At 61.3% G+C, this 54,670-nt stretch carries 57 protein-coding genes (2 of these 57 running past the window's edge); 28 read left to right on the forward strand and 29 right to left on the reverse strand.

Going from position 1 to position 54,670, the window contains the following annotated elements; genetic code table 11:
- Both AC5SSZ_RS01225 and AC5SSZ_RS01230 read right to left on the reverse strand, forming a co-directional pair.
- A protein-coding gene (locus AC5SSZ_RS01225; protein ID WP_274829713.1) for a serine hydrolase crosses the window boundary here: on the reverse strand, nucleotides 1–429 show its start. 1,122 nt of this gene lie to the left of the window's left edge; the window shows 429 of its 1,551 coding nt (coding positions 1–429); its start codon is at nucleotides 427–429; its stop codon lies off the left edge, out of view.
- 306 nt (nucleotides 430–735) lie between these two features.
- The gene (locus AC5SSZ_RS01230; RefSeq protein WP_495438309.1) at nucleotides 736–1,449 is read right to left on the reverse strand and encodes an HAD family hydrolase; all 714 of its coding nucleotides are present in this window, start codon (nucleotides 1,447–1,449) and stop codon (nucleotides 736–738) included.
- 86 nt (nucleotides 1,450–1,535) lie between these two features.
- Between AC5SSZ_RS01230 and clpS the strand changes: the two genes are divergently transcribed.
- From clpS to AC5SSZ_RS01255, 5 genes are all read left to right on the forward strand, one after another.
- On the forward strand, nucleotides 1,536–1,877 hold the full coding sequence (gene clpS / locus AC5SSZ_RS01235; RefSeq protein ID WP_065271271.1) for an ATP-dependent Clp protease adapter ClpS: 342 nt from the start codon (nucleotides 1,536–1,538) through the stop codon (nucleotides 1,875–1,877).
- 12 nt (nucleotides 1,878–1,889) lie between these two features.
- Nucleotides 1,890–2,885, forward strand: a complete 996-nt coding sequence (locus AC5SSZ_RS01240) for a class I SAM-dependent methyltransferase (RefSeq protein WP_495436336.1) — start codon at nucleotides 1,890–1,892, stop codon at nucleotides 2,883–2,885.
- A gap of 101 nt (nucleotides 2,886–2,986) precedes the next feature.
- Nucleotides 2,987–3,790, forward strand: a complete 804-nt coding sequence (locus AC5SSZ_RS01245; RefSeq protein ID WP_065271269.1) for an SDR family NAD(P)-dependent oxidoreductase — start codon at nucleotides 2,987–2,989, stop codon at nucleotides 3,788–3,790.
- 66 nt (nucleotides 3,791–3,856) lie between these two features.
- Entirely contained in the window at nucleotides 3,857–4,750 is an 894-nt protein-coding gene (hemF, locus tag AC5SSZ_RS01250) for an oxygen-dependent coproporphyrinogen oxidase (RefSeq protein ID WP_495436339.1), read from the forward strand.
- Nucleotides 4,751–4,865: 115 nt separating this feature from the next.
- Entirely contained in the window at nucleotides 4,866–5,678 is an 813-nt protein-coding gene (locus AC5SSZ_RS01255) for a glycoside hydrolase family 25 protein (protein ID WP_495436342.1), read from the forward strand.
- A 9-nt stretch (nucleotides 5,679–5,687) separates the two neighbouring features.
- On the opposite strand, the gene AC5SSZ_RS01260 is transcribed toward AC5SSZ_RS01255, so the two are convergent.
- Nucleotides 5,688–6,632 (reverse strand): fatty acid desaturase family protein, encoded by a 945-nt coding sequence (locus AC5SSZ_RS01260; protein WP_065271267.1) that lies wholly within the window; start codon nucleotides 6,630–6,632, stop codon nucleotides 5,688–5,690.
- A gap of 85 nt (nucleotides 6,633–6,717) precedes the next feature.
- A complete protein-coding gene (gene hemC, locus AC5SSZ_RS01265) occupies nucleotides 6,718–7,677 on the reverse strand; it encodes a hydroxymethylbilane synthase (protein WP_495436344.1) in 960 nt (319 codons plus the stop codon).
- Between the two features lie 111 nt (nucleotides 7,678–7,788).
- On the opposite strand from hemC, the gene hemE reads away from it, so the two are divergent.
- Both hemE and AC5SSZ_RS01275 read left to right on the forward strand, forming a co-directional pair.
- Nucleotides 7,789–8,823 carry a uroporphyrinogen decarboxylase gene (gene hemE / locus AC5SSZ_RS01270; protein ID WP_495436347.1) on the forward strand — a complete coding sequence of 345 codons (1,035 nt, stop codon included), beginning with the start codon at nucleotides 7,789–7,791 and terminating at the stop codon, nucleotides 8,821–8,823.
- 41 nt (nucleotides 8,824–8,864) lie between these two features.
- Complete coding sequence (locus AC5SSZ_RS01275; RefSeq protein WP_165832675.1) at nucleotides 8,865–9,029, forward strand: hypothetical protein; 165 nt, start codon at nucleotides 8,865–8,867, stop codon at nucleotides 9,027–9,029.
- 16 nt (nucleotides 9,030–9,045) lie between these two features.
- Here the strand turns inward: AC5SSZ_RS01275 and AC5SSZ_RS01280 are convergent, their stop codons facing one another.
- From AC5SSZ_RS01280 to AC5SSZ_RS01305, 6 genes are all read right to left on the reverse strand, one after another.
- A complete protein-coding gene (locus AC5SSZ_RS01280) occupies nucleotides 9,046–10,203 on the reverse strand; it encodes an acyl-CoA dehydrogenase family protein (protein WP_495436349.1) in 1,158 nt (385 codons plus the stop codon).
- Nucleotides 10,204–10,207: 4 nt separating this feature from the next.
- Nucleotides 10,208–11,299 carry a CaiB/BaiF CoA transferase family protein gene (locus AC5SSZ_RS01285; RefSeq protein ID WP_495436351.1) on the reverse strand — a complete coding sequence of 364 codons (1,092 nt, stop codon included), beginning with the start codon at nucleotides 11,297–11,299 and terminating at the stop codon, nucleotides 10,208–10,210.
- A gap of 74 nt (nucleotides 11,300–11,373) precedes the next feature.
- Nucleotides 11,374–12,201, reverse strand: coding sequence for an SDR family NAD(P)-dependent oxidoreductase (locus AC5SSZ_RS01290; RefSeq protein WP_495436353.1), 828 nt, complete (start codon nucleotides 12,199–12,201; stop codon nucleotides 11,374–11,376).
- A gap of 20 nt (nucleotides 12,202–12,221) precedes the next feature.
- The gene (locus AC5SSZ_RS01295) at nucleotides 12,222–12,632 is read right to left on the reverse strand and encodes a MaoC family dehydratase (RefSeq protein ID WP_495436355.1); all 411 of its coding nucleotides are present in this window, start codon (nucleotides 12,630–12,632) and stop codon (nucleotides 12,222–12,224) included.
- The gene (locus tag AC5SSZ_RS01300) at nucleotides 12,629–13,075 is read right to left on the reverse strand and encodes a MaoC family dehydratase N-terminal domain-containing protein (protein WP_495436358.1); all 447 of its coding nucleotides are present in this window, start codon (nucleotides 13,073–13,075) and stop codon (nucleotides 12,629–12,631) included. The genes AC5SSZ_RS01295 and AC5SSZ_RS01300 overlap by 4 nt, the downstream gene beginning before the upstream one ends.
- A 7-nt stretch (nucleotides 13,076–13,082) precedes the next feature.
- Nucleotides 13,083–14,267, reverse strand: a complete 1,185-nt coding sequence (locus AC5SSZ_RS01305) for a lipid-transfer protein (RefSeq protein ID WP_495436360.1) — start codon at nucleotides 14,265–14,267, stop codon at nucleotides 13,083–13,085.
- Nucleotides 14,268–14,419: 152 nt separating this feature from the next.
- Between AC5SSZ_RS01305 and AC5SSZ_RS01310 the strand changes: the two genes are divergently transcribed.
- A complete protein-coding gene (locus AC5SSZ_RS01310) occupies nucleotides 14,420–15,052 on the forward strand; it encodes a TetR/AcrR family transcriptional regulator (RefSeq protein ID WP_065271258.1) in 633 nt (210 codons plus the stop codon).
- A 6-nt stretch (nucleotides 15,053–15,058) separates the two neighbouring features.
- Here AC5SSZ_RS01310 and AC5SSZ_RS01315 read toward each other — a convergent pair whose 3' ends face one another.
- On the reverse strand, nucleotides 15,059–15,919 hold the full coding sequence (locus AC5SSZ_RS01315; protein ID WP_495436362.1) for a helix-turn-helix domain-containing protein: 861 nt from the start codon (nucleotides 15,917–15,919) through the stop codon (nucleotides 15,059–15,061).
- 93 nt (nucleotides 15,920–16,012) lie between these two features.
- Between AC5SSZ_RS01315 and pobA the strand changes: the two genes are divergently transcribed.
- Both pobA and AC5SSZ_RS01325 read left to right on the forward strand, forming a co-directional pair.
- Nucleotides 16,013–17,194: a 4-hydroxybenzoate 3-monooxygenase gene (gene pobA, locus AC5SSZ_RS01320; protein ID WP_495436364.1), complete on the forward strand. Its 1,182-nt coding sequence runs from the start codon at nucleotides 16,013–16,015 to the stop codon at nucleotides 17,192–17,194.
- Between the two features lie 56 nt (nucleotides 17,195–17,250).
- Nucleotides 17,251–18,126, forward strand: coding sequence for a crotonase/enoyl-CoA hydratase family protein (locus AC5SSZ_RS01325; protein ID WP_495436367.1), 876 nt, complete (start codon nucleotides 17,251–17,253; stop codon nucleotides 18,124–18,126).
- Between the two features lie 64 nt (nucleotides 18,127–18,190).
- Here AC5SSZ_RS01325 and AC5SSZ_RS01330 read toward each other — a convergent pair whose 3' ends face one another.
- Entirely contained in the window at nucleotides 18,191–18,865 is a 675-nt protein-coding gene (locus tag AC5SSZ_RS01330; protein ID WP_495436369.1) for an NAD(P)-dependent oxidoreductase, read from the reverse strand.
- Between the two features lie 108 nt (nucleotides 18,866–18,973).
- Nucleotides 18,974–19,435 carry a winged helix-turn-helix transcriptional regulator gene (locus AC5SSZ_RS01335; protein WP_495436371.1) on the reverse strand — a complete coding sequence of 154 codons (462 nt, stop codon included), beginning with the start codon at nucleotides 19,433–19,435 and terminating at the stop codon, nucleotides 18,974–18,976.
- Between the two features lie 144 nt (nucleotides 19,436–19,579).
- Between AC5SSZ_RS01335 and AC5SSZ_RS01340 the strand changes: the two genes are divergently transcribed.
- The 13 genes from AC5SSZ_RS01340 (at nucleotide 19,580) to AC5SSZ_RS01400 (ending at nucleotide 32,356) form a co-directional block, all read left to right on the forward strand.
- Nucleotides 19,580–20,506 carry an alpha/beta hydrolase gene (locus AC5SSZ_RS01340; protein ID WP_495436373.1) on the forward strand — a complete coding sequence of 309 codons (927 nt, stop codon included), beginning with the start codon at nucleotides 19,580–19,582 and terminating at the stop codon, nucleotides 20,504–20,506.
- Nucleotides 20,507–20,622: 116 nt separating this feature from the next.
- Nucleotides 20,623–21,153, forward strand: a complete 531-nt coding sequence (locus AC5SSZ_RS01345) for an SRPBCC family protein (protein WP_065271252.1) — start codon at nucleotides 20,623–20,625, stop codon at nucleotides 21,151–21,153.
- A gap of 139 nt (nucleotides 21,154–21,292) precedes the next feature.
- Nucleotides 21,293–22,222: an ABC transporter ATP-binding protein gene (locus AC5SSZ_RS01350; protein WP_065271251.1), complete on the forward strand. Its 930-nt coding sequence runs from the start codon at nucleotides 21,293–21,295 to the stop codon at nucleotides 22,220–22,222.
- The gene (locus AC5SSZ_RS01355; RefSeq protein WP_274829696.1) at nucleotides 22,219–22,980 is read left to right on the forward strand and encodes an ABC transporter permease; all 762 of its coding nucleotides are present in this window, start codon (nucleotides 22,219–22,221) and stop codon (nucleotides 22,978–22,980) included. Before AC5SSZ_RS01350 ends, AC5SSZ_RS01355 begins: the two co-directional genes overlap by 4 nt.
- Nucleotides 22,981–23,142: 162 nt before the next feature.
- A complete protein-coding gene (locus tag AC5SSZ_RS01360) occupies nucleotides 23,143–23,940 on the forward strand; it encodes a S49 family peptidase (RefSeq protein WP_065271249.1) in 798 nt (265 codons plus the stop codon).
- Nucleotides 23,941–24,111: 171 nt separating this feature from the next.
- A complete protein-coding gene (locus tag AC5SSZ_RS01365) occupies nucleotides 24,112–25,071 on the forward strand; it encodes a calcium/sodium antiporter (protein WP_274829695.1) in 960 nt (319 codons plus the stop codon).
- Entirely contained in the window at nucleotides 25,043–25,882 is an 840-nt protein-coding gene (locus AC5SSZ_RS01370; protein ID WP_495436377.1) for an SDR family oxidoreductase, read from the forward strand. The genes AC5SSZ_RS01365 and AC5SSZ_RS01370 overlap by 29 nt, the downstream gene beginning before the upstream one ends.
- A gap of 291 nt (nucleotides 25,883–26,173) precedes the next feature.
- Entirely contained in the window at nucleotides 26,174–28,066 is a 1,893-nt protein-coding gene (gene uvrC / locus AC5SSZ_RS01375; RefSeq protein ID WP_495436379.1) for an excinuclease ABC subunit UvrC, read from the forward strand.
- Nucleotides 28,067–28,135: 69 nt separating this feature from the next.
- Complete coding sequence (locus tag AC5SSZ_RS01380) at nucleotides 28,136–28,747, forward strand: DUF922 domain-containing protein (protein WP_274829692.1); 612 nt, start codon at nucleotides 28,136–28,138, stop codon at nucleotides 28,745–28,747.
- Between the two features lie 127 nt (nucleotides 28,748–28,874).
- Complete coding sequence (gene pgsA / locus AC5SSZ_RS01385; protein WP_065271245.1) at nucleotides 28,875–29,546, forward strand: CDP-diacylglycerol--glycerol-3-phosphate 3-phosphatidyltransferase; 672 nt, start codon at nucleotides 28,875–28,877, stop codon at nucleotides 29,544–29,546.
- The gene (moaD, locus tag AC5SSZ_RS01390) at nucleotides 29,546–29,791 is read left to right on the forward strand and encodes a molybdopterin converting factor subunit 1 (protein ID WP_495436382.1); all 246 of its coding nucleotides are present in this window, start codon (nucleotides 29,546–29,548) and stop codon (nucleotides 29,789–29,791) included. The genes pgsA and moaD overlap by 1 nt, the downstream gene beginning before the upstream one ends.
- Nucleotides 29,792–29,794: 3 nt before the next feature.
- Nucleotides 29,795–30,241, forward strand: coding sequence for a molybdenum cofactor biosynthesis protein MoaE (locus tag AC5SSZ_RS01395; RefSeq protein WP_065271243.1), 447 nt, complete (start codon nucleotides 29,795–29,797; stop codon nucleotides 30,239–30,241).
- A gap of 192 nt (nucleotides 30,242–30,433) precedes the next feature.
- Entirely contained in the window at nucleotides 30,434–32,356 is a 1,923-nt protein-coding gene (locus AC5SSZ_RS01400) for an FAD-binding monooxygenase (RefSeq protein ID WP_495436385.1), read from the forward strand.
- Nucleotides 32,357–32,397: 41 nt separating this feature from the next.
- On the opposite strand, the gene AC5SSZ_RS01405 is transcribed toward AC5SSZ_RS01400, so the two are convergent.
- The 6 genes from AC5SSZ_RS01405 to AC5SSZ_RS01430 form a co-directional block, all read right to left on the reverse strand.
- Nucleotides 32,398–33,372: an ABC transporter ATP-binding protein gene (locus AC5SSZ_RS01405; protein ID WP_495436388.1), complete on the reverse strand. Its 975-nt coding sequence runs from the start codon at nucleotides 33,370–33,372 to the stop codon at nucleotides 32,398–32,400.
- On the reverse strand, nucleotides 33,369–34,349 hold the full coding sequence (locus tag AC5SSZ_RS01410; RefSeq protein WP_495436390.1) for an ABC transporter ATP-binding protein: 981 nt from the start codon (nucleotides 34,347–34,349) through the stop codon (nucleotides 33,369–33,371). Before AC5SSZ_RS01410 ends, AC5SSZ_RS01405 begins: the two co-directional genes overlap by 4 nt.
- On the reverse strand, nucleotides 34,346–35,236 hold the full coding sequence (locus AC5SSZ_RS01415) for an ABC transporter permease (RefSeq protein WP_274839882.1): 891 nt from the start codon (nucleotides 35,234–35,236) through the stop codon (nucleotides 34,346–34,348). Before AC5SSZ_RS01415 ends, AC5SSZ_RS01410 begins: the two co-directional genes overlap by 4 nt.
- On the reverse strand, nucleotides 35,236–36,213 hold the full coding sequence (locus AC5SSZ_RS01420; protein WP_065271238.1) for an ABC transporter permease: 978 nt from the start codon (nucleotides 36,211–36,213) through the stop codon (nucleotides 35,236–35,238). Before AC5SSZ_RS01420 ends, AC5SSZ_RS01415 begins: the two co-directional genes overlap by 1 nt.
- Nucleotides 36,214–36,297: 84 nt before the next feature.
- Nucleotides 36,298–37,854 carry an ABC transporter substrate-binding protein gene (locus tag AC5SSZ_RS01425; protein WP_495436393.1) on the reverse strand — a complete coding sequence of 519 codons (1,557 nt, stop codon included), beginning with the start codon at nucleotides 37,852–37,854 and terminating at the stop codon, nucleotides 36,298–36,300.
- Nucleotides 37,855–37,951: 97 nt separating this feature from the next.
- A complete protein-coding gene (locus AC5SSZ_RS01430) occupies nucleotides 37,952–38,911 on the reverse strand; it encodes a LysR family transcriptional regulator (protein WP_495436395.1) in 960 nt (319 codons plus the stop codon).
- A gap of 96 nt (nucleotides 38,912–39,007) precedes the next feature.
- On the opposite strand from AC5SSZ_RS01430, the gene AC5SSZ_RS01435 reads away from it, so the two are divergent.
- The 4 genes from AC5SSZ_RS01435 to AC5SSZ_RS01450 all read left to right on the forward strand — a co-directional run bounded on the left by AC5SSZ_RS01435 (nucleotide 39,008) and on the right by AC5SSZ_RS01450 (nucleotide 44,911).
- Nucleotides 39,008–40,636: an amidohydrolase gene (locus AC5SSZ_RS01435; RefSeq protein ID WP_495436397.1), complete on the forward strand. Its 1,629-nt coding sequence runs from the start codon at nucleotides 39,008–39,010 to the stop codon at nucleotides 40,634–40,636.
- A 6-nt stretch (nucleotides 40,637–40,642) separates the two neighbouring features.
- Nucleotides 40,643–41,560, forward strand: coding sequence for a CobW family GTP-binding protein (locus AC5SSZ_RS01440; protein ID WP_495436399.1), 918 nt, complete (start codon nucleotides 40,643–40,645; stop codon nucleotides 41,558–41,560).
- A gap of 102 nt (nucleotides 41,561–41,662) precedes the next feature.
- Complete coding sequence (locus AC5SSZ_RS01445; RefSeq protein WP_495436401.1) at nucleotides 41,663–42,328, forward strand: phosphoribosyltransferase; 666 nt, start codon at nucleotides 41,663–41,665, stop codon at nucleotides 42,326–42,328.
- Nucleotides 42,329–42,475: 147 nt separating this feature from the next.
- A complete protein-coding gene (locus AC5SSZ_RS01450; protein WP_495436403.1) occupies nucleotides 42,476–44,911 on the forward strand; it encodes a Lon protease family protein in 2,436 nt (811 codons plus the stop codon).
- Nucleotides 44,912–44,938: 27 nt separating this feature from the next.
- On the opposite strand, the gene AC5SSZ_RS01455 is transcribed toward AC5SSZ_RS01450, so the two are convergent.
- The gene (locus AC5SSZ_RS01455; protein ID WP_065271232.1) at nucleotides 44,939–45,376 is read right to left on the reverse strand and encodes a nuclear transport factor 2 family protein; all 438 of its coding nucleotides are present in this window, start codon (nucleotides 45,374–45,376) and stop codon (nucleotides 44,939–44,941) included.
- Nucleotides 45,377–45,657: 281 nt separating this feature from the next.
- Between AC5SSZ_RS01455 and AC5SSZ_RS01460 the strand changes: the two genes are divergently transcribed.
- The gene (locus tag AC5SSZ_RS01460; protein ID WP_495436406.1) at nucleotides 45,658–47,325 is read left to right on the forward strand and encodes an FAD-binding dehydrogenase; all 1,668 of its coding nucleotides are present in this window, start codon (nucleotides 45,658–45,660) and stop codon (nucleotides 47,323–47,325) included.
- A 9-nt stretch (nucleotides 47,326–47,334) separates the two neighbouring features.
- On the opposite strand, the gene AC5SSZ_RS01465 is transcribed toward AC5SSZ_RS01460, so the two are convergent.
- The 9 genes from AC5SSZ_RS01465 to AC5SSZ_RS01505 form a co-directional block, all read right to left on the reverse strand.
- Nucleotides 47,335–47,985 (reverse strand): TetR/AcrR family transcriptional regulator, encoded by a 651-nt coding sequence (locus AC5SSZ_RS01465; protein WP_495436408.1) that lies wholly within the window; start codon nucleotides 47,983–47,985, stop codon nucleotides 47,335–47,337.
- Between the two features lies 1 nt (nucleotide 47,986).
- On the reverse strand, nucleotides 47,987–49,009 hold the full coding sequence (locus AC5SSZ_RS01470; RefSeq protein WP_495438310.1) for a 2-dehydropantoate 2-reductase: 1,023 nt from the start codon (nucleotides 49,007–49,009) through the stop codon (nucleotides 47,987–47,989).
- A gap of 270 nt (nucleotides 49,010–49,279) precedes the next feature.
- Nucleotides 49,280–49,942: a GntR family transcriptional regulator gene (locus tag AC5SSZ_RS01475; RefSeq protein WP_274832724.1), complete on the reverse strand. Its 663-nt coding sequence runs from the start codon at nucleotides 49,940–49,942 to the stop codon at nucleotides 49,280–49,282.
- Nucleotides 49,943–50,097: 155 nt separating this feature from the next.
- Nucleotides 50,098–51,261, reverse strand: a complete 1,164-nt coding sequence (locus AC5SSZ_RS01480) for a M56 family metallopeptidase (protein ID WP_495436411.1) — start codon at nucleotides 51,259–51,261, stop codon at nucleotides 50,098–50,100.
- A complete protein-coding gene (locus tag AC5SSZ_RS01485; protein ID WP_274829675.1) occupies nucleotides 51,251–51,646 on the reverse strand; it encodes a BlaI/MecI/CopY family transcriptional regulator in 396 nt (131 codons plus the stop codon). The genes AC5SSZ_RS01480 and AC5SSZ_RS01485 overlap by 11 nt, the downstream gene beginning before the upstream one ends.
- 289 nt (nucleotides 51,647–51,935) lie before the next feature.
- On the reverse strand, nucleotides 51,936–52,214 hold the full coding sequence (locus AC5SSZ_RS01490) for a DUF2160 domain-containing protein (RefSeq protein ID WP_065271226.1): 279 nt from the start codon (nucleotides 52,212–52,214) through the stop codon (nucleotides 51,936–51,938).
- 1 nt (nucleotide 52,215) lies between these two features.
- Nucleotides 52,216–53,013 carry a carbohydrate ABC transporter permease gene (locus AC5SSZ_RS01495; RefSeq protein ID WP_065271225.1) on the reverse strand — a complete coding sequence of 266 codons (798 nt, stop codon included), beginning with the start codon at nucleotides 53,011–53,013 and terminating at the stop codon, nucleotides 52,216–52,218.
- Between the two features lie 12 nt (nucleotides 53,014–53,025).
- Nucleotides 53,026–53,889, reverse strand: a complete 864-nt coding sequence (locus AC5SSZ_RS01500; RefSeq protein WP_065271224.1) for a carbohydrate ABC transporter permease — start codon at nucleotides 53,887–53,889, stop codon at nucleotides 53,026–53,028.
- A gap of 6 nt (nucleotides 53,890–53,895) precedes the next feature.
- Nucleotides 53,896–54,670, reverse strand: partial view of an ABC transporter ATP-binding protein gene (locus tag AC5SSZ_RS01505; RefSeq protein WP_495436416.1) — the 3' portion only. Its footprint extends 299 nt past the window's final position; the window shows 775 of its 1,074 coding nt (coding positions 300–1,074); its start codon lies off the right edge, out of view — the gene reads right to left on this strand; the stop codon is at nucleotides 53,896–53,898.

The following is a 54,670-nucleotide window of genomic DNA, read 5'->3' on the forward strand; positions in this document are numbered from 1 at the left end:
TCCGATGGCGGTCGCGGCGTCATTGGCTGATTTCACTGCGGCGGCACGGATCAGATATCGAAATGCGATGCGCTGCCCCGAGCGAAGTCCGAGCTTGGAGGGCGGCTCGGAGGCAGCGTTGCTGCTGATGCGAACCTTGGTATCCAGCGAGATTTCACCGTTCCGGACTGCTTCAAACGCGATGTAGAGCGTCATCATCTTGGTAAGCGAGGCCGGGTGCAGGCGTGTGTCGGCGTTGCGCGAGTGCAGCACCTCGCCGGTCCGGGCATCCACGACCATTGCCGCATAGGGGGCAGCGGTTGCCTGGGTAGGCGGAAGGCCCACCAACGCGACTGTTAGAACAACACCCAAGGCCCAAGCCATCTGCCGGGCGAATGCCCGCAGGGCGTGGGTCAGCGGAATACACCTGACCTGCACGATATCTGCCATTTTCTGCCTCTCGCCGCCGGTTTTCCGGCTGACTGTTCTACTTCTTTAACAAAACGGTAGCATGTGATGGCGCTGGAATAAACCATTTCCGTGACCGGTTCTGCGGCTGCGGCAGGTACATATACCGACATGTTGTAGCGGCTTTGAGTGCGTTGCCTAGATGTGCGTTTGGTTAAAAAAGTGTTGACCAAAAAGGTGGAAAATTGGGCGTCTGGCCCGCTTTGCAGCGCTGAAAAATCAGTCTAGGCGATGCGTTTCGGCAACAGGTTTTTGGCGCGTCGAGCTGTGTGGCTTGCGGGTTGAGTTCTATCCGATTTCCCGGATCAGATCCTGAAGGCAGCCAAGGTCCGAAATCTCGTGATACCGAGGGTGCCGCTCAGGTGCCTCGGCGTGCTCAACCTCCCAGATCAGCCCGTGCGGCACATAGGTGCCCCAGCCTCCGGCCTTGATCATCGGTACCACGTCCGAGCGCATGGAGTTTCCCACCATCATTGCCTGTGCCGCACCCGTCCCGTGCCGCTCGAAGATATCGTGGTAGATCGGGGCGGTTTTTTCCGAAACGATCTCGACCCCATCGAACAGATCGCCCAGCCCCGATTGTGCCAGCTTGCGCTCCTGATCCAGAAGGTCACCTTTTGTAATCAATATGATACGGTAGTCACCAGCCAGTTTCTCGATAGCCTCACGGGCATGGGGCAGCAGGTCGATCGGATAGGACAGCATCATCTGTCCGGCGACGATCAGCTCTTTGATGACGCTGGCCGGGACCTGTGATTCGGTGACATCTATGGCGGTTTCGATCATCGACAGGGTGAAGCCCTTCACGCCGTAGCCATAGCGTCCGAGGTTGCGCTTTTCCGCCTCCAGCAGCCGCGCGGCTAGCGCATCGGGACCCATGTCCTGCGGCGTATGATCCTGCAACAACTCGGCAAAACGCTCTTGCGTGACACGAAAAAAACGCTCGTTGTGCCAGAGGGTGTCATCGGCATCAAAACCGATTGTCGTCAAATTGCGTGTCAGTGAGGCCATACACTCTCTTTTCCTGCGCGGTCAAAACGCTATATATGCGATGAAACCAATCCAAGCACGACCGGAATAGAGACGCTATGCTGCTTCAGCCAGTGATGATGACGGACAACTCGGACGACGATAGCGATCTTGGTGTCCTGACCAAGACCCGGCCGAAAACCCAGCGACCGCCGCGTTACAAGGTTCTGCTGCTCAACGATGACTACACCCCGATGGAATTCGTGGTCATGGTGCTGGAACGGTTCTTTGGCATGACACACGCGCAGGCGTTTGAAATCATGCTGACCGTGCACAAAAAAGGTCTGGCCGTGGTTGGCGTCTTCAGCCACGAGATCGCCGAGACAAAGGTCGCGCAGGTGATGGATTTTGCCCGTCGCCATCAGCATCCGCTGCAATGCACCATGGAAAAAGAAGACTAAAGAGGTTCCGCTATGTCCGTTCGCCTGTCGCTCGCTCTTGAGACGGGCGGCTTTGCGGTGCCTGCAGAGGGCCGTATCGCCGTTTTCCACCCGCGCGCGGAGCACGATCTGTCGTGCCTGCCAAAGGATCAGCTGGTGCTGATCCAGCCGATGCGCGGTGAATACGATGCCTTTGCCGCGCAAGGGTACGATTGTCGCCCCGAATTGCCGGATGACATGCGGTTTGCCGCTGCCGTGGTGTTCCTGTCCCGCGCCAAGGCGCAGTCGCGGATGGCGGTGGCGCAGGCTTCGGCCCTGACGGACGGGCCGGTGCTGGTAGATGGGGCCAAGACGGACGGGATCGATTCCATCCTGAAGGAACTGCGCAAACGCATGTCCCCGTCCGAACCGGTGTCCAAGGCGCATGGCAAGGTCTTCTGGTTCGATGGCGGCGGTGATGCGCTCACTGACTGGTTGCCACCCGCAGGCGGCGTTGACGTGGAAGGCTTCGTGACCGTGCCGGGGGTGTTTTCCGCTGACGGAATCGATCCGGCCTCGAAACTACTGGTCGACGCCCTGCCTGCAAAACTTGGCCGTGCCGTTGCCGATCTCGGCGCAGGCTGGGGGTATCTATCCCGGCAAATGCTGAGCTACCCTGAAATCGAAGAGCTACACCTGGTCGAGGCCAATCATGACGCGCTGTCCTGCGCGCGGCGCAACGTTGCCGATGACCGGGCGCAGTTCCACTGGGCCGATGTGCGCAATTGGAAGGCGCCGGGGCAGATGAACGCAGTGGTGATGAACCCGCCGTTTCACAGCGGCCGCAGCGCTGAGCCGGAGCTGGGGAAGGCCTTCATTTCCCGCGCTGCCGAGATGCTGACCGCTTCGGGCCATCTGTGGATGGTTGCGAACCGGCATCTGCCCTATGAGATCACCCTGTCAGAGCGGTTTGCCGCGGTCGAGGAAGCCGCAGGCGACAATCGGTTCAAGGTTCTGCACGCTAGCCGCCCCAAGCGGCAGCGGCGTTAGGGCGGTAAGGTCACCCAGTATTGCAGGTTTTCAAACGGAATGGTCCGGTCTAGGCTCCGGCTCAGTTTTCACTACGCGACGCAACATTCTGGAGTGCCCGAATGTCCTTTTCGATTTCCGGCAAAACTGCCATCGTGACCGGCGCCTCAAGCGGGATTGGTCTGGCCATTGGCAAGCAGTTCGCGGATGCCGGTGCCAATGTGATGTTTGCCGATACCAACGAGGCGGCCCTGATCGCCGAACTGGGAGAGCAGGCCGACGAAAGCAACATCCGCTACTTCGCCGGGGATCTGCGCGAAAGGCTGACCATCGCCAATCTGTTGTCGGCGACCATCGATGCCTTCGAAGACGTGGATATCCTCGTTAACGGCGCCCGTCAGGTGGTGCCGAGTGATCCGCTGGACCCGAAGGACGAGTCGCTGGAACTGCTGCTGACCGAGAACCTGTTGCCGACACTGCGTCTATCGCAGCAGGCGGCGCGGCGGATGATCAAGCAGGGCGAGGGGCGCGAGCCGGGCGCTGCGCGCGGGGCCATCATCAACCTGTCGTCGATCGCGGCGCGGCGGACCCACCCCGATCTGATGGCCTATTCGGTGGCTTCGGCGGCGCTGGATCAGCTGACCCGGTCGCTCTCTGTCTCTTATGCGCCGCACGGGGTCCGGGTGAATTCCATTGCCTTTGGCTCGGTGATGAGCGCGTCGCTTAGGGGCACGCTCAAGGACAACCGCGCCTATCGTCAGGATATCGAAGATCACACACCGCTGGGCCGCATCGCCGCACCGACCGAGCTGACCGAAACGGCGCAGTTCCTTGCCTCGGACGCGGCCAGTTTCATGACGGGCCAGATCGTGACGGTCGATGGTGGTCGCACGCTGCTGGATTCCGTTGCCGCTCCTGTTCACTGATGAATGCCGGGGCCTGCCTGCGCTCACGCAGCGCGGCGTCCCACAAGTACCGAAAGACGCTCTGAGATGACTGCAGAAATGAAAGACGAAAAAGCCCGCGCCGCCGCCTGGTTCCGCACCCTGCGCGATGAGATCGTCGCGGCCTTCGAGGCGCTTGAGGCGAGCCATGACACCGGCCCCTTCTCTGATCAGGCGCCGGGCCGGTTCGAGGTGAGCGAGACAAAGCGCACCGCGGATGATGGATCGGACGCGGGCGGCGGGCTGATGAGCGTGATGCGGGGCGGCCGTGTCTTTGAAAAGGTCGGCGTCAATATCTCCGAAGTCTACGGCACGCTGGGCGAGCGGGCGCAGAACGCCATGGCGGCGCGCAAGGGCATTCCGGGCATGAAGGACGATCCGCGGTTCTGGGCCTCGGGCATCTCGCTGGTTGCCCATATGCAGAACCCGCACGTGCCTGCGGTTCACATGAACACCCGCATGTTCTGGACACCGCATGCCTGGTGGTTTGGCGGGGGCTCGGACCTCAACCCTTGCATCGAGTATGCCGAGGATACCGCCCATTTTCATGCGCAGCAGAAACAGCATCTCGACCCGCATGGCACCGATCTCTATCCGCGTCTGAAGGAATGGGCGGATGAGTATTTCTACATCCCGCACCGCCACCGGGCGCGGGGGGTTGGTGGCATCTTCATGGATGATCGTTGCACCGGTGACTGGGAGGCGGATTTCGCTCTGACCCAGGACATTGGCCGCGCCTTCCTGCCAGCCTATCTGCCGCTGGTGGAAAAACGCCGGGTTCAGTCCTTTGATGACAAGGACAAGGAGGCGCAGCTGGTGCATCGTGGCCTCTATGCCGAGTATAATCTGGTCTATGACCGGGGGACCAAATTTGGTCTGGAAACCGGGCATGATGCCAATGCGGTTCTGATGAGCCTGCCACCGCTGGCCAAATGGGTCTGAGCGGCGCAGCAAACTGGCTCCGGGCATATCGGTTTCTGCGAAAAAATCCGAGGATGTAGTCCGCGCGGGCCAGAGGCGGGGCAAAAGACTGTGTTTGTTTGTGTGCGGAGAGATGATGCGGTTCTTTTTGATGTCGGCCCTTTGCCTTATGGCACTGGCTGCTTGCGGCACCCGGCCCGAGCCGGAGCGCCCGGCGCCGACCCAGCTTCCGTCCGATGCACAGCTGGCCCGGCTGGTGACCTATCCCCGGTTCGAGGACAGCGATCCTCATTCCTGGGAGGGACGCACGCCCTACTCCTATGCCATTCACGGGATTGATGTGTCGCGCTGGCAGGGCGACATTGACTGGGACACGGCCAAGGCGGCAGGCGTCTCCTTTGCCTATCTCAAGGCGACCGAGGGCGGGGATCTGCTGGATCCGAAGTTCGGCGACAACTGGCACGGCGCTGCACGGGCAGGGGTGCCGCGCGGGGCCTATCACTATTTCTACTTCTGTCGCCCTGCGCGGGAGCAGGCGCGGTGGTTCATCCACAACGTGCCGCGTGATGCAAAGGCGCTGCCCCATGTTCTGGATATGGAGTGGAACCACCACTCAAAGACCTGCAGGCATCGCCCCGATGGTGCGCATATCCGCTCTGAGGCGCGTAAGTTTCTGGATATTCTGGAGACCCACTATGGCCGCCGCCCGGTCATCTACACCACGGTGGATTTCTTTGCCGAAACCGGCATCGGTCGGCTGCACGGCACTGAGTTCTGGCTGCGTTCCGTCGCCGGGCATCCGCGCCAGACCTATCCCAGCGCCTTCTGGCGGCTCTGGCAATACACCGGCACCGGGCGGGTGCCGGGGATCGATGGCGACGTGGACCTCAATGTGTTCCACGACAGTCCCGAAAGCTGGTTGCGCTGGTCCGGCCAGCTGGAACAGTAGGGCGCAGGATCAGGCTCGCCGCCAGCCTGCCTCGGCCAAGGCCTGACCATACCCTTTCGCGATGCGCATCTGCTCCCCCAGCCCCTTTTTCAGCAACAGGGCGTGCATGCGTCTGAGCTGCCAGCAGGGAACGTGCATTACCATGTGATGCTCCAGATGGTAGTTCACCCAATAGGGCGCCACCAGAAGCCGGGCGAGCGGGCCTGCGCGGGTGGTGCGCACGTTCTGCAGCGGGTTTTCGGATTGCTCGGTCGCGCCGTGCTCGGCGATGTTGCGCACCCGCAGCACGAACTGGAACCAAGTGAGATAGGGCAGCAGCCAGAAGGCAAGCCCCCACCACCAGTCGCCAATTAGACTGATGAGCAGGGCAATGCCGAAAAATACCGGCAGTGCCCCCCAAAGGCGCGGCGCCTTGAAGCTTTGGGCGAAATCGGAGTTCGCTGCCTTGATCGCGTCGTCATCTCCGGCCAACTGCAGGGACATGGCGATCTGGCCCAAAAGCTGTTTGATGCCGGTCTGCCCGGTTAGATCGCGGGTGAACTTGCGCCGCAGCGAGGCGCGGGAGGTGGGGAATTTCGACGACAGGACCAGATCGGGGTCCTTGTCCGTCTGGGTGAACCGGTGATGGGTCAGATGGTAATGCCGATAGGCGCCCAGATCCGCCAGAATGGGGCGACCGCAGAGCCAGTCCCCGGCAAGCTCATTCCAGCGGCGGGTCTTGAACAGCGCGTTATGGGCGGCCTCGTGCATCAGGATCGCCAGCCCCAGCTGGCGCGAGCCGATCACCATCACGGCGAGTACAAAGGTCAGAACATTGGGCCAGAGCGCGAAGAGCGCGATCGCCAGGGCAATCGTGCCCCAGCAGTGCAGTAGCAACCACAGTCCCATAGGATCCGATCGTTCCGCCAAAGGGCGAATTTCGTCAGAGCTGAGATATGTTTTTCCCGGTGTCATGCGTGTAGTCCTCCCAAGCCTCAGGCTTCCAGCAGAAGCGCAAACAGGTCAAGAAAACCGTGGCGTCAGGTCCGGGGCGGGGCGGTCAGCCGCGCCAGTCGAAGAAACCTTCCCCGGCCTGCTCCAGCAGTTTTGCCGCCATTTCACGGCCCAGCTCCGGTCCGTCCTCGATCGCGCAGGTCTGCGCATCCTGAAGGGCTTCGGAGCCATCGGGACGCAGCACTTCGCCGCGCAGGCGCAGGGTGGTGCCATCAAGCTCCGCAAGGCCCGCGATGGGCGTTTCGCAAGACCCGTCCAGCGCGGCCAGAAAGGCGCGTTCGGCGGCCAGACGCTGTGCGGTGACCCCATCGTGGATGGCCGCCAGCATATCACCGGCGCGGCTGTCGTCTGCGCGCCGTTCGATGCCAATGGCGCCCTGCGCCACGGCGGGCAGCATGTCGTCCGTGTCGATGCCGGTTGCGGGCACGTTCTCCATCGCCAGACGATTCAGCCCGGCCATCGCCAGGAAGGTGCATTCGGCCACGCCGTCGTCGAGTTTCTTCAGGCGGGTCTGCACGTTGCCGCGGAACTCCACCACTTTCAGATCGGGGCGGCGGTTCAGCAATTGCGCGCGGCGGCGCAGCGAGGAGGTGCCCACGACAGAGCCCGGCGCCAGTTCGGTGATCGAGGACAGGCTGGGCGAGATGAAAGCATCGCGCACGTCTTCGCGCGGCAGATAGCAATCCAGCAGCAGACCCACAGGCTGCGCCACTGGCATGTCCTTCATCGAATGCACCGCTATGTCGATGGCACCGGTCAGCATCGCCTCTTCGATTTCCTTGGTGAACAGGCCCTTGTTGCCGATTTCCTTCAGCGGGCGGTCCGCCGCGATCAGCGCCTGATTGTCACCGGTGGTTTTGATGACGACGATCTCGAAGGCCTCCTGCGGCAGATCGAACGCGGCGGCCAGACGGTCGCGCGTCTCATGGGCCTGAGCCAGGGCCAGCGGCGATCCACGGGTGCCGATCTTCAGGGGCGAAGCGGGGGAGGGCAGGTTCTGTGTCATGTCAGAACCTTTATTCGCGACATTATGCCGTGACAAGCATCGGCCTCACCACCCTTGACAATTTGCCGCTCAGCCTAGACCTCAGTACCCAAGAGAGAAGCGAGGGATCCCATGGCCGAACAGAAGAAACTGCTGCGCGCATTGGCAGGCGAAAAACAGCATGTGCCGCCGATCTGGATGATGCGCCAGGCGGGCCGCTATCTGCCGGAATACCGTGCGACGCGGGCTCAGGCCGGGGATTTCCTGTCGCTGTGCTACAATTCCGAACTGGCGGCCGAGGTCACCCTGCAACCGATCCGCCGCTATGGGTTTGATGCGGCGATCCTGTTTGCCGATATCCTGTTGGTGCCGCAGGCGCTGGGCGCGGATCTGTGGTTCGTCACCGGCGAAGGGCCGCGCCTGTCGACCATCACCACAGATGCGGATTTTGCCAAGCTTGGCCCGGTCAGCGACATCCACGAGACGCTGAACCCGATCTACGACACCTTGCGCATTTTGAAACAGGAATTGCCCAGCGAGACGGCTCTCATTGGGTTTGCCGGGGCGCCCTGGACCGTGGCGACCTATATGATCGCCGGACGCGGCACCCCGGATCAGGGGCCTGCCCATGCGTTGAAGGCAGAAAACCGTCCGCTGTTCGAGGCGCTTCTGACCCGCATCACCGAGGCGACCATCGATTACCTGTCGAAACAGATCGAGGCGGGCGCCGAAGTGGTGAAGATCTTCGACAGCTGGGCCGGATCGCTGAAAGGCGAGGATTTCCAGAAGTACGCGCTGGAGCCCTGCCGCCAGATCACCGCGGCGCTGAAAGAGCGTCATCCCGGTATTCCCGTCATTGGATTCCCGCGTGAGGCGGGCGACAAGTACATAGGTTTTGCCAAGGCAACAGGTGTCGATTGCGTAGCGGTGGATAATTCGGTGACCCCGGAATGGGTCGCCGAACATGTGCAGGTCGATGGTTGCGTGCAGGGCAACCTTGCCTCGCGTCACATGGTGACCGGTGGTCAGGATCTGATCGATGATACCCGCCGCATCGTCAACGCCCTGCGCGGCGGCCCGCATATCTTCAACCTTGGCCACGGGATCACCCCGGATGCCGACCCGGACAATGTCCAGCTGATGATCGATACGGTCCGCGAAGCCTGATCGTGCGTCGCGTTCAGCCAATCAATATGTGAGCGAGAGTAATGGATTACAGCAAGCAAGGCGGCCAGAAACCGGGCCGCAACGAACCCCGCCACAGCGAGCATAACGCCAAGGGCACCGACAAGAACCCCTACAGCAAGCGCGAAACCAAGGCAGAGTTGCTGGCCCGCATGAAGAAGGCCGCAGCCGCCCAGAAGGACGGCTGAGCCGCGCCGTTCGGCCTTATTCGGTCAGGGTGCGGGCAATCAGCTCTTTCATGATCTCGTTCGACCCGCCGTAGATCTTTTGCACGCGGGCATCGGCGTACATATTGGCGATTGGGTACTCCAGCATGTAACCGTAGCCGCCGTGCAGCTGCAGGCATTCGTCCACCACATCGCATTGCATCTGGGTGACCCACCATTTCGCCATTGACGCGGTAGTGGCGTCCAGCTCTCCGCGCAGGTGCTTGGCGACGCAGTCATCCAGGAACACGCGGGCGATATGGGCAATGGTCTTGGCCTCGGCCAGCTTGAATCGGGTGTTCTGCATCTCGATCAGCGCCTGACCAAAGGCACGCCGCTCTGACGTGTAGGCGATGGTATCCTCCAGCGCCTTCTCGATCACGGCGGCGGCGCCAAGGGCGATCACCAGCCGTTCCTGTGGCAGCGCCTTCATCAACTGATAGAACCCCTGTCCCTCGACCCCGCCAAGCAGATTCTCGGGCGGCACGCGCACCTCGTCAAAGAACAGCTCTGATGTGTCCTGACTCTTGAGGCCCAGTTTCTCGAGGTTGCGACCCCGTGCAAAGCCTTCGGCGCCCTCGGTTTCCACCACCAGAAGCGAGATCCCCTTGGCGCCCTGCGTGGTATCGGTCTTGCAAACAACGATGATCAGATCCGCCTGCTGACCATTGGTGATGAAGGTTTTGGAGCCGTTCAGCACGTAATCGTTGCCGTCGCGCAGGGCGTTTGTCTTGATGTTCTGCAGGTCCGACCCGGTGCCGGGTTCGGTCATGGCGATGGCGCAGACCATTTCGCCGCTGGCCATCTTGGGCAGCCAGCGTTGTTTTTGATCTTCGGTGCCGTAATCAAGGATGTAGCCCGCGCAGATCTGGCTGTGCACCGAGTTGCCAAAGCCGGAAAATCCGGCGGCGCGGAACTGTTCGGTGGTTATCACCGCCTCATGGCGGAAATCGCCGCCCATGCCGCCGTATTCCTCGGGAACGCTCGCACAGAGAAGGCCAAATTCACCGGCCTTGTTCCAGAACTCCCGGTCGATATGGCCTTGTTTCTGCCAGCGTTCTTCATGCGGGGTCATTTCGGCGGTGAAGAAGCTGCGGCAGCTGTCCTGCAGCATGGCCAGTTCATCCGTCATCCAGGGAGAGACATGCGCTGTCATGGGATCAGTCCTTCTTTCGGCCCAGTTCGGCCAGAATTTCTTTTGCGTGTTGTCCGCGAACGGGGCTTTCGGGCGGGGTCCAGTCGCCCGCATCAGAGAACCGCGGGGCAGGGGCGGCCTGAAGCGCGCCATGCGCCTCCACCCAGGTTCTGCGCGCGTTCATCGGGTGGGTCAGCGCCTCGCCGGGGCTGAGAACAGGCGCGACGCAGGCATCGGTGCCCTCAAAAATACCTGCCCAGTGATCGCGGGGCTGGCTAGCAAAGATCCCGGCCAGACGCCCGGTCAGCGCGGGCCAGAGTGATTTGTCAAACTGACGCTGGAAATCGGCATCCTCCGCAAGATCCAGCAATGACAGGAACTGGGCGTAAAACTTCGGCTCAAGACATTGCACCGACATGAAGCCACCATCGGCGCAGGCGTAGGTGCGGCTCCAGTGCGGGCCATCAAGCAGGTTCTGTCCGCGCGTGTCGCCAAAGTTCCCCGCCTGACGGATGCTCATCAGGAGGTTCATCATATGGGCCGAGCCGTCATAGATCGCCGCATCGACCACGCAGCCTTCGCCGCTGGTGCGGGCGCGCAGGATTCCGGCGAGCATACCCGCCACCAGATACATGGCGCCGCCGCCGATGTCGCCCACCAGCGTGGCTGGTGTCAGCGGCGCATCGCCGGGATTTGACCCGTACCAAAGCGCGCCGGACAGGGAGATGTAGTTGAGGTCATGCCCCGCGGCATGGGACAGGGTACTGTCCTGTCCCCAGCCGGTCATACGGCCAAAGACGAGGGCCGGGTTCACCGCATGGCAGGCCTCGGGGCCGATGCCGAGTTTTTCCATCACGCCGGGGCGGAAGCCTTCGATCAGACCGTCGGCACTTTCCACCAGCGCCATGAAGGTCTCGATATCGGCAGGGTCTTTCAGGTCCAGCTCGATCGATCGCTTGCCACGATCCAGAACCGAGCGTTCCGGCATGCCGGGGGTGACGCCGCCGCCCTTGCGGTGGATACAGATCACATCGGCGCCCATATCGGCCAGTGTCATCGCGGCAAAGGGGCCGGGGCCGAGGCCTTCGACCTCGATGATGCGGGTGCCTTCCAGCATTTATGTCGTCTCCCGTAGTAACACCCGCCCCGGTGTGGGGCGGGCCTGTGCGCTGTTTCTGAGTGTCGCGTGGGTCAGGTGCCGGACAGGCCACCGCCCACGATTAGGGTCTGGCCCGAGACGTAGTTGCTTTCGGGGATGCAGAAGAGGTAGACGCCGCCCGCCGCCTCTTCGGGCGTGCCCGCACGGCCCACGGGGATCATCATCTCCATGCCCTGCACCAGTTTCTTGGGGATGCCGATGCCGATCTTGTTGCCTTCGACCTCGATCGATTTTTTTTCGTCCGTGGCCTCGGTCAGGCGGGTGGAGATCATGCCAAAGGCCACCGCGTTGACGTTGACCTTGAAGCGGCCCCATTCCTTGGCCATCGTCTTGGTCAGGCCGATGACGCCGGATTTCGCGGCGGAATAGTTCGCCTGTCCGGGATTGCCACCGGTGCCCGAAATCGACGAGATATTTACCACCTTGCGGAAAACCTCGCGTCCTTCGGCGGCCTCATCCGCAGCCGCTTGGGTGATAAAGGGCGACGCTGCGCGCAGGATCTGGAAGGGCGCCTTCAGGTGTACATCGATCATGGCGTCGAACTGTTCATCACTCATCTTGCCGATGAAGCTGTCCCAGGTGTAGCCGGCGTTGTTGACGATGATGTCGATGTCGCCGAACTTGTCGATCCCGGCCTGGATAAAATCATCGGCAAAGCCTGCCGCCGTGACGGAACCGGGAATGGCCAGCGCCTTGCGGCCCATGGCTTCGATCTCGGCGACGACGGCGTTTGCGGGGTCCGCGTCCAGATCGTTCAGCACCACATTGGCGCCGTCCTCGGCCAGTTTCAGCGCGATGGAACGGCCGATACCGCGTCCGGCGCCAGTGACATAGGCGGTCTTGCCTGCAAGTTTGCTCATATCTTCAGTGTCCTTTGTCGTTATGGCAGCTCAATCAGGGCGGTCCCGGCCAGTTTGACCTCACCGTTCTGATCGGCGGCCTCAATCTCAAGCGCCACCAGATTGCCGTCGCGTTTCTCCACCACCTTGCCGGTGCAGGTGATCACCGCGTGAACCTGGGTGATCGCCACGAAGCGGGTGGTGAATTCGCGCAAGGCCGATTGCGGCACCCATCCCGTCAGCAGGCGGCCCAGATAGGCCATGTTCAGCATGCCATGGGCAAAAACATCCGGCATGCCTGCGCGTTTGGCGAAATCGATGTCGATATGGATCGGGTTGTGATCGCCCGAGGCGCCGGCAAACAACGCCAGCGTGGTGCGGGTGATCTCTTCGGTGGTGAGGGGCGGCAGCGCGTCGCCCACCTCGATCTCTGCATAGGTTGGCATGGTCATTGCGGATGCCTCACGATTACGGTGCGGGTCATGCTGCCTGCGTCTTCGCCGAGCTGGTTGGTGGCCGAGGTTTTCAGATGCATGAACTCCATGGCGCCGCCTTTCTTGGCGTAGATGTCAGTGACCTTGCTCACCAGGGTAATGGTATCCCCGGCGCAGATCGGCGCGCCATAGGTAAAGGCCTGCTCACCATGAAGGACCTTTGCGATGTCGATCTTCAAGAGCGTGATGAAATAGAACGGATCTTCGCGGTCCAGATCGAGCGAGAACAGATAGGTGGGCGGCGCCAGCAGTCCGCGATAGCCCGCCGCCTTCGCGGCCTCCTCATCCAGATAGACGCGGTCGCTCTGGCCGGTAGCGCGGGCAAAATCCCGCAACCGGCCTTTCTCCACCGTGACCGCATAAGGATTGGTCACGTGGCCGATGTAAGAGGTGTCGATCATCGCCGCCTCACTGCGCCTGATACATGGTGACGACGCAGGCGCCGCCAAGGCCGAGGTTGTGCTGCAGCGCCGTGCGGGCGCCTACGACCTGCGTGCTGCCTGCGGTGCCGCGCAGCTGGCGGGTCAGCTCGTAACATTGCGCAAGGCCGGTCGCGCCAAGGGGATGTCCCTTGGACAAAAGCCCGCCCGAGGGGTTGGTCACGTATTTGCCGCCATAGGTGTTGTCGCCATCGGCGATGAACTTGGATGCGCCGCCTTCGGGGCAGAGGCCAAGGCCTTCGTAAGTGATCATCTCGTTATGGGCGAAACAGTCGTGCAGTTCGACCACGTCGACGTCTTCGATGCCGATGCCGGTTTGCTCCTGCACCTGTTTCGAGGCGGCTGCCGTCATGTCGTAGCCGACGACCTTCATCATGTCGTGGGCGTCAAAGGTGCTGGCGTAATCGGTGGTCATCGCCTGGCCCGCGATGCGCACGTTGGTGTTCAGCCCGTGTTTCTTGGCATAGGCCTCGCTGACCACGACCGCCGCCGCCGCGCCGCAGGTGGGCGGGCAGGCCATGAGGCGGGTCATCACGCCTTCCCAGATGGTGGGGCTTTCCAGCACATCCTCGGGCGACAGCTCATTTCGGAACAGGGCCAGCGGGTTGTTCACCGCATGGCGGCTGGCCTTGGCGCGGATGCGCGCGAGGTCCAGCATGGAAGAGCCGTATTTCTCCATGTGCGACTTGCCCGCACCGCCGAAATAGCGCAGCGCCAACGGGATCTCGGGCTGGCCGACCAGATCGTCGGTTTCCGCATCGAAGGCGTCAAAGGGGCTGGGCCGGTCATCCCAGTGCGAGGTCAGTGCGCCGGGTTTCATATGTTCAAAGCCAAGCGCCAGCGCCACATCGACAACACCCGATTCCACCGCCTGGCGCGCCATGAACAGGGCGGTCGATCCGGTCGAGCAGTTGTTGTTGACGTTCATCACCGGAATTCCGGTCATGCCAACCTTGTAGAGCGCCGCCTGGCCACAGGTGCTGTCCCCATAGACATAGCCCGCATAGGCCTGCTGCACGGCGTCATAGGGCAGGCCCGCGTCCTGCAGCGCATCGCGCACGGCGGCAGCGCCCATTTCGGTATAGGGTTCATTCTGGCCGGGTTTGGCGAATTTGGTCATACCCACCCCGGCAACCATCACATGTGCAGACATTGGCTCTCTCCCTTGCGCGAGTCGGAATTACACTTCCGGGTTACTTTCGGTTCGGGCTGGGCAAACTGTCAAGAAGAGTGTAACTGATGAGTGTAATTACCGGGCGTCAATAGGTCAGACCTCGCATGGGGTGGGCCGGGGGAAGAACGGCGATGGGCAATAAAACCTGGACGAAAACGGCAGACAGCCGCAGTGCGCAGCGCGAGATCAAACGCCGCGCAGTGCTGATGGCCGGTGCGCGTCTGTTCAACGATCAGGGTTATGAGCAGACCTCGCTTGAGGATATCGCCGCCGCGCTCAACATCACCAAGCGCACGATCTACTATTATGTGCAAAGCAAGGAGGACATCCTGTTCGGTTGCCACCAGCTGAGCCTGGAATTCCTGGGCGAGGTGATGGAGATCAGCCGCGATGACAGTCTGCCAGTGGCAGAGCGGATTTCGCGACTGATCCGCGGCTATTGCGAGTGGGTGTCCACCGATCTTGGTGCCAGCCTAGCCATGGTGCGGGCGCACAGCCTGTCGCCCGAGCGGCGCGAGGCCCTGCACGAGGGTAAGGCGCGGGTGGATTTTCAGCTGCGGATGCTGATTGAGAAGGGTATTCGCGAAGGCGTCATCCGCCATTGCGATCCGCGTCTTGTGGCGGCCGGGGTGTTTGGCGCGCTGAACTGGATCCCTTTCTGGAACCGCACTGACCGGCCGGTTCCCCACGAGGAAATCGCCGAACAGTATCTTGCAATGATCCTGAATGGTTTGCTGCCAGGCGCCGGGGGCAGCAAGCGTTGATCGGTGTCAGGCGCTGTCGCCCAATTGTTTGCGAAAGGCGCGCGGCGGCATGCCGGTACCCTTGGTGAAGACGCGGCTGAAATGGGCGGGATCGCTGAACCCAAGATCATAGGCGATCTGCGCCGCGCTGAGCGACGTGTAGAGCAGCATCCGCCGGGCTTCGCGCAGCATGCGCTCATTCACCAGATGCGATGCGGACTGGCCCGTGACCTGATGCACGATCCGGTTCAGATGAGTTGGGGAGACGGCGAGATCGCAGGCATACTCCGCCAGCGGGCGGCGGCTGCGGAAATGTTGTTCCACAAGGGTTTCAAATCGGGAAAAGATTGGGTTGCCAGCATTCTGACGGTCGCCGCCCTCAGCTGTGTGAATATGGCGGGCGACAAGGGCGGTCAGGGTTCCGGCGAGCGAACGCAGCAGCTGCGCGCGGGCAAAATTCTGGCCGTGGTATTCCTGATAAAGCGTTTCGGCCATGCTGCGCAGGTCGGGCGGCAGCGGCAAAACGCAGGCATGATCCAGCGGGCCGCGCACGCCTTCGCCGCTGCGGATGCAATGATCAACAAGGTCTGAGGGCAGGGTGACAACCCAGCCGCTGGTCTCTGGTTCGAACGTGTAACCGTGAACAACCCCGCGCGGTATATTGACGAAACAGGGGGCGGGCAGGGTATGGGCGCCGCCGTCCAGATCCACCACGCCGCCGCCACTGGTCATGAACAGAACCTGATGCAGCCGGGCGTGCCGGTGCGGTGACAGCTGCCAATCATGCTGCTCGGAGCGGGAGCGGATCGTCTCCACATGCAGCACGTCCGCCAGTTCATCGGTTTCCCCGAACAGGTTGTAGCTGCGGATCTGAAGGGCGCTGGTCATGTGCGAAATGTACAAGAACTTGCGCGCATGGTCCATTCGCAAAACCCGGACCCCGCGTCATATTGCCCGTCACCATGAAACGGAGACGCGCTTATGACCGTGCAGAAAACCCAAGTCGCAATCATCGGAGGCGGTCCTTCGGGCCTGCTGTTGTCGCAGCTGTTGCACCGCAAGGGGATCGATAGCATCGTACTGGAACGGCAATCCCGCGACTATGTGTTGGGCCGGATCCGGGCAGGTGTGCTGGAGCATGGTTTCGTCAATCTAATGCGTGAGGCGGGCTGCGGAGAGCGGATGGATGCCGAAGGCGAGGTGCACGAAGGTTTCTATATCGCCCACCAGGGGCGCAGCGATCGTATCGATCTGGAAAAATACGCAGATGGTGCCACGGTTATGGTCTATGGCCAGACCGAGGTGACGCGCGATCTATACGCCGCCCGCGATGCCATGGACGGGGTCGTCATTCACGAGGCCGCCAATGTGCAGCCGCATGATCTGAAGTCCGAAAGCCCCTATGTTACCTACGAAAAAGACGGATCCGAGCACCGAATTGACTGCGATTTCATCGTCGGCGCCGACGGGTTCCACGGGGTCAGCCGCAAATCTATTCCCGGCGATGTGCTGAAGGAATACGAAAAGGTCTATCCCTTCGGATGGCTGGGCATTCTGTCGGAAACCAAGCCCGTCTCGCCCGAGCTGATCTATGCCCGTCACGAGCGTGGCTTTGCGCTTTGCTCGATGCGGAGTCAGGTGCTGAGCCGCTATTACATTCAGGTGCCACTGACGGATAAGCCCGAGGACTGGTCGGATGATGCTTTCTGGGCAGAGCTGAAGCGTCGCCTGCCTGAGGATGTGGCCGCTGGGCTGGAAACCGGCCCGTCGGTCGAGAAATCCATCGCGCCGCTGCGCAGTTTCGTGGCCGAGCCGATGCGCTATGGAAATCTGTTCCTGGCCGGGGATGCCGCGCATATTGTGCCGCCCACCGGGGCCAAGGGGCTGAATTCGGCGGCGTCGGATATCTACTATCTCTACCATGGCTTTATGGATCACTACCTCAATGGCGACAGTGCCGGGCTGGATGGCTACTCGGAAAAGGCACTGGCCCGGGTCTGGAAGGCAGAGCGGTTCAGCTGGTGGATGACCAACCTGTTGCATCTCTTCCCAGATGCGCAGGAAGTGGATCAGCGCCTGCAATGTACCGACCTTGATTACCTGTTCTCTTCGGATGCGGCGCAGGCTTCGCTCGCCGAAAATTATGTGGGTCTGCCCTACTGACGTCGCGTTCGCACGGCTAGGTCTTAGCCTCCGGGCGTGCTTTCCTCCCTCGGGAAATGAGGGAGGAAGAGATGACGACAGTTGCCTATGAAAAAGACGGTCGGATCGCGCGCATCACGTTGAACCGGCCGGAGACCATGAACGCCATCGATGATCAGATGCCGCGGGATCTGGCGGAGGCAGTGGCGCGGGCAGATGCGGATCCGGGCGTGCACGTCATGGTGCTCTCCGGCGCCGGAGAGGCGTTTTGCGCTGGCTATGATCTGACCTTTTATGCTGAGGGAAACGGGTCGGGTGAGGCCACCCAGCCGATGCCATGGGACCCCATCAAGGACTACCGGTTCATGTGGGAAAACACCCAGCATTTCATGTCGATGTGGCGTGCGGTGAAGCCTGTGGTCTGCAAGGTACACGGTTTTGCGGTGGCGGGCGGATCGGATATCGCGCTGTGCGCGGATATGACGATCATGGCCGAGGATGCGCAGATCGGATACATGCCCGCGCGCGTCTGGGGCTGCCCGACCACGGCAATGTGGGTCTATCGCCTTGGCGCTGAGCGAGCCAAGCGGATGCTGTTCACCGGTGACAAGATTTCGGGGCGCGAGGCAGCCGATATGGGGCTGGTGCTGAAGGCGGTGCCTGCAGAGCAGCTGGACGATGCGGTAGAGGAGATGGCGGCCCGCATGGCCACGGTTCCGATCAACCAACTGGCTATGCAGAAAATGGTGATCAACCAGGCGATCGAGCAGACCGGTTTGATGCAGACCCAGCGGCTGGCGACGGTATTCGACGGCATCACCCGCCATTCGCCAGAAGGCATCGCCTTCAAGGAACGTTCTGAGGAAAAGGGTTGGAAGCAGGCGGTCCGGGAACGCGACGAAGGCACATACGACTGGACCCGGCAGGAGGAAATTCCGAAGGGCAACCGGTAACGGCCGGGCGCCATGCCCTCGGGGGGGGGCACGGCGCGGCGGCGCAATAGAGTGTGGTTTGGCGTCAGCCGGGCTGCATGGCCGGTGCGGGCGCCGTCCAGGCTGCGGTCAGGCGGCGACGGGCGATTTGAGGCGCTTCGGCAAGATCCAGCATCGCCACCGCGAAATCCGCATAGGTGATCTGCGACTGGCCTTCTGCGTCGGTGACCAGCGTATCGGTGCCAAATTCATAGTGGCCGGTCCGTGGCCCCGGCAACAGCATCGCAGGCGGGCGCAGGCAGGTCCAGGTGGCTGCGGTGTCTTGTTCCAGAAGCGCGTCCTGATCGGCGCAAGCCTGCGCGATGGGGCGCACTGCGTCCGGCAGGAAACCGGGGGCGCTCAGAACCGTGTGGCCGCTGTCATCTGCCAACTTCAACAGCGCCGCGCCGCCAGTGATCAGCGCGGGGATCCCCGCTGATGCAGCCGCGTTCAGCGCGGCGCGGGTGAGGGGAACCAGGTCACCCTCGTGCCCTGCAGCGGGGCGCAGGGCGCTGATCACCAGATCATGTCCGGCTGCGGCATCCGCTGCCGCGTCGGGCTTGCCGAGAAGGTCGAGCGAGAGGGCTTCTACGCCGGAGGGTAGGGGGCCGAGCCGACTGGTATCCCGCGCTACGGCTGTGATGTGGTGGCCGCGGCTCACGGCTTCGCGCAGGGTGGCGCTTCCGACATCGCCGGTGGCGCCGAAAAGAATGATTTTCATAAGCGAACTCCTTTTGTCTCGTCGTCGAGATATAATGTAAAAGTCTTGACGTCAAGATAAGTGTCGTCAAAGCAGTCCGCTCTCTTTGCACAGGTGCCGTTCAGAGTATCAGTCGCTGGGCTTGGCTGGGTCTCGGTAGCGCATCAGAACCGTCCGGTGGTTCAACTCCTGTCCGGTGTGTCGGTCGGTCACTACCGGTTCGATCTCCTCGCCGCCGTCCCTGAGGATAAAGGAGAGGGGAGAGGGGGCCTCACTGGGAAGATTGCTGCGCGCCCAGTCCTGCAAGGCGAGCATCACCGGGGCAAAGGCCTTGCCCGATTCGGTTAGTCGGTATTCGTGACGCAGGGGGCGTTCCTGATAGGGGCGGCGCTCCAGCAGGCCCATCGCCTCAAGCCGTTTCAGCCGTTCGGCGAGCAGATGCCGGGTGATCCCGAGGCTTTTCTGGAAGTCGTCGAACCGGCGCACACCCAGGAAACATTCCCGCAAAATCAAAAGGGTCCAGCGGTCACCCACCACCCCCATCGCCCGTGCCACCGGGCAGGCGGCCTCTTTCATGTCATGCCATTTCATGAGGCAGTTCTAGCATGGATTGACAAGGTTCTCAAATGGAACTGATAATGAGTTCCAAATAAGAACTAACTATTGCGGCAGCCACGCAGGCCTCGCGAAATCCCGGGCTGCAGCCGCCGCGCGCCGACATCAGGAGGACCAGCCATGGTCAGTGTCACATCGAATGCAACGCCCAAACGCCGCCCGCCGCCCGCCCTGGCGATGCTCCAGCGGGCATCGGGCATGTTGGAGGCTATTTCTCCGGCAGCAGCTTCTTTGCTGCTGGCGACGCTGTTTACCCGGCCAAGACGGCAAAAGTTGCCGAAACGGGAACGGGACTGGCTGCTGGCAGCGGCTGCGCGGCCCCTGAGGCTGCAATCGGGGGTCGAGATTCCACTTTATGAATGGCGCGCGACGCCGCGTGGCCATGGTGTCCTGGATGAGGCGCCTCTGCCGACCATCCTGTTGGTACATGGCATGTCGGGCCGGGCCGGGCAGCTCGGCGGTTTCGCGGCGCCACTGGTCAAGGCCGGGTTCCGGGTCGTGGCCTTTGATGCGCCCGGTCACGGGGCGGCCCCCGGGCGCCGCAGTTCGCTGCCGGAAATGCTGTGGGTGACCGAGGAGGTCGCTGCCCATCTGGGGCCGTTGGCCGGGATTGTCGCCCACTCCAATGGCGCGGCAGCCACGGTGGCCGCACTGTCGCGGGGCCTCCGGGTGCGACGGGTTGCGCTATTGGCGCCGCCGACGGATCTGGCGGCCTATCTGGGCAAGATCGCCCGGCTTCTGGGCTTTGGGTCCAAGGTGGCAAAAGGCGCGCAGACCCGGCTGGAAAAACGTTATGGTCTTCCATTCGATGCGCTGCGCGGCACTGATCTTGCCCGTAGGTTGGCGCAACCGTCCCTGATCGTGCATGACAATGCGGACCGTGTGGTGCCGACTTCGGAAGGGCGTGCCTTGGCGGACAGCTGGCCGGGGGCGCGGTTGCATGTGACCGCGGGGCTGGGACACGGCAAGATCCTGCGGGATGACAGTGTGATCGCCCGGGTTGTCGAACATCTGACACCTGAGGTCGCGTCGGTCGAAGAGGAGTGATCAGGGGGTGCCCTTTGCACCCGCGTGACGCTTCCGTCTTGGCAGACGGCAGGGTGGCGGCTAGGTCTGTAAGGGATAAGAGACTGCCGACACCCGGCCATAACGGAGGACCCGCCATGCAGATGAGTGATCAGAAGGAAATTGCCGCCCCGCCGACCGAGGTCTACGCCGCGCTGCTGAACCCCGAGGTGCTGAAAGCCTGCGTGCCTGGCGCCACCGAGGTAACCGGCTCCCCGGAGGAAGGCTTCGAGGCTTCGGTTACCCAGAAGGTCGGGCCGGTCAAGGCGACCTTTAAGGGGCAGGTGACCTTGTCGGATCTGGTTCCGGGCGAAAAGCTGACCATCGCCGGTGAAGGCAAGGGCGGCGCGGCCGGATTTGCCAAGGGCGGCGCAAAGGTGAGCCTAGAACCCTCTGATGGCGGCACTATGCTGAGCTATGAGGTCGAGGCCAAGGTCGGCGGCAAGCTGGCGCAACTGGGCAGCCGGATCATCGACGGCTTTGCCAAGAAGATGGCTGATCAGTTCTTCGTCAACCTGCAGACCCATCTGGCGCCCGAAGCGGAAAACGCTGGGGAAGACGGCGCCGAGGATGGCGGCGAAGAGGGTGAAGGCAAAAAAGGCTGGTTCAAGAAAATGACGGGCGGTTAAGGGGCGGCTGATCGGCGCCTGACCGTAGCAGCCGTAGCCTTTCTCTCTGCGCTGGCGCACATGCAACTGCGCGCCTGACCACTGGTGGCTGGATCAGTGGCTGGATAGCCTGCGCTCAACGAAAATATGGGGAGAGGCCATGTCAGCGATCCTGTCTATACGCGATCTGCGCAAGACTTACGAAGGTGGGTTCGAGGCGCTGAAAGGGGCCTCTCTGGAGATTGAAGAGGGCGAAATCCTTGCCTTGCTCGGGCCGAATGGCGCGGGCAAGACAACCCTGATTTCAACCGTCTGCGGTATAACCACGCCCACATCAGGCAGCGTCACCGTCGCCGGGCATGATATCCTGCAGGAGTTCCGCGCGGCGCGGCGGCTGATCGGGCTGGTGCCGCAGGAAATCAATCTGGAACCGTTTGAAACGGTCTGGAATGCGGTGCGGTTTTCACGCGGCCTGTTCGGCAAGCCCAAGAATGACGCGCTGCTTGAGGAGATCCTGAAGAAACTGTCCCTCTGGGACAAGCGCAAGAGCCAGATCAAGGAATTGTCCGGCGGCATGAAACGCCGGGTGCTGATCGCCAAGGCGCTAAGCCACGAGCCGCGCGTGCTGTTCCTGGATGAGCCCACCGCCGGTGTCGATGTGGAACTGCGCAAGGACATGTGGGAGGTGGTGCGCGAGCTGAAGGCCGATGGCGTCACCATTATCCTGACCACCCATTACATCGAAGAGGCCGAAGCCATTGCCGACCGGATCGGGGTGATCACCAAGGGGCAGATCCTGCTGGTGCAGGAAAAGGCTGATCTGATGGCGCAGATGGGCCGCAAGCAGCTGGAAGTGCAGCTGACATCGCCGATCACCGAAGTGCCCGAGGCGTTGGCAGCACATGGGCTGGAACTGGGCGCGGACGGGCGGTCACTCATCTACAGCTACGACACAAGGGGTGAGCGGACCGGCATCACCGCGCTGCTCAACGATGTGGCTGCGGCCGGGCTGGTGCTGTCAGATGTGGTGACACGCCAATCCAGCCTTGAAGATATCTTTGTCGGTCTTGTCGCGGGAGAAGAGTCATGAACTGGATGGCGGTTGCATCAATCTATCGCTTTGAAATGGCGCGCTTCTTTCGCACGCTGATGCAAAGCTTCCTGTCGCCGGTCCTGTCGACCTCGCTTTATTTCGTGGTCTTTGGCGCCGCCATTGGTAGCCGCATCGACGAGGTCGAGGGCATCGCCTATGGCGCCTTCATTGTGCCGGGGCTGATCATGCTGAGCGTGATCACGCAGAGCATTTCGAATGCCTCCTTTGGGATCTATTTCCCCAAATTCATCGGCACGGTTTACGAGCTGTTGTCGGCGCCGATCAATTTCCTTGAGATTGTCCTCGGCTATGTCGGGGCGGCCGCGACCAAGGCGCTGTTCATTGGGGTGGTGATCCTGTGCACGGCCTCGCTGTTCGTAGATCTGTCCATCGCGCATCCTTTTGCCATGGTGCTGTTCCTGCTGCTGACGTGCCTCAGCTTTGCGCTGTTGGGCTTCATCATCGGTATATGGGCGAAAAACTTTGAACAGCTGCAACTTGTGCCGTTGCTGATCGTGACTCCGCTGGTGTTCCTGGGCGGGTCTTTCTACTCGATCTCGATGTTGCCGCCGCTCTGGCAGAAAATCACCATGTTCAATCCGGTGGTCTATCTGATCTCGGGCTTCCGCTGGTCCTTCTTTGGCACCGCAGATGTTCCGGTGGGAACCAGCCTCTTGGCCATCGGCGGTTTTACCTGCCTGTGCCTTGCGGTGATCTGGTGGATTTTCAAAACCGGCTGGCGCATCCGGTCCTGATCGCTGGGCGATACAGCGCGGGCAGGCGGGCCGCAACATTCGGACGTTTGCCCGGGGTGGTGCGTTGCAAAATTGCCTGCGCACAGGCGCTTTTTCCCTTTGCGGTCGTTTCCCTGCCCCGGGGACCTTGTTTCGGGGCGGGGGGCATTCTACATCGGCGCCATGATCCTGCGCATACCCTTTGTCAAAAAGCCGCCTCTTGTCTCTGTGGTCCGCCTGTCCGGCGCGATCGGAATGCCGGGACGCGGCAGTCTGAGCGATGCGGCGTTGGCCCCTGTGCTGGAGCGCGCCTTTAGCAAGGGCAAGCCTGCTGCCGTGGCGCTGGAGATCAATTCCCCCGGCGGCTCACCGGTGCAAAGTTCGCTGATCGGCGCGCGCATCCGGCGCCTGGCCGAGGAAAAAGAGATCCCCGTGATCGCCTTTGTCGAGGATGTGGCGGCCTCGGGCGGCTATTGGCTGGCGGCCGCGGCGGATGAAATCTGGGCAGATGACAGTTCCGTCGTCGGTTCGATCGGCGTGATTTCCGCGGGCTTTGGTGCCCATGTGCTGCTGGCCCGTCAGGGGGTGGAGCGCCGGGTCTACACGGCAGGCGAAAGCAAATCGATGCTGGATCCGTTCCGTCCTGAAAACCCCGAAGACGTGGCGCGCCTGAAAAGACTTCTGAACGATATTCACACCAATTTCATCCATCACGTGACCAGCCGTCGCGGCGATGCGCTGAGCAAGGATGAACCGCTGTTTACCGGCGAGGTCTGGCTGGCCCGGCGGGCAACCGAACTGGGCCTGATTGACGGGATCGCGCATCTGCTGCCGAAACTGAAGCAGCGCTACGGCGACAAGGTGCGGATCCGCCGTTATGGCATGAAGCGCCCGTTCCTGAGCCGGTTCGGCATGCAGATGGCACAGGATGCCCTGGGTGGCCTTGAGGAACGCGCGGAATTCGCGCGGTTTGGCCTCTGACGTGCTGCTCAAAATCGTTTCCATTTTCCTGGTTGTTATGGCGGTTATGGCCATGTTCGGAAAGCTCCGGCTGCCCGGGCACAAGCAGCTGAAATCTGCGCGTTGCCCGTCCTGCGGACGCTTTAGGATTGGCAAAGGGCCCTGCGCCTGCGGAAAAGGAGGACCACGGCGATGATGCCTTGGTTGTATTGTGGACTGGGCCTGGTGATCCTGCTGCTGGCCGGGGACGCATTGGTGCGCGGGGCGGTGAACCTGTCGCTGCGCCTTGGCGTTCCGGCCCTGATCGTCAGTCTGACCATCGTGGCCTTTGGTACCTCGGCGCCGGAACTTCTGATTGCCATCAGCGCGGTTATGGAAGGTGCCGACGGCATTGCGATGGGCAACGTCGTAGGATCCAATACAGCCAATATCCTTCTGGTTCTGGGCGTGCCTGCCATTCTGATGCGGCTGGATACCAGCAAATGCGCGACGCAGAAGAACTATGTTTACATGCTCATCGCCTCGGTGCTGTTCATCGCGCTGGCTTTTGTCGGGGTGTTCACCCTGTGGTCGGGGCTGATACTGCTGGCGGCGCTGGCGATTGTACTGGGCGGCGCATTCCGCGAGGCACGGGCACACCGGCGCAACCGGAATGGGAACGCGGAGGCAGCGGATGATCTGGAAGAGATCGAGGAAGCCGACCCCGACATGCCGTTCTGGCGTATCGGCGTCTACCTTGTCCTCGGGCTGGTCGGCCTGCCACTGGGCGCGGATTTGCTGGTAGACAATGCCACGATCATCGCGCGGATGTATGGCATCAGCGAAACCGTTATTGGTCTGACGTTGGTGGCGATAGGAACCTCCCTGCCGGAACTCGCCACCACGGTCATGGCGGCGCTGCGGCGGCAGGCGGATGTCGCGCTGGGCAATGTCATCGGCTCCAACATGTTCAACCTGCTGGCCATCATCGGTGTGGCAACCTTTGTCGGGCCGATCTCGGTCGATCCCGAATTCCTGCGCTTTGACCTTTGGGTGATGCTGGCGGCCTCGCTGCTGATCTTTCCTTTTGTCTTTTTCAAGATGGACATCACGCGCCGGTGGGGTGGTCTCTTGACCGGGCTTTATGTGCTCTATCTGTGGGTTCTGCTCTGACCACAGAAGCAGGCAGGCAATCAGGGAGGCATCCATGCGGGCTTTGGTGACAGGAGCGGGCAAACGTCTGGGGCAGGCGATGGCCCTGAAACTGGCCCGGCAGGGGTTCGACGTTGCCGTCCATTACGCGACCTCTGAGGCTGAGGCGAAAGCCACTGCCGATGCGATACGGGGCTTGGGGCGGCGCGCTGAACTGGTGCAGGCTGATCTTCTGTGTGAGGCTGAAGCCGTAGAACTACTGCCTGCGGCGGCCAAGGCATTGGGCGGCCCGATCACCTGCCTTGTGAACAACGCCTCCATCTTCGAGCATGACAGTTTTGAAACCGCGACGCGGGAAAGCTGGGACCGGCATTTCGGCAGCAACCTGCGTGCTCCCTTCGTGCTGACGCAAGCGATGGCCGCACAAGAGGTCGAGCAGCCGTTTGATGAGAACAATGAGCCGCAGGCCTGGGGGCTGGTGGTCAACATGATCGATCAGCGGGTACGGCGGCTGACGCCTGAGTTCAGCAGCTACACGCTGGCAAAATCCGCCCTCTGGACGCTGACACAGACGGCGGCACAGGGGCTGGCACCCCGGATCCGGGTCAACGCCATCGGGCCGGGGCCAACCCTACAGGGACCGCGCCAGAGCCCGCAGCAGTTCAACGATCAGCGGGCCAGAACCGTGCTGCAGCGGGGCGCCAATCTGGGCGATATCACGGCCGCACTAGGCTATCTTCTGGAGGCGCCCGCGGTTACCGGACAGCTGATCTGTGTCGATGGCGGGCAGCATCTGGCCTGGGAAACGCCGGACGTTGTCGGGCTTGAATAGCCCCTGTCGGACCGGTCTTTGCGAAAAGTTTTGCACCACCAGCGCGATGATCACAAACCCGTTACAAAAGTGTCTTTGTTTTCAAAACCTTGTCAGGCGTCGGAAAATTTTCAAAACGAAATCAAGATCTTGTATATCCGCCTAAATTTTAGGCATTCATCCAAAACCGGTCGAAAACAAGGGAAAACGCTGGATAGCCCGAAGATATCTTCACACTTATCCACAGGAGTGGTGGATTTGTCCGCTCTTGAAACAGGCTGGGAAACATTGCAGCGACATGCGTAGAATCATATGTGTCAGGACATGATTGATCAGACTTCAGACGCATCATCCTCTGAACCGCCGCGCAGCGGTTATGCCGTCATTCAGGACTATGTGAAAACGCTGGATTCCTCGCCCGGCGTTTATCGCATGCTCGATGCCGACAGCCGGGTTCTTTATGTGGGCAAGGCGCGCAATCTGAAGGCGCGGGTGTCGAATTACACCCGGCCGGGCAACAGCCCGCGGATCGAACGGATGATCGCGCTGACTACCTCGATGATGTTCCTGACCACGCGGACGGAAACCGAGGCGCTGCTGCTGGAGCAGAATCTGATCAAGCAGCTGAAGCCGAAGTACAACGTGCTGCTGCGCGATGACAAAAGCTTTCCCAATATCCTGGTGTCCAAGGATCACGCCTATCCGCAGATCAAGAAGCATCGGGGCGCCCGTAAGGAAAAGGGGAGCTATTTCGGACCCTTTGCCAGCGCAGGCGCGGTGAACCGAACGCTGAACCAGCTGCAAAAGGCGTTCCTGCTGCGCAACTGCTCGGACGCAATGTTCGAGAGCCGCACGCGCCCCTGTCTGCAATATCAGATCAAGCGCTGCTCGGCCCCCTGTACCGGGGAAATCAGCGCCGAAGAGTACGCCGCCAGCGTCCGTGATGCCGAGCGGTTCCTGTCCGGGCGCTCCACCAAGATCCAGGAGGAGTTGGCAGAACAGATGATGGCGGCCTCCGAAGCGATGGAGTTCGAGCGCGCGGCCGCCCTGCGCGACCGGATCAAGGCGCTGACACAGGTGCAAACGGCGCAAGGCATCAATCCGCGCGGTGTCGCCGAGGCGGATGTCATCGGTCTGCACATGGAGGGGGGGCAGGCCTGCGTTCAGGTCTTCTTCATCCGGGCGAACCAGAACTGGGGCAATCAGGATTTCTATCCCCGCGTCGATGCCGACAACAGCCCCGCCGAGGTGATGGAGGCCTTCCTTGGCCAGTTCTACAGCAACAAGGAGCCGCCGCGGCAGTTGATCCTGTCTGATGATATCGAGAATGGCGATCTGATGGAACAGGCGCTGAGCGAGAAGGCTGGGCGCCGGGTCGAGGTGATGGTCCCGCAACGCGGTGAAAAGACTGAACTGGTGGCTGGTGCCGTGCGCAATGCCCGCGAAAGCCTGGCCCGCCGCATGGCTGAAAGCGCGACGCAGGCCAAACTGCTTAAGGGGCTGGCGGAGGCCTTTGGCCTAGACGGTCCGCCAAATCGGATAGAGGTCTACGACAACTCGCATATCCAAGGCTCCCATGCGGTCGGTGGCATGATCGTCGCGGGTCCCGAGGGGCTGATGAAGAATGCCTACCGCAAGTTCAACATCAAGGGCGACGACCTGACACCTGGCGATGACTTCGGCATGATGAAGGAGGTGCTGAACCGCCGTTTCTCGCGTCTGCTGAAAGAGGATCCCGACCGGGAAAAGGGGCTGTGGCCGGATCTTCTGCTGATCGACGGCGGCGCCGGGCAGGTGTCGGCGGTGGCGGAGATCATGGAAGAACACGGCGTGCAGGATATTCCCATGGTCGGCGTCGCCAAGGGGGTGGATCGCGACCACGGCAAGGAAGAGTTCCACCGGCTGGGCGAGAATGCCTTTGCCCTGCAGCGCAACGATCCGGTGCTTTATTTCATCCAGCGTCTACGGGACGAGGCGCACAGATTTGCCATCGGCACCCATCGGGCCAAACGGGCCAAGGCGATGGGGGCGACACCGCTGGATGAAGTGGCTGGTGTCGGCGCCAGCCGGAAACGTGCACTGCTGGCCCATTTCGGCAGCGCCAAGGCGGTGAGCCGCGCCAATCTGGCTGACCTCAAGGCGGTGGACGGCATTTCCGAGGCGCTGGCAGAACGGATCTACGACCACTTCCACGCGCAAGGCTAGGCGTCTGATTTTGGGGTAGGGGGGAAACATGCTATTCTGGGCGCGCGTCCCTAGCCGCCCGGAGGAGCCATGGCTGTTTCCCTGACCGTAAAGCCCGTCGCCTACGACACTTATTCTGTGTCCGGAAAGACGCTGCCGGACATTGCCAAAAGCATCAAGAGCAAGGGGCCCAAGGACCCGAACGACAACAAGAAGGTTACCTTTCTGACCACCACGGAGCTGGAGTGCCTGACCGCCAAGGGCAAATACGTGGCGGATGGCAAGGCAAAGATCGACAAGAAGACCGGCTGGTTCGAGGTCACGACCAAGGTTTCTACGCTGAAGCTGATCCTGCACACCACGGTGCGATGTCCGAAACGCTCGGTCAGCGGCCTGTCACCGCGGGCACTGATCGAATGGTACCGTTTTTATGCCTGTTGCCTCGCGCATGAGGGGGAACATCTGATCAAGGCCAAGAAGGAATGCGAGAAAATCGCCAAGGAGCTGGACAAGCTCAAAGGCACCGGGCTGGCCGAAACCGAGGCGGAAGCCCTCAAGCTTGCTCAGGAAGACCTGATGCGGGTCATCAACATCCACATCTTTGACGACCGCAATCGCCTGAACGAGGTGCACCGGAAGTTCGATCATTCCAGTCATCACGGTGAAAAGAAGGGCGCACTTTTGGATACCTCGGTTGGGTGATCGGACGACATTCCCGGCGCAGCGGATCCGCAGCGACACAATTGGTCGCGGCCGGTCTTTGCCGGACCACGTCAAAATTTGATTAAGCCTGCTTTCCACTTGTGAAACAGCCGGATAATGTGCGTCCATGACGTGGACCTTGCCCAATATCCTGACCATCGTGCGGCTGCTGGCTGCACCCGGTCTTGCCATCATGTTTCTCTACTTCAGTCGTCCGCTGGCGGATTGGTTTGCGCTGTTGCTGTTTGTCGGCGCAGCGGTGACCGATTGGTTCGACGGCTATCTGGCTCGTGCTTGGAAGCAGGAGACCAAGATCGGCGCGATGCTGGATCCGATTGCGGACAAGGCGATGGTGGTGATCGCGCTGATGATCCTTGTTGGCTACGCGGCCGAGCATTGGGCTCCCTGGCTGGTGCTGCCCGCGACGGTCATCCTGTTTCGTGAGGTTTTCGTCTCTGGCCTGCGGGAATACCTGGGGGATACGGCTGGCACGCTGAAGGTCACCAAACTGGCCAAGTGGAAGACGACGGCCCAGATGACGGCCATCGCCACCCTGTTTTGCCAAGGGGTGTTCGAGCACTATCTGGTCATGTCCTCCTTCGGGATGGATGATGAGCTTCTGGGGCAGATCCTTGCAGGAGAGGTCGAAGATGTAACCGGCCTCAGATGGAAATTCGAAGGCATGGTCTGGACCGGCCGCATCGGGCTGTGGCTACTGTGGATTGCAGCGGCGCTGACCCTGATCACCGGGGCCGACTATCTGAAAAAGGCCCTGCCATTTCTGAAGGAGACGCGCTGATGGATATCTTGTATTTTGCCTGGGTGCGCGAACGGATCGGCCTGCCGCGCGAGCGCGTCGACACCACGGCGGCAACCGTGTCGGATCTGGTTGAGGAATTGCGCGCACGGGAGCCGCGCTATGCGGCGGCCTTTGCCGATATTTCGGCCCTGCGGGTGGCGCTGGATCAGGAGCTTTCCGATTTTGATGCCCCGCTTGAGGGTGTTCGGGAAGTGGCCTTTTTCCCGCCGATGACGGGGGGCTAGGCGATGCGCGTTCTGGTGCAGGAAGCGTCTTTTGATCTTGGGTCGGTCACCGAAGCTTTTGCCGATGCAGTGGCCGGGGCCGGGGCTGTGGTGACATTCACTGGCGTCGTGCGCGATGCAGACACCGGCGACATGGCCGCGATGGAGATTGAGCATTATCCCGGCATGACGCAGAAGGCGCTGGAAAAAATCGCCTCCGAGGCGATGACGCGCTGGGATCTAGCGGATGCGTTGGTGATCCACCGCTACGGGCGGCTGGAACCCGGAGAGCGTATCATGATGGTCGCAACCGCCGCTCGCCACCGCAAGGACGCCTTTGAGGCGGCCGAGTTCCTGATGGATTACCTGAAGTCCCGGGCTCCGTTTTGGAAGAAAGAGGTCCTGCGGGATGGCGAGGCCGAATGGGTCGCTGCCAAGGACGCCGATGAAGACGCGCTGAAGCGCTGGTAACCCACCACTTCAAGGACATTGAAAGCCTGCATTCGGCCTGTTGGGGGACCCCGGCGGGGCGCTTTCTGCTGCGTACACTTGGGATTTAGGCACGTTGTTCGGCATAAAGTAAGTATGCATATAATAATTGACAGGCAGCGCCTTCAAAATGTAAGTAAGCTTATCAAGTGCCGAGCTCGTGGAGGAAAGCGCATGCAATATCACCTGAACGGATTTCGCCCGGGCGATCCCGCGGTGCACACGGACCTTACCCAAAACGGGGGGGATACGGCGCCACTGCCTGACACGCTGGACGTTTTGATTGTCGGTACCGGCCCCACGGGGCTGGTGCTTGCCAGCCAGTTGGCTGCGTTTTCGGACATCCGGACCGGGATCGTTGAACAACGCGTTGGCCCCATCCAGGTGGGGCAGGCGGATGGGATTGCCTGCCGCTCGATGGAGATGTTCGAGGCGTTTGGCTTCAGCGAGAAGGTTCTGAAGGAATCCTACTGGGTCAATGAAACCTCGTTCTGGCGCCCGGATGCAGAAAACCCCGGCTGCATCACCCGCAGTGGCCGCATTCAGGATACCGAGGATGGCTTGTCGGAATTCCCCCATGTGATCCTCAATCAGGCGCGGGTGCATGATTTCTTTCTGGAGACCATGGCCAATGCGCCCACGGCGATGGCGCCCTGGTACAACCAGCGCATCAAGGATCTGACGGTGACCGGGGACGCGGAGTACCCGGTTACCGTGACGCTGGAGAGCACCGCGCCCGGCCATGAGGGCGAAACCCATGAGCTGCGGGCAAAATACGTGGTGGGCTGCGATGGTGCCCGCAGCCGCGTGCGCGAGGCGATCGGGCGTAAACTGACTGGCGATTCTGCCAATCAGGCCTGGGGTGTGATGGATGTTCTGGCCGTTACCGACTTTCCTGACATCCGCATGAAGGCCACCGTGCATTCGGCGGAAGAGGGCAACCTTCTGGTGATCCCGCGCGAGGGCGGCTACATGGTTCGGCTTTATATCGAGTTGGACAAGCTGAAAGAGGATGAGCGGGTCGCCAGCCGCAATATCACTCTGGACAAACTGGTCGCGGCGGCGCAGCGGATCCTGCATCCCTATACGCTAGAGGTGAAGGAAACCGCATGGTGGTCGGTCTATGAGATCGGTCAGCGGCTGTGCGACAAGTTCGACGACGTTCCGGCCGAAAACATCGACAGTCAGCTGCCGCGCGTCTTCATCGCCGGGGATGCCTGCCACACGCACAGTCCCAAGGCGGGGCAGGGCATGAACGTCTCCATGCGCGACGGTTTCAACCTGGGTTGGAAGCTGGCCGCTGTCCTGCGCAAGCAGGCGGTGCCCGAAATCCTGCACAGCTACTCTGCCGAACGGCAGGGGGTAGCAAAGATGCTGATTGACTTCGACCGTGAATTCGCTCGCATGTTCAGCGCCAAGCCCAAGACCGGCGATGCTGAGGGCGGCGTCGACCCCGAGGAGTTCCAGAAATATTTCGTGCAGCACGGGCGGTTCACTGCCGGCACGGCGATCCAATACGCGCCCTCGGTTCTGACCGGAGCGGACACCCACCAGGCACTGGCCAGCGGGTTTCCTCTGGGCATGCGGTTCCATTCGGCGCCGGTGATCCGGCTGGCGGATGCGCGTCCCTTGCAGCTGGGCCATGTGGTGCGGGCCGATGGGCGCTGGCGTCTCTTCGCCTTTGCCGCGACCGATGATCGGGGGCAGGAAGGCGGCGCTTTGCATGCGCTGTGTCAGTATCTGGAAGGCGATGCCGCCTCACCTTTGCGGCGCTACACGGCAAAGGGGGCAGATATCGATTCCGTTCTGGATGTGCGCGCGGTGCTGCAGCAGGAGCACCGCAGCCTGACGCCGGGGGACATGCCGTCACTGTTGCGGCCTTTGAAGGGACGCTACGGGTTGCGCGATTACGAGAAGGTCTTCTGCCCGGATCTGAAATCGGGGCAGGATATCTTTGACATGCGCGGTATTGATCGGAGCCAGGGCTGCATGGTGCTGGTGCGTCCGGATCAGTACGTGGCCCAGGTTCTGCCACTGGATGCCCATGAGGCGCTCAGCCAGTTCTTTGACGGCTTCATGATCCCGGCAGCGGGATAAGAGAGACGGAGCTCTTCAGCCCCGTAACGGGGCTGCGGGCTTTATGCGGATGCGAAATGGCAGGCGACCTGGCTGGCCCCATTGGGTTTCAGAACGGGTTGCTCCTGACGGCACAGGTCCTGCGCCAGCGGGCAGCGGTCCACAAAGGCGCAGCCTTTTGGCGGATTGATCGGGCTGGGCGGATCGCCGGAGAGTTTCAGCGGCCGCACATAGCCTTTGGATTTGCGCCGCGCCAGAGAGGGCGCCGCTGCCAGCAGGGCCTGCGTGTAGGGATGTTTCGGAGTGTCGAACAGCTCCTCCCGGCTGGCTTGCTCCACGATCTGGCCCAGATACATCACAGCCACATCATCGCAGAGGTGCCGGACCACGCCCAGATCGTGGCTGATGAACAGGTAGGACAGACCAAGTTCCCGTTTCAGCCGCGCCAGCAGGTTCAGGATTTGCGCTTGAATGGCCACGTCGAGGGCGCTGACAGGTTCGTCACAGACCAGCAGCCGGGGATTGGTGGTGAGCGCGCGCGCGATGGAAATCCGCTGCCGCTGCCCGCCCGAAAACTGGTGCGGGAAGAGGTTCAACTGGTCGGGACGCAGGCCCACCAGTTCGAACAGCTCCTTGACCCGGGCCAGACGGCTGTCGGCATCGCCGATATTCATCAGGTCCATCGGCTCGCGCACGATATCCACCACCCGCGCCCGCGGGTTGAGCGAGGAATAAGGGTCCTGAAAGATCAGCTGAATATCACGCCTCCGGGCGCGCATCGCCTCGTCATCCAGTTGCAGCAGGTCTTCACCGTCGAACAGGATCTCGCCCCCAGCCGCAGGTACCAGCCGGATTGTCGACATGGCCGCGGTGGTCTTGCCCGACCCGCTTTCGCCGACAATGCCAAGGGCACGGCCCCGCTCCAGCGTGAAGGACACGCCCCGCACCGCCTCCAGAAAGGGTTGCGGTGCAAAGAGCGAAGGTTTCGGCAGGGCAAAGCGGACCTTCAGATCCCGTACATCCAGAAGCGTTGTCATATCCGGTTCTCCTCGACCGCGTGGCAGGCCGCGGGATGGTGGCCATGGGTGGCCAGAAGCGGCTTTTCACGGGTGCAGCGATCGGTGCGATGGGCGCAGCGATCAGCAAAGGCGCAGCCCGCCCCCAGCAAATGCAGCGGCGGCACCACGCCGGGGATTTCCGCCAAGGTCTCCGGCATTTCGCCTTTGCCAAGGGCCGGGATGCAGGAGATCAGCCCTCGCGCATAGGGGTGTTGCGGATAGTCCAGCACATCGTCGGCGCTGGCTTCCTCGATGACCCGACCGGCGTACATGACCGCCACCCGGTCCGCCATTTCACTGATTGCGCCCATGTCGTGGGTGATCAGGATGATGGCGGAGCCGAAATCGCGCTGGATTTCGTTCAGCAGGTCAAAGATCTGCGCCTGCACCGTCACATCCAGCGCGGTTGTCGGCTCATCCGCGATCAGCACTTTTGGGCGGCAGCTTACGGCCATGGCGATCATCACGCGCTGGCGCATGCCGCCAGACAGCTGGTGCGGATAATCCCGCGCCCGTGCATCGGGCGACGGGATACCGACCCGGTCCAGCAGCGCCACGGCATCCCGCAGGGCCTGATCGCGGCTGACGTTCTGGTGCAGCATAATGGCCTCGGCAATCTGATCCCCGACAGTGAACACCGGGTTGAGCGAGGTCATTGGCTCCTGAAAGATCATCGCCATTTCCGAGCCGCGCAGGGCGCGCATCCGGGATTCAGAGGCACGGGTCAGATCCTCGCCATTGAGGCGGATCGCGCCCCCGGCGATGCGGCCGGGCGGGGTTGGGATCAGCCCCATGACCGACAGGGCGGTGATGGATTTGCCGCAGCCGCTTTCGCCCACCACGCCCAGGGTTTCACCGGCGCTGACATGCATCGAAATGCTGTCCAGCGCGGTGACTTCGCCATAGCGGGTGTTGAAGGTGACGCGCAGGTCTTCGATTTCCAGAAGGTGGTTCATCGTTCCCTCAGCTTTGGGTTGAAGGCATCGTTGAGCCCGTCTCCGATCAGGCTGACGGCAAAGACGGTAAAGAAGATCGCAAGCCCCGGGAAAGTGACCGGCCACCAGGCGTCCAGAATGTATTCGCGGTTGGCGCCGATCATCAGGCCCCAGCTCATTACATTTGGATCGCCAAGGCCAAGGAAGCTCAGCCCTGCTTCGAACAGGATCGCGACCCCCACAGTCAGCGTGGCTGAGACGATCAGCGGCGGCAGGGCATTGGGCAGGATCACGGTCCAGATGATGCGTTTGTCCCGGGCGCCGATCGCACGGGCGGCGGTGACGTACTCAAGGTTCTTGATCTTCAGGAACTCGGCCCGTGTCAGGCGCGCGGTCTGCGGCCAGCTAACCACTCCAATGGCAAAGGCGATGGTGAACAGGGTGGGCGACAGCAGCGTCACCAGCACCATGGCAAACAAAAGGGCAGGCAGCACTTGAAAGAACTCGGTGACGCGCATCAAGAGGTTGTCGACCCAGCCGCCATAGTACCCGGCCAAGGCGCCCATCGCGATGCCGATCACCATGGTGATCGCAGCCGCAACGGCCCCGACCGCCAGGGTCGGCCCGCCCCCGGTCAGCATGCCCGCAATGATGTCCCGGCCCAGATAGTCCGTGCCGAGGGGAAACTCGGGCGTCACCCCGGGCGGTTCATGCGGAGCCCAGACGATGTCGAAGGGATCGCCGCTGTAAAAGAAGGTGCCGTAAAGCGTCGCGCCTATGATTAGGGTCAGCAGCACCACCCCGAACAATGCCGGAATGTTGCGGCGGAACATCCGCCAGGCTTCCAGTGCCGGGCTTTGGGCCTGATGCTCGGCCGCAGACGTGTCGGTTGCGGTGTTGTCGGACATCAGCTTTTCCCCCTCAGTCGCGGATCGGCCAGCCGGTAGCTCATGTCCGTCAGGATATTGGCGATCACCACCATGGCGCTGGCAAAGAACAGGACCCCCATGATGGTGGGGTAATCGCGGCGCAGGATGGAATCGAAGGCCAGCCGCCCCATGCCGGGCCAGTTGAACACGGTCTCCACCAGCAGCGCGCCCGAGATCAGGTTGCCGAATTGCAGGCCGGCCACCGTCAGGATCGGCAATGCCGCGTTGCGCAGCGCATGTTTGAACAGGATCGAGCGCTGCGAGGCGCCCTTGGCCTTGGCGGTGCGGATGTAATCGGATCCCAGCACCTCAAGCATCGAGGCACGCGACAGCCGGGCGTATTGCGCCAGATAGATGATGGCGAGCGTAAAGGCCGGAAGGGCGAGGTGATGCAGCACGTCCAGCGCCTGCACAAAGATCCCCGCATCGCGCAGCTTGACCGATTGCATGCCTTCGACAGGGAAGATCGGCAAAACGCTGGCAAAGAGGATGATCAGCATGATCCCGGTCCAGAATACGGGCACCGCATATCCGATGGTGGCAAAGACCGAGACGAAGGCGCTCATCACGCCATTGGGCTTGCGGGCTGCGATCACCCCCAAGAAAACCCCGATGATGATCGACAGGACCTGAGCCGTGACCACCAACAGGATGGTCGGCAGGATGCGCTGGGCGATCAGGGTGGCAACAGGCTGGTTGAAGAAGAAACTTTCGCCAAGGTCGCCTGTCACCACGTTGCCGACATAGATGCCCAGCTGCGTGATCAGCGGCTTGTTCAGTCCGTATTCTTCGCGGATGCTTTCCAGCATCTCTTCGGTGGCGCCGCCCATTTCCCCGGCAATCACCACTGCCGGATCACCCGGCGCCAGGCGGATCAGCAGGAAGTTCAGGACCACCACACCCAGCATCAGGACCAGCCCATAGCCAATCCGGCGTATCAAAAACGAAGCATTCATTACATGTCCCCGGCAGAAAGAAAGGGGGCGGGCGCCAGTATTCTGTTTGTCGGCGCCCGCCGGATCAGCCGATCAGGCCCGGGCTCATTCGCCCCAGGAGACCATGTCCATCGGGTGCATGGTGCCCCAAATGCCAGTGGGAACGTTCATCAGTTTCTTGTCGTAGGCCGTGTGATAGGGCAGCGCGTTGATCCAGTAGACCGGCAGGTCCTTTGCGACGATCTGCTGGAACTCGGCATAAAGCTCTTTACGCTTGGTCGGATCGCTTTCGATGGCGGCGGCGTTCAGCAGTTCATCGACCTTTGCGTTGGCGTATTGCTGGGTGTTGGACCAGATCACACCTTGGCGGATGTTGTCGCTGAGATAAGTACGGTGCACCCCGATTACCGGGTCGCCCCAGTTGAACACGATATCCATCGTCAGTTCGAAGTCATGGCCGCCAACCCGGCCGGCCCAGGTCGGGAAATCCGGCGCGGCGCGCACGGTGACGGCAATACCGATCTTCTTCAGCTGCGATTTCATGTATTCGGCAATCGACTGCTGCTGTTCCTTGGGGCCGGGGATGAAATCAATGGTCAGTTCCATCCCGTCAGCAAACCCGGCTTCGGCCATCAGGGCCTTTGCCTTGTCCAGATCGGCATCATAGGCGGGGATACTCTCGTCAAAGAAGGGCGAGCTTTCGATGATCGGACCCCGTTGCGGCGTGGAAACGCCCCTGTGCAACGCCTTGGTGATGAAGTCGCGATCCACAGCATAGGCAATCGCCTGACGCACCCGCACGTCGCTCAGCTTGGGGGAGGCGGTGTTGAAGGCCAGCCAGTTGAGCGGACCAACCGCAGCATAGCCTTCGGCGGTGACACCCAGATGGTCGGCTTTCTCAAGGCGGCGGATTTCCTGGCTGCCGGCCATGAAGGGGTACATATCCGCTTCGCCGTTTTCCATCGCGATCAGCAGCGCCGAGGGATCCTTGATGATGCGGACGATGATCTCATCCAGCTTGGGGCGCCCCTCCAGGAAGAAGTTCGGGTTCTTCTTCAGAACGATGGCCTCGCCTGCCTTGAATTCCTCCAGCATGAAGGGGCCGGAGCCGACGGGTTTGGAATTCATCGGGTGGGATTTGATGTCCTGCCCGTCGTCGAACACGTGTTTGGGCAGGACCGGAGCCAGCGCGGGCGACAGCGCCAGCAGCAGCGCCGGGTGCGGATTGCTGAGGTTGATCACAACCGTATGCGCATCCGGCGTGTCGATGCTTTCGACAGGTGCGAACATGGATTTGAAAGGGTGGTTTTCCTTTGTGGTCAGGATGGAATAGGCCACATCTTCCGAGGTGATCGGCTCTCCGTCGTGAAAGGTGGCATTGTCGACCAGATTCAGCGTGACGGTCAGGCCGTCCTCGGAGGTTTCCCAACTTTTCGCCAGATAGGGCTGCGGCTCCCAGTTTTCGTCATAACGGATGGGCGAGGCAAAAATCTGCGTCGACGGCACGGCGGTTGCGATGCCCGATTGCACCGCGCCGTTCAGGTGTCGCGGCACCTGACTGGAGGCGATAACCAGCGTGCCACCGTCGGCAAATGCGGGCAGGGCGGTAGAGGATAGTGCGGCAAATGCGGCCGCGCCCAAGAGGCGTGACATGAGTTTCATCTGGATCTCCCTGATCGTTTTTTTGCTGTTTCAATCAGGCTAGTCTCGCTCACTCGTCTCAGAAAACAGTCTTTTGCAGGGGTGAAAGTCTCATTTTTTAGCGGAAGATGTGGGCCGAGGAGGGTGTTTCCTGCGGGTTGGAAAACAGTAAGTCATCAAAATCCCCGCGCTCCGCCACCTCGCGGCAGGAGGCCAGAACCGATTTCACGATGGCAGATTTTTGTGACGCAGGCGTGTAAGCCACTCCATATTGTGGTGATTCCAGATCGCCCTTGATCGGGCGGGCGACATAGCCGCTTTGTCCGATACGGTCGTTAGGGCCGCAGATATTCATCAGCGCATAGCCAAAGTTCGCTGCAACAAGCCCCCGCAGGACAGACGAGCTTTTGGTGGTATGCGCAATATTCGGGCGCAAGCCCCGGGCCTCGAAAAGGCTGCAAAAATAGGCACGCGTTCCCGGCAGATCCAGAAGGATCATCGGCAGTTCCGCCAGATCCTGAAGGTCGACCTCCGGCTTTCGGGCCAAGGGTGACTCGTCGGGGATCAGGGCAATCGGCGTGGCCCGGAACATCGGAATGAAGGGCTGCGCCTCTGGCGTGGTGCGCCGGTAGGTCAGCGCCACATCGATGGCCCCCGAACTCAGCAGATCGGCAATCGACTGCATGTCGCCCTCTTTCAGCTCGATGCTGATTGACGGGTAGTCTTCGGAAATCCGCTTCAGGATCGGCGGCAGCACATAAGGTGCGGTCGGGGCATAACAACCCATTCGCAGGGTCCCTGCCAGATCACCGGTCAGGGACATCAGATCCGATTCAAAAATCCTGGATTGTTCAAGAAACTCCTGAACCCGCTCGCCTACAGCCAGCCCGCTGCTGGTTGGGACGATCCCGCGCGCGGGCAGCCGCCGCAACAGTTCAGTGCCCGTCGTTTGCTCGATCATGTCGATGGCCGCGGTGATCGAGGATTGCGAAATATTCATCTCGACAGCGGCCCGTGCGATGGAGCCGGTCCGCAGCGCCGCATCGAAATAGCGAAGTTGTTTGAGCGTGAAACGCATATCAATTCCTGCATTTTTTGCGGGTTACCTCGACAGTAATTACATTTTTCCAATGTTCAAAGCTTGGATATCCCAAAGGGAACCCAAAGGTGCTCCATGTCAAAAATCACTGTTTTCAAAGCAAAAAAAATCATCACTCAGGATCCGAACAATCCGGTAGCGACCCATGTCGCGGTGCAGGACGGCAAAATTCTGGCCGTTGGCGATGCCGATTGCGCGCAGCAATGGGGCTCGGTTGAACGTGATGACAGCCTTAGCGAGGCGGTCCTGATGCCCGGTTTTGTCGAAGGTCATGCCCATATGATGGCGGGGGCGATGTGGAACTATGCCTATGCCGGATATCACGACCGGATCGACCCCGACGGGCGTATGTGGTCGGGCATGACGGACATTGGGGAGGTGGTTTCCGGCCTCACGGAGTACGCCGGATCTCTGGGTGAGGACGCGCCACTGATTGGCTGGGGATTTGATCCGATTTTCCTGCCCACCGAGCGGCTGAACCGGCACCATCTGGATGAGATCAGCACCACCCGCCCGATTGCCATCATCTATTCCAATTTCCACCTGATGTGTGTGAACTCAAAGGCGCTGGAACTGGCGGGATACAGCCGGGAGACCAATGCCGAGGGGGTTCTAAAGGGTCCCGACGGCAACCCGACCGGCGAGTTGCAGGAGATGGCAGCAATGTTCCCGGTGATGCGCCGTCTTGGCATCGATTTCCGTAGCCTGGCCCAGCAGGCGCCATCGATCCGGACTTATGGTGAGGTCGCCAAACGCGCGGGCGTCACCACGATCGCAGATCTCTTCTCTACCATGGAAGACAGCGATCTGGATGTCATGCTCGAGGTGACGGGCGCACCGGATTTCCCGGTCCGCATCGTGCCTGCGCAGGGGGCAATGGGGGCAACGCCCGAACAGATCGCCGCCCGGGCCAAAGATCTGCGCGCCCGCTCCACCGACAAGCTGCGCCTTGGGGCGGTCAAGCTGATGACCGATGGTTCGATCCAGGGCTGGACCGCGCGGGTGAAATGGCCCGGCTATGTGGGCGGACAGCCTAATGGCATCTGGAACACTGCACCCGATCAGATCTACGCCCTGTGCGAAGTGATGCAGCGTGAAGGCGTGCAGATGCATATCCACGTCAACGGCGACGAAGCTTCGCAGGTCGCCATCGACGCCATCGAGGCAGCTCTGCGCCGGGCGCCGGGGCAGGGGCATCGCCATGTGCTGCAACATTGCCAGATGATGGGGCGTGATCAGTTCGAACGCTGTGCGGAACTGGGGATCTGCACCAATATCTTTGCCAATCATATCTGGTACTTCGGCGATCAGCACGCGGCTGCAACCATTGGTGAGGATCGCGCCACGCGGATGGATGCCTGCCGGACCGCGCTGGACGCAGGTGTGCACATGACGATCCATTCCGATGCGCCGGTAACGCCGCTGGCGCCGCTGTTCACCGCATGGTGCGCCGTCAATCGCCAGACCATGAGCGGTCGGACCCTGGGCGCAGCGCAACAGATCACGGTGGAAGAGGCGCTTCATGCAATCACCCTTGGCGCGGCCTATACTCTGCGCCTTGATGATGAGATCGGCAGTATCGAGACTGGCAAGACAGCCGATTTCGCGGTGCTGGGGGAGGACCCGACCGCGGTGGATCCGGTGGCGCTGAAGGACGTGCCGGTTCTGGGCACAGTGTCGGGCGGTCGGGTGCATCTGCTGTGATCCGCCATGATTGACAACCGCCTGCCAATGACCGTGATCGGGGGGTACCTCGGAGCGGGCAAGACCACGCTGATCAACCGCCTTCTGTCGGCGCCGCATGGCCAGCGTCTGATGGTTCTGGTCAATGATTTCGGCGCCATAAATATCGATGCCGAACTTCTGCACAGCGCCGATGAGGATACGCTGACCCTGACCAATGGCTGCGTCTGCTGCACCATGGGGGCGGACCTTTTCATGGCTATTGCTGATGTGCTGGACCGCACTCCGCGCCCGGACCACCTGATCGTCGAGGCCAGCGGCATTGCTGATCCGCAAAAGATTGCCAATGCCGCCGTGGCAGAGCCAGAGATGCGTTTTGGCGGCATCGTGACCGTGGTCGATGCGGGCAGCTATCAGAACCTTTCCAGCGATACGCTGATCGGCCCGCAGATCCGCGATCAGGTGGCCTGCGCTGATCTGGTGCTGGTCAGCAAGACCGAAGAAATACCGGCTGCTGTGGCCCTTGGGCTGGCCGCCGACAGCCGGTCGGCCCCGGTTCTGCTGAGCGATGCAGGCCATGTGGCCGAACTGCTGCTGTTGCAGCCGGACCCCGGCAGCAAGCCGCAGCGGGGGGCCAGGGCACATCCGGATTACATGCATTGGCATCACAGCGAGGATATCGTTCTCAGCCGGGAGGAACTCGCCCGGATCGTTGAGACCCGCCCACCCGGCTTGTTCCGGATCAAGGGGTTCGTGCGTGGCAGGCCGGGGCGGGGCTGGCTTATTCAGGTGGTTGGGCAGGACGTCAGCATTACCCCGGCTGACGTGCCCGGCGACACGCGCCTGGTCGGGATCGGCCTCTCCGCTCAGGTCACGGTGCAGGACTGTGAGGTATGGTGGCAGGGGGCAGAGCAGCTCTCTGCGGCACCTGCCAAGGCGGATTGAGGTCGATCAAGGACAGCGCAGCCCGCACCTAGTATTCCTGTATCCACATTCGGTTCATAGCCAGCGAATGCGGATACAGGCATGCGACAGGAGGCGACTGCAATGACGCTTTTCAAAGATCGAACAGATGCGGGGCAGGCCCTTGCGGTCGAACTGTCTGGCAAAGGGTATCAAGACCCGGTGATCCTTGCGCTGCCGCGCGGCGGCGTTCCGGTTGCGGCCGAAGTTGCGCGCGCGCTGAATGCCCCGATGGATCTGATCATGGTCCGCAAGATCGGCGCTCCTGAGCAACCCGAACTCGCTGTGGCGGCGGTGGTGAACGGCTCGGAGCCAAAGATCGTCACAAACCGGGAAATCGCCAGATCCTTTGGCCTTGCGGCGGCGGATATCAAACGGATGTCACAGCCCCGGCTGGAGGAAATCAGGCGCCGCCGGGACGTCTATCTGAAAGGGCGCAAGCAGGTGCCGCTTAGGGGGCGGACGGCGATTGTGGTGGATGATGGCATCGCCACCGGGGCCACGGTCCGGGCTTCGCTGCGGGCCGTGCGTGCGCGCAAACCGGCGCGGCTGGTGCTGGCGGTGCCGGTGGCGCCGCGCGATGTCGCCGAGAGTTTGCGCGACGAAGTAGATGAGCTGATCTGTCTGAAAATGCCTTTTCCTTTCGGTTCAATTGGGCGCTTCTACAGCGATTTTTCGCAGACCTCGGATGGAGAGGTCGTCCGCCTTCTGGATGCGGCGGCCAAGGCAGCCTCCGCAGAAACGCCCTGAGACAGGGCCAAGGCAACGCGTCCGGTGGTCCCGTCAAGGATCGTATCCGCCCGCGTTTTCACCCAAGGCTTGTGTCTGGGCACTGGCGGGGTGATCGCAAGTATGCCACCTTTCCCACACCCATGCTGAACCAAATCAGGAGCTTGCATGTCTGATACGGCACTGTCGCCCGATGAACTGAGACGGGTCTGCGATCCGACGGAGTTCGAGTTTGCAACCACCGCCGATCTTGAGCCGCTTGAAGGGCCGCTGGGGCAGGGCCGGGGAATGGAGGCGATCCGCCTGTCGGCGCAGATGAAACACCGCAGGTTCAATCTTTATGTGCAAGGCCCACGGGGCAGTGGCCGTAAATCCGCCGTGCTGCGCGTGTTGGAGGAAGAGGCCGCCAGCCGCCCCATTCCAAAGGACTGGGTCTATGTGCAAAACTTTGAGGACGCCGATCAGCCCAACGCCATTTGTCTGCCGCGTGGGCAGGGCGTGCGGCTGCGCAATGCGATGGCCCGGCTGCTTGAGGAGTTGGCCAATCATATCCCGGCGCTGCTGGTGTCCGAAGACTACCAGAACAAGCGGATGGCGCTGGAGCAGGATTACAATGCGCGGCGCGAAGAGGCCTTTGATGCGCTGCGTCAGAAGGCCGAAGCCAGGAATGTCGCGATCCTGAGTACGCCGATGGGGTTTTCCCTGGCCGCAAAACGCGACGATGAGATCGTCAAACCGGAGGTGATCGACAAGCTGCCCGAAGAAGAGCGGATACAGATCCGCGACGCGGTTGCGGAAATTCAGAGCGAGCTGGAGGATTTCCTTCTGGACCAGCCCGAACTGGAGCGGGAACAGCGCGATGCGTTGACCCGGCTCAATGCGGAAATGGCGCGGATCGCAGTGGATGCCGCCGTAGACAGGGCCTGTCGCGGTTTTGTCGAGATCGATGAGCTTGGTCCGTATTTCACGGCCCTGCGGGATGATCTGGTGGCCCATGCGGATCTGTTCCTGTCACTGGACCTGGGGCGCTCCAAGGCGCCGTTTCCCGCCGGGCTGGCTGCCTTGCGCGAGGATCCGCAGTTTCACCGCTATCATGTCAATGTTGTGGTGACCCATGAGGGAGATGCGGACCGGGCGCCGGTAGTTGAGGAAAGCCTGCCGACGCTGGCCAATCTGACCGGGCAGATCGACTACATGGCGATGCAGGGTGTGCTGGTCACCGATTTTACCCAGATCAAACCGGGGGCATTGCATCGGGCAAACGGGGGCTTTCTGGTGCTGGACGCCCGCCGGGTGCTGGCGGAACCCCTGGCCTGGGATGCGCTGAAACGCTGCCTGGAAACAGAGGCGGTCCATGTGATCACCCCGGGTGAACGGTTGGGGCTGATTTCGACCACCACGATGAAACCCGAACCGATCCCGCTGGATGTGCGGGTTGTGCTGGTTGGGGATCGTATGCTGCACATGCTGCTGGCGGAATACGATCCGGATTTTGACAAGTTCTTCCGCGTGACCGCTGATTTTGGGCCTGACATGGTGCGCGATGCGGACAGTATTGCGCTGTTTTCCCGCCGGGTTGCGGCGCTGGTGGAGGAAGAGGCGCTGCGCCCGGTGACCGCTGATGGTGTGGCGGCGCTGATCGATGCCGCCTCGCGCGCCTCGGCGGATCAGGAAAAGCTGAGCCTTCGGATCGAGACCTTGTGGGATATCCTGCGTGAAGGCAATCACTACGCCCGCCAGGAGGGCGCTGAGGCCATTTCGGCAAAACATGTAAATGGCGCCATAACTGCCGCCGAAGAACGCCGTGGTCTGATCCGCGACCGGATGCGCGAGATGATCGCGCGGGAGCAGATCCTGATTTCCACCCGGGGCAGTGAAATCGGTCAGATCAACGGGCTGACCGTTTCGGCGCTGGGCGAAGAAAGCTTTGGCGCGCCGGTGCGGATCACCGCCCGCGTTCGCGTAGGGTCCGGACGTGTTGTTGATATTGAGCGCGAGGCCAAGCTGGGCGGTCCGATCCATTCCAAGGCGGTGCTGATCCTCTCTGGCTATCTGGCGGCGCGCTATGTGCCGGACGCACCCCTGTCGCTTTGGGCCAGCCTCGTTTTCGAGCAAAGTTATGGCGGCGTCGAAGGCGACAGCGCGTCGTTGGCAGAACTCTGCGCCCTGATGTCGGCCCTTGCCGAGGTGCCAATCTCACAGTCCTTCGCGGTGACCGGATCGGTGAACCAGATGGGCGATGTGCAACCCATTGGTGGCGTGAATGAGAAGATCGAAGGGTTTTTCGAGGTCTGCCGTACCGAGGGGCTGACAGGCCGTCAGGGGGTTCTGATCCCGCGCAGCAATGTGGAGAACCTCATGTTGAAACCCGAGGTGGTGGAGGCAGTGCGCGCCGGGCAGTTCCAGATCCACGCGGTCAGCCATGTGGATGAGGCCATCGAACAGCTGACCGGCCTGCCTGCCGGGCTGCGCGATCTGCACGGTGCCTTTGAAGACGGGTCGGTCAATGCCAATATCGAGGTCAAACTGCTGGATTTCGCACAGACGCGCGCTGCCATGGGTGGATCATACGAGGCGCCGAACTCTCCGGATCCAGAGGACTGATCCCGGAAGGTCAGGACGCGCTACGCGTCATTTCCATTGCATTTCGGCCCCGGTCAGGGAAATCAGCAACGTATCCTGCGGCATCTGGCCAAGGCCTTCGAACATCTTGATATAATTGAGGTTCGAGTGAATTTCGGCGATCTTGTCGTCCTTAATCCGGAACATCATCTGGCCGTCAAAATCAAAAGGCGGGCGTGTGGGGTGTTTCGTGACAGCTACCGTGAAACAGGTGATTACCCAGTCGCCTAGCTCTTCGAAGACGGAAAAGGACACCTCTGGTGTGCATTCAAGGCGCGCTTTCAGGGCTGAGACGATATCGATGGACCTGAAATCCTTGTCTGCCAGATTGGACACCGGGCCACTCGCCTTTGCACCGGTTGAAAACATCTCGTCCTGTATTTGGTCGTTGTTCCGGTACCAGATTTCCTCGAACCAAAACCGCACCAACTCTGCCTTGCTTCCCACCAGTTATTCACCTGTTTAGAGTTCCCGTTTGGCGGGATTTTATGCCGTGTTTACGACCGCCGTCGAGAGCATGAATACGTCGGTCGCGACCTGTGTCAAAAAGGCCAAAATCGGGCGGGTTGGCTGCCCCGTGGTTATTCTGGGCAGTCGCGGATTGAACTGCTAGCCTGATCGAGGCCTCGGGGTTCAATCGCAAATGCGGGGCACAGCGGGACAGGGATCGGGGAATCCGGGTGCAATTGAGGAGTTGCGCAGCCTGCCGCGCGTCGGGAGGGGAAACGATGAAACACGCTGAGCAACAGGCAGATGTCATTATCGTCGGGGCGGGGCTGGCCGGACTGGTGGCCGCCGCCGAACTGGCGGACCGGGGCAAGACGGTCATGATCGTCGATCAGGAACCCGAGGGTTTTCTTGGCGGGCAGGCTTTCTGGTCGCTGGGCGGGCTGATGTTGATCGACAGCCCCGAACAGCGCCGCATGGGGATCCGTGACAGCCGTGAATTGGCCTATTCTGACTGGATGGGCAGCGCCGGTTTCGACCGTGACGAAGACCTCTGGCCGCGCAAATGGGCCGAAAGCTATATCGATTTTGCGGCCGGTGAGATGCGGCCCTGGCTGCATGACATGGGCATGCGCTGGTTTCCGATCGTCGGCTGGGCCGAGCGGGGCGGCTCCTTTGCTTCGGGGCATGGCAATTCGGTGCCACGGTTCCATCTGACTTGGGGCGTGGGTCCCGGCACGCAGGAGCCGTTCGAGCGCCGCGTCAGGGAGCATGAAAAGGCGGGGCGCATCAACCTGAAGTTCCGCCACCGCTGTTCACATCTGCTGATGCAGAACGGCGCCTGCACGGGCATCAGCGGCGAGGTTCTTGCCGAAGACACCAGCGCCCGCGGGCAGAAGACCAACCGCGAGGTCATTGACGATTTTGAATTGCGCGCAGCCAGCGTGGTGGTGGCCTCGGGCGGGATCGGTGGCAACTTGGAACTGGTGCGCAAGGCCTGGCCAACGGACCGGCTGGGGGCCGCGCCAAAACACATGATCGCAGGCGTTCCCGCCCATGTGGACGGCCGTATGGTCGCGATCACCCAGCAGGCCGGTGGCCATGTGATCAACGCCGACCGTATGTGGCATTACACCGAAGGCGTGAAGAACTGGGATCCGATCTGGCCGAACCATGGCATCCGGATCCTGCCGGGACCTTCCTCAATGTGGTTCGATGCGACCGGCAACCGTTTCGCGCCGCCTGCCATGCCGGGCTTCGATAGCCTTGGCACGCTGAAGGCCATTCTGGCCACGGGCTATGATTATTCCTGGTTCATCACCACGCAGAAAATCATCAAGAAGGAATTTGCGTTATCCGGATCAGAGCAGAACCCGGACCTTGCCTCCAAAAGCTGGAAACAGGTCCTAAAACAGCGACTTTTGAACAAGAAGGCGACCCCCAACGTGGAAGCCTTCAAGGAGCACGGCGAGGATTTTGTCGTTGCTGACCGGCTGGAGGATCTTATCGCCAGTATGAATGCACTGCAAGGGAACAGCCTGCTGGATGCCGAAAAAATACGGGCCGAAATCACTGCCCGGGACGCGCAGATCGACAACCCGTTCTCAAAAGACGCCCAGATGATGGCGATCCACGCGGCCCGCAATTGTCGCGGCGACAGGCTGATGCGCACGGCAAAGCCGCACCGGATCCTGGATCCCGACAATGGTCCGCTGATCGGGGTCCGGCTTAACATAATCACTCGCAAGACGCTGGGCGGTCTTCAGACCGATTTGAACGGGCAACTGGTCGATGCCAATGGCAAGACCATTCCCGGCCTTTTCGCCGCGGGGGAGGTCGCCGGGTTCGGCGGCGGTGGCTATCATGGCTATAACGCGCTCGAGGGCACGTTTCTGGGCGGCTGTATTTTTTCGGGCCGCCAGGTGGGACGGGCGGACAGCATTGCCTGATGACCGGAATCAGTCCTCTAAGTAATTCGCCAGATAGGAATCCAGCAGGGTGAGAAACTCCTGCGCGTAGATATCCGCGTTTTCTGGGTTGGACTGAGCCGCGATCATATCCTCCATGGCAACCGCGATCTGCAGTACCGTCTGGGCCACCACCTTTGGATCGCCACCATGAAACCCGTCCTGACCGCGTTTCCAGCGCATTTCCATCAGTTCGGTGGTGTATTCACGTTCTCGGTCTCGGGCAGCGACTGCCGGACGGGCCGAGACGAAGTACATCAGCAGCAAGCGGTAGTAAGGATTGTTCCTAACGTAGTCTCTTTGGGTAAGGATGATGTGATGCAACCTGTCGCGCCAGCCCGGTCTTGTCTCGGTGTTTTCCAGCGTCTCCAGAACCTTGTCCCGCAGTTCCTGCGCGCTTTGCAGGTAGAGCTCGCGCAACACCTGATTCACATCGGAGAAATAGCGGTAAATGGAGCTGACCGGGATACCGGCATGAGTGGCAATCTGTGTGGTCGTGATCGTTTGCACCGGATGATCTGACAAGAGATCGGCCGTAGCGGACAGAATGATGTGGATGCGCTGGACAGCGCGGGCCTGTTTCGGCGTGTTCCGTGTTTTCAGGGGGCCAAAGACCATGGGTGTTTGTGCGGACGGGGTCATCTTACAGTCTCAGCAGTTGGGCCAGGGCGGCTGCCGAATGGCCTTGCTTTGGCGTCGGCGCGGCCTCTTGGGCTTTGATCAGGTCGTAAAGGGCACTGTTGATGGGCGCTGGACAGTCGGCAGCTGCGGCCAAGCGCAGGATTTCGCCGGTGATCGCATCGATTTCGGTGGGCCTGCCCGCGGCCAGATCGACGGCCATGGAGGTCATCGACGCCGGATCGAGTTTCTGAAGTCGCAGCAATGTCCTATTGAACAGCGCGTCGGGCAAACGCAGCAACCATTGCACCAGCCGCGGGGAGAGGGGACCGACGGTCTGCCAGGTAACCCCTGCTTCGTCATAGACCCGGAGCGCTTCGCGCAGCGTGGCCGCGTATATCCGGCGGTACTCCGATTGGCAGAGCATGGCATGAAGCGGCAGGCCGCTGAGGGCATTGATCGGATTGATCAGGTTCAACAGCAGCTTGCCGTATTGAATGGGCTTCAGCGCATCCTGCAGCTCTGCCGGGGCGCCGGTGGCTGCGATGATCTCGGCAAGGGCAGCGCTGACTGGGGTGCGTTCCAACTTCAGCTGCCCGGCGCTGGACCGATGCAGGTGGTTGCCGGATGCCCAGACTACATTGAAGGGCACCATACCGGCGATGACCGGATGAGCGGGAAAGGCGGTACCCAGCTGCTCCACCGCGGACACTCCGTTCAGCAGGCAGAGGATCGGCGTTCCTTCGGCGGCGTAGGCGCGGATCTCTTCGATCGCCCGCTCCAGCCCGATGGATTTGAGCGTCAGCACGATAAGATCGGCCTCTGACAAGGCCTCGGGGCTGTCGTGCAGGTCCAGAAGCGACAGGTCAGTGTCCGCCGCCCTGCCGCCGGTCAGTCGCAGCGGTCCGGCACCGATCTGTGCCCAAGTGGCGGCCCGTCCGATCAGGCCAAGACGCCCGCCCGCCGCCTGCACGGCCGCTGCCCAATGCGCACCGAGGAAACACCCGATCGCTCCGGCGCCCAGAAAGACAACTCTGCGGGGTGTCACGTTCAATCGAGCGTTCTCCAGACCGAGGCCAGGTCAGACAGTGGAAGAATGAGTGAATAGCGCGCTCTGCCCCCTGACGCGCCGTGCGGCAGTTCTACAATCATTCACCGTTCCACGGAAATATTTTCCCGTTTTGCGGTAAAATATTGGTTCATAGGCTGATGTGATGCTGCGCAAACGCCCGATTTGCCGAGGTTCAGAGCAATTTCAGGGCACTGCGGAGGCCATGACTGTCGGTAAACTTTGGACAGTTCATTGGGGTGCTGGGCGTCAGCGCAGGTTGGCGATGTTTTCCACCAGCGAAGTGCAGGCATCCGCGATATGCGCACGTGTCAGCTCTGCTGCCAGGGCGGCATCGCCGTTGCTGCAGGCCTCAAGAATGGCAAGGTGTTCTTCATGGGCGCGCTGCATGCCATTGGACAGCACCAGCTGCGCGCGCAAATATCTGTCGACCCGGTCCATGGCATTGTCGATCACATCGAGATGATATTGCAGGCCGCTAGCCGCGTAGAGCTGCGAATGGAAATCCCGGTTCAGCTGACCCCAGGTCAGGGGATCGTCCGATGCGGAAAACGCTTCCAGACACTGGCGGGCCTGCTCCAGGACCTCTGGCGTCATCTGCGGGACCGCACGGCGGATCACTTCGGGTTCGATCAGCGCCCGCAGGTCAAAGATCTCCTGCGCCTCTTCCGGAGAGAGGCCAGACACAACCGCGCCCTTGTAACGCTGGGTCTTGACCAGCCCCTGTTCCTCAAGCCGCGAGATCGCCTCGCGGACCGGGATCCGGCTGGTGTTGAACAGCCCGGCGATTTCATCCTGCCGCAGCGGTTCGCCCTCTTTCAGGTCACCTTCAATGATGGCCTTGCGCAGGGCTTCGAAAACGATCGACGAGGCCGAGGCGGTTTTCGAGATATCGACGGGGTTCAGCTTCATTCGGTTTGGCTCCTCCTGAAGCCTTGATAGGATCTTTTGCCTGCTCTGCAAAGGTTTGGCCGCAATTATCCGCTGCAGGCCCGGTACAGGCCACATGTGGAAGCGCTTGCCGAGGCAAGCACAGAGAATAGGCGGAGGAGGGAAGAAGCTGCCCGTTACGGGCGATCCGTGCCAAAACCAGCGGTCGTGAAGCTGCCTGTCAGGGCGGCGGAGGCAGTCTGCGGAGTGGTGGCCGCGCGGCTGGCCATGCGCTCAAGGTTCACGATGGTTGAGAGCATGATCCGATCATGGCTCCAGTCGGCGGGGCGTTGCAGCAACAGGGCCGTTGTCATCACCGCAGCAACCATCAGGCCCGAGATGATGGCCCAGCCCAGCGGGCTGGCTTTTGCGCTCTGGTCGGCGGTCACGGCGAGCAGGCGGCGTTCCAGCGCTGATGCGCCACGACCTGTTTCGCGGCGATCCACCAGGGCCACCGCAGGGCTGCGGCGGGCAAACAGTACCGGGTCCTTGGCCGCATGGGCGCAGGCGCGGATCAGGCATTCGCAATAGGCGCGCAGATCGAAATGAGGCCGTGCCATCATCGCCTGATCGCAGGCAAATTCACGCAGCAGCCGCACTTCGCGGCGCCACAGGTAGAAGGCGGGATTCCAGAACAGCAGCGGTCGCAGCGCATCGAGGAGAAATTCGCATTCGATGTCTCGCTGCCGGAAGTGCTGCAATTCATGCGCGACGGTCAGGCGCAGATCCTGCGGATCCTCCAGCAGGGCGGTCGGCAGAACCACGTAGCGCGTAAAAAGACTGCGGGTGGAATAGGCGACGCGGGCCTCATCAGACAACAGCAGCCGCACGCTGCCGATGCGTTTCCAGGCAAAGGCCTGCCGCAGGCTGCTCCGCAGGCGCAGGACCGACACCGCCAATTGCGCCGTGCAGAAGGCTGCGCCTGCGGCCAGAGCGGCCAGCGTCGCCTGTGCCCAGAGAGGTCGATCGCTGGTCAGGGTGCGAACCAGATCCTCGCGCAGGCCCAGAAGATCCTCGAACCGGGTTGCGCTCATCCCGACATGACCCTGCAGATATTGCGCAACCAGAAGGTCCGACAGGTTGGGTGGATGGGCAAAGACCAGGCTGGTCAGGGCCAATACCAGCAGCGGAGACAGTGCGAGCAGCAGCGTCACCGTGTTCAGCAGCTGTAATTGCGGGCGGTAGGTTGAGCCGAAAGCGCTGCGGGACAGCAGTTTTCGCGCGACCAGCCAGAGCGCCGCGCCCGCAAACAGCAGCAGGTTCAGATCAAGATAGGCATTCAGTAGAGCATCAGGTTGCATTGTCCCCCAGCCTTTCCTCCAGAAGCGCTCTCATCTCTTCGAGCATTTCGTCGGTCACGTCCTCATCATCGACAAGCCGGGCAACAAGGGCGGCCGGGGCTCCGTTGAAGAGTTTGCTCGAAAGGTTTTTCAGAGATGTTTTCTGGTACTCTGCCTTGGGAACAGCGGGGCGGTAGACCAGCGACCGGTCAGCCCGTTCACTGGTTAGGAAACCCTTCTGCTCCATGATTTTCAGGACCGTTGCGACCGAGGTATAGGCGCGTTCCTGCACCTTGTTCAGCTCGGCCAGAATATCGCGCACGGTGCCGCCGCCGGTTTCCCAGACCACGGTCATGAACTCCAGTTCCACTTCGGTGAGGAGCGATTTGTCCTGTTTCTTTCGCATGCGCGCAGTTGCCTGATCCATTTTGGTCTTCCGCTTATGCTAGGGGAAAGGGGGAGGGGTTGAAAACTATTTTTTTAGCAGAGGCCAGGCACGCAGATTTCTGGTTGCCCGACCTCGTAGGGCAGAGACCTCTGTGCACCAGCAGAAAAGGCCCGATTTGCTGAGAAGGCCTTGAGGGGCAGATCTGCCTCTCAAGGCCGTTTTCAAGGGTATTGAAGGCGTGCGCGTCAAGGACAAGCCGCCTTTGGCGGGGCCTTCGGCCTCCTTGACCCGCCGGGTGGGCCCGCCGTCACACCTTCCAGAAGCAGAAGACGCCCCAGGCGATAGACAGGCCGAGCGGGATCCACAGGGGCATGCCGATCAGACCGAGCCAGGCCAGAAAGATATAGGCGGTCCCGAGGAGGCTGATGAACAGCCGGTCGCCGCGAGTGGTTTCGAGCCCCAGGACCCCCTTGCGCAGGTCGCCGCCGGGGTGACGGATCTCAAGCGCGATGAGAACGCCGATTGCAGAAAAGATACCGATAAAGACCAGCGCCGTCGGCCAAGTCCAGGCCATCCAGGATAGCATGTCAAACCCTCCCCATCGCAAAACCCTTTGCGATGTAGTTGCGGACGAACCAAATCACGATGGCGCCCGGAATGATTGTCAATGTGCCCGCAGCCGCCAGAAGGCCCAGCTCATAGCCGGCGCTGGAGGCGGTTTTGGTCATGGTGGCAGCGATGGGTTTGGCCGCCACGGCAGTCAGGGTTTTGGCCAGCAGCAACTCCACCCAGGAGAACATGAAGCAGAAGAAGGCAGCAACGCCGACCCCGGCCTTGATCGATGGGATGAAGATCACGGCAAAGAACCGCGGGAAGGAATAGCCATCCACATAGGCGGTCTCATCCAGCTCCTTGGGAATGCCGCCCATGAAACCTTCGAGAATCCAGACCGCGAGCGGGATGTTGAACAGGCAGTGCGCCAGCGCCACCGCCAGATGGGTGTCGAACAGCCCCACAGCCGAATAGAGCTGGAAGAAGGGCAGAGCGAAGACCGCTGCAGGGGCCATCCGGTTGGTGAGCAGCCAGAAGAACAGCTGCTTGTCTCCGAGAAAGCGGTAGCGGCTGAAGGCATAGGCGGCCGGAAGGGCCACCGCGACCGAAATCACCGTGTTGATCGTCACGTAGAGGATCGAGTTGATATAACCCCAGTACCAGGTCGGATCGGTGAAGATGACCTTGTAGTTCTCCAGCGTGAAGGTCTGCGGAAAGAGCGAAAAGCCCGCGAGGATTTCATTGGTTGTCTTGAAGCTCATCGCCACCAGCCAGTAGATCGGCAGCATGAGGAACAGGATATAGACGATGGGGACGATGGAACGTTTCTGCATCTGATCCCTCCCTTAATTCTGATCGTCTTTGGTCATCAGCGTGTAGAACAGCCAGCTGACCAGAAGCGTTATTGCAAAGTAGATGAGCGACATCGCGGCGGCGGGGCCAAGGTCGAACTGACCCAGCGCGATTTTCACCAGATCGATCGACAGGAGCGTGGTGGAGTTGCCGGGGCCACCGCCGGTCAGAACGAAAGGCTCGGTGTAGATGTTGAAGCTGTCCATGAACCTGAGCAGGATCGCGATGGTCAGGACGGTTTTCATCTTGGGCAGCTGGATGAACCGGAACACCGCCCAGTTAGAGGCGCCGTCGATCTTGGCTGCCTGATAATAGGCGTCGGGGATCGAGACGAGACCCGCATAGGACAGAAGCACCACCAGCGAGGTCCAGTGCCAGACGTCCATGGTGACGATGGTCACCCAGGCCGCGACCGGATCCTGCGTCATGTCGTAGTTGATGCCAAGCGTGTGGTTCAGGAAATAGCCCAGAAGGCCGATATCGGGGAGGGTGAAGATGTTCCACATCGCGCCCACCACGTTCCAGGGGATCAGCATCGGCAGCGCCATCAGCACGAGGCAGACCGGCACCCAGAACCCTTTGCGTGGCATCGACAGCGCAATCGCGATGCCCAAGGGCACCTCGATGATTAGGATCAGGAAGGTGAAGAGGAACTGACGCCCCAGCGCCGCGTGGAACCGGTCGGAGCGCAGGATCTGTTCGAACCAGTCGAGCCCCTGCCAGAAAAAGACGTTGTCGCCGAAGGTCTCCTGCACCGAGTAGTTGACGACGGTCATCATCGGGATGAGCGCATTAAAGGCCACCAGCAGCAAGACCGGCAGCACAAAGAACCATGCTTTTTGGTTTTCGGTTTTCATTTGCTGTTACTCCGGGTCTGTGGCGAGCCAGCCGTCCACGTAAAGGCGGGTCTGGTCTTGGCGGAAGGCGAGGTGGGTTTCATCGCCTTTGTACGGGGCGGCGCCTTCCTCGATCACGGCGTTGACCTTGTGGCCAAGGCAGTTGCATTCGACCACCGTGTGGCGGCCGATGTCGGACACCTTGGTTACGGTGGCGGGCAGGCCGCTGTCTGAGAGCGAGACGAACTCCGGGCGGATGCCGATCTCGGTCTTACCATTAGGGGTGCCGCGCACGGGGCCTTCGAGGGCGACGTGCTGGCCTTCGATCTTTGCCTCTCCGTCAAAGGTGCAGGGCAGGATGTTCATACCCGGCGAGCCGATGAAATGGCCGACAAACGTATGCGCGGGGCGTTCGAACAGCTCAACCGGCGTGCCGATCTGCACCACTTCGCCAAGCTGCATCACCACCACCTGATCGGCAAAGGTCAGTGCCTCGGTCTGGTCGTGGGTGACGTAGATCATCGTCGCCTTCACGCGCTGGTGCAGCTCTTTCAGCTTGGAGCGCAGTTTCCATTTCAGATGCGGGTCGATCACCGTCAGCGGCTCGTCGAACATCACCACATTGACGTCCTCGCGCACCAGGCCACGGCCCATCGAGATCTTCTGCTTGTTGTCAGGTGACAACCCTGCGGCCTTCTGGTTCAGCATCTCGGTGACTTCGAGCATCTCGGCAATCGCCATGACGCGTTCGCGTACGATAGCCTCGTCCCGGCCACGATTGCGCAGCGGGAAGGCGAGGTTG

Source organism: Phaeobacter sp. CC-HEC084 (genome assembly GCF_059429255.1).

Excerpts from the sequence above, each read along its gene's own strand:
- clpS (WP_065271271.1), top strand. The coding sequence starts at position 1,536 with ATGCTGCTTCAGCCAGTGATGATGACGGACAACTCGGACGACGATAGC.
- AC5SSZ_RS01445 (WP_495436401.1), top strand. The coding sequence starts at position 41,663 with ATGACGCTTTTCAAAGATCGAACAGATGCGGGGCAGGCCCTTGCGGTC.
- AC5SSZ_RS01440 (WP_495436399.1), top strand. The coding sequence starts at position 40,643 with ATGATTGACAACCGCCTGCCAATGACCGTGATCGGGGGGTACCTCGGA.
- AC5SSZ_RS01420 (WP_065271238.1), bottom strand. The coding sequence starts at position 36,213 with ATGAATGCTTCGTTTTTGATACGCCGGATTGGCTATGGGCTGGTCCTG.
- AC5SSZ_RS01380 (WP_274829692.1), top strand. The coding sequence starts at position 28,136 with ATGGCTGTTTCCCTGACCGTAAAGCCCGTCGCCTACGACACTTATTCT.
- AC5SSZ_RS01310 (WP_065271258.1), top strand. The coding sequence starts at position 14,420 with ATGGGCAATAAAACCTGGACGAAAACGGCAGACAGCCGCAGTGCGCAG.
- AC5SSZ_RS01280 (WP_495436349.1), bottom strand. The coding sequence starts at position 10,203 with ATGACAGCGCATGTCTCTCCCTGGATGACGGATGAACTGGCCATGCTG.
- AC5SSZ_RS01460 (WP_495436406.1), top strand. The coding sequence starts at position 45,658 with ATGAAACACGCTGAGCAACAGGCAGATGTCATTATCGTCGGGGCGGGG.
- AC5SSZ_RS01370 (WP_495436377.1), top strand. The coding sequence starts at position 25,043 with ATGTGCTCTATCTGTGGGTTCTGCTCTGACCACAGAAGCAGGCAGGCA.
- AC5SSZ_RS01450 (WP_495436403.1), top strand. The coding sequence starts at position 42,476 with ATGTCTGATACGGCACTGTCGCCCGATGAACTGAGACGGGTCTGCGAT.
- AC5SSZ_RS01305 (WP_495436360.1), bottom strand. The coding sequence starts at position 14,267 with ATGTCTGCACATGTGATGGTTGCCGGGGTGGGTATGACCAAATTCGCC.
- pobA (WP_495436364.1), top strand. The coding sequence starts at position 16,013 with ATGACCGTGCAGAAAACCCAAGTCGCAATCATCGGAGGCGGTCCTTCG.
- AC5SSZ_RS01400 (WP_495436385.1), top strand. The coding sequence starts at position 30,434 with ATGCAATATCACCTGAACGGATTTCGCCCGGGCGATCCCGCGGTGCAC.
- hemC (WP_495436344.1), bottom strand. The coding sequence starts at position 7,677 with ATGACACAGAACCTGCCCTCCCCCGCTTCGCCCCTGAAGATCGGCACC.
- AC5SSZ_RS01430 (WP_495436395.1), bottom strand. The coding sequence starts at position 38,911 with ATGCGTTTCACGCTCAAACAACTTCGCTATTTCGATGCGGCGCTGCGG.
- AC5SSZ_RS01405 (WP_495436388.1), bottom strand. The coding sequence starts at position 33,372 with ATGACAACGCTTCTGGATGTACGGGATCTGAAGGTCCGCTTTGCCCTG.
- AC5SSZ_RS01480 (WP_495436411.1), bottom strand. The coding sequence starts at position 51,261 with ATGCAACCTGATGCTCTACTGAATGCCTATCTTGATCTGAACCTGCTG.
- AC5SSZ_RS01365 (WP_274829695.1), top strand. The coding sequence starts at position 24,112 with ATGATGCCTTGGTTGTATTGTGGACTGGGCCTGGTGATCCTGCTGCTG.
- uvrC (WP_495436379.1), top strand. The coding sequence starts at position 26,174 with ATGTGTCAGGACATGATTGATCAGACTTCAGACGCATCATCCTCTGAA.
- pgsA (WP_065271245.1), top strand. The coding sequence starts at position 28,875 with ATGACGTGGACCTTGCCCAATATCCTGACCATCGTGCGGCTGCTGGCT.
- AC5SSZ_RS01290 (WP_495436353.1), bottom strand. The coding sequence starts at position 12,201 with ATGAGCAAACTTGCAGGCAAGACCGCCTATGTCACTGGCGCCGGACGC.
- moaD (WP_495436382.1), top strand. The coding sequence starts at position 29,546 with ATGGATATCTTGTATTTTGCCTGGGTGCGCGAACGGATCGGCCTGCCG.
- AC5SSZ_RS01500 (WP_065271224.1), bottom strand. The coding sequence starts at position 53,889 with ATGAAAACCGAAAACCAAAAAGCATGGTTCTTTGTGCTGCCGGTCTTG.
- AC5SSZ_RS01435 (WP_495436397.1), top strand. The coding sequence starts at position 39,008 with ATGTCAAAAATCACTGTTTTCAAAGCAAAAAAAATCATCACTCAGGAT.
- AC5SSZ_RS01465 (WP_495436408.1), bottom strand. The coding sequence starts at position 47,985 with ATGACCCCGTCCGCACAAACACCCATGGTCTTTGGCCCCCTGAAAACA.
- AC5SSZ_RS01295 (WP_495436355.1), bottom strand. The coding sequence starts at position 12,632 with ATGACCATGCCAACCTATGCAGAGATCGAGGTGGGCGACGCGCTGCCG.
- AC5SSZ_RS01360 (WP_065271249.1), top strand. The coding sequence starts at position 23,143 with ATGATCCTGCGCATACCCTTTGTCAAAAAGCCGCCTCTTGTCTCTGTG.
- AC5SSZ_RS01345 (WP_065271252.1), top strand. The coding sequence starts at position 20,623 with ATGCAGATGAGTGATCAGAAGGAAATTGCCGCCCCGCCGACCGAGGTC.
- AC5SSZ_RS01330 (WP_495436369.1), bottom strand. The coding sequence starts at position 18,865 with ATGAAAATCATTCTTTTCGGCGCCACCGGCGATGTCGGAAGCGCCACC.
- AC5SSZ_RS01490 (WP_065271226.1), bottom strand. The coding sequence starts at position 52,214 with ATGCTATCCTGGATGGCCTGGACTTGGCCGACGGCGCTGGTCTTTATC.
- hemE (WP_495436347.1), top strand. The coding sequence starts at position 7,789 with ATGGCCGAACAGAAGAAACTGCTGCGCGCATTGGCAGGCGAAAAACAG.
- AC5SSZ_RS01340 (WP_495436373.1), top strand. The coding sequence starts at position 19,580 with ATGGTCAGTGTCACATCGAATGCAACGCCCAAACGCCGCCCGCCGCCC.
- AC5SSZ_RS01395 (WP_065271243.1), top strand. The coding sequence starts at position 29,795 with ATGCGCGTTCTGGTGCAGGAAGCGTCTTTTGATCTTGGGTCGGTCACC.
- AC5SSZ_RS01325 (WP_495436367.1), top strand. The coding sequence starts at position 17,251 with ATGAGGGAGGAAGAGATGACGACAGTTGCCTATGAAAAAGACGGTCGG.
- AC5SSZ_RS01335 (WP_495436371.1), bottom strand. The coding sequence starts at position 19,435 with ATGAAATGGCATGACATGAAAGAGGCCGCCTGCCCGGTGGCACGGGCG.
- AC5SSZ_RS01410 (WP_495436390.1), bottom strand. The coding sequence starts at position 34,349 with ATGAACCACCTTCTGGAAATCGAAGACCTGCGCGTCACCTTCAACACC.
- hemF (WP_495436339.1), top strand. The coding sequence starts at position 3,857 with ATGACTGCAGAAATGAAAGACGAAAAAGCCCGCGCCGCCGCCTGGTTC.
- AC5SSZ_RS01495 (WP_065271225.1), bottom strand. The coding sequence starts at position 53,013 with ATGCAGAAACGTTCCATCGTCCCCATCGTCTATATCCTGTTCCTCATG.
- AC5SSZ_RS01275 (WP_165832675.1), top strand. The coding sequence starts at position 8,865 with ATGGATTACAGCAAGCAAGGCGGCCAGAAACCGGGCCGCAACGAACCC.
- AC5SSZ_RS01355 (WP_274829696.1), top strand. The coding sequence starts at position 22,219 with ATGAACTGGATGGCGGTTGCATCAATCTATCGCTTTGAAATGGCGCGC.
- AC5SSZ_RS01255 (WP_495436342.1), top strand. The coding sequence starts at position 4,866 with ATGCGGTTCTTTTTGATGTCGGCCCTTTGCCTTATGGCACTGGCTGCT.
- AC5SSZ_RS01350 (WP_065271251.1), top strand. The coding sequence starts at position 21,293 with ATGTCAGCGATCCTGTCTATACGCGATCTGCGCAAGACTTACGAAGGT.
- AC5SSZ_RS01475 (WP_274832724.1), bottom strand. The coding sequence starts at position 49,942 with ATGAAGCTGAACCCCGTCGATATCTCGAAAACCGCCTCGGCCTCGTCG.
- AC5SSZ_RS01315 (WP_495436362.1), bottom strand. The coding sequence starts at position 15,919 with ATGACCAGCGCCCTTCAGATCCGCAGCTACAACCTGTTCGGGGAAACC.
- AC5SSZ_RS01285 (WP_495436351.1), bottom strand. The coding sequence starts at position 11,299 with ATGCTGGAAGGCACCCGCATCATCGAGGTCGAAGGCCTCGGCCCCGGC.
- AC5SSZ_RS01425 (WP_495436393.1), bottom strand. The coding sequence starts at position 37,854 with ATGAAACTCATGTCACGCCTCTTGGGCGCGGCCGCATTTGCCGCACTA.
- AC5SSZ_RS01260 (WP_065271267.1), bottom strand. The coding sequence starts at position 6,632 with ATGACACCGGGAAAAACATATCTCAGCTCTGACGAAATTCGCCCTTTG.
- AC5SSZ_RS01415 (WP_274839882.1), bottom strand. The coding sequence starts at position 35,236 with ATGTCCGACAACACCGCAACCGACACGTCTGCGGCCGAGCATCAGGCC.
- AC5SSZ_RS01485 (WP_274829675.1), bottom strand. The coding sequence starts at position 51,646 with ATGCGAAAGAAACAGGACAAATCGCTCCTCACCGAAGTGGAACTGGAG.
- AC5SSZ_RS01245 (WP_065271269.1), top strand. The coding sequence starts at position 2,987 with ATGTCCTTTTCGATTTCCGGCAAAACTGCCATCGTGACCGGCGCCTCA.
- AC5SSZ_RS01240 (WP_495436336.1), top strand. The coding sequence starts at position 1,890 with ATGTCCGTTCGCCTGTCGCTCGCTCTTGAGACGGGCGGCTTTGCGGTG.
- AC5SSZ_RS01300 (WP_495436358.1), bottom strand. The coding sequence starts at position 13,075 with ATGATCGACACCTCTTACATCGGCCACGTGACCAATCCTTATGCGGTC.